This window comes from Rhizobium sp. 05L429 (genome assembly GCF_056397645.1).
The window spans coordinates 114,792-172,462 of the sequence record NZ_JBFTNV010000003.1; the positions used below are offsets into that span (position 1 = coordinate 114,792).

53 protein-coding genes and 1 riboswitch (2 of these 54 cut by a window edge) are annotated in these 57,671 nt (G+C 60.8%); of the genes, 21 read left to right on the forward strand and 32 right to left on the reverse strand.

Annotated features, from left to right (window positions below):
- From AC1DNW_RS03830 to AC1DNW_RS03855, 6 genes are all read left to right on the forward strand, one after another.
- Positions 1-981: the 3' portion of an ABC transporter substrate-binding protein gene (locus AC1DNW_RS03830; protein WP_113310564.1), read on the forward strand. 285 nt of this gene lie to the left of the window's left edge; the window shows 981 of its 1,266 coding nt (coding positions 286-1,266); its start codon lies off the left edge, out of view; it ends in the stop codon at positions 979-981.
- An 84-nt stretch (positions 982-1,065) separates the two neighbouring features.
- On the forward strand, positions 1,066-2,052 hold the full coding sequence (locus AC1DNW_RS03835; protein WP_113507200.1) for a carbohydrate ABC transporter permease: 987 nt from the start codon (positions 1,066-1,068) through the stop codon (positions 2,050-2,052).
- Positions 2,052-2,882: a carbohydrate ABC transporter permease gene (locus tag AC1DNW_RS03840; protein ID WP_477851961.1), complete on the forward strand. Its 831-nt coding sequence runs from the start codon at positions 2,052-2,054 to the stop codon at positions 2,880-2,882. Before AC1DNW_RS03835 ends, AC1DNW_RS03840 begins: the two co-directional genes overlap by 1 nt.
- Before the next feature lie 12 nt (positions 2,883-2,894).
- Entirely contained in the window at positions 2,895-3,923 is a 1,029-nt protein-coding gene (locus AC1DNW_RS03845; RefSeq protein WP_115037597.1) for an ABC transporter ATP-binding protein, read from the forward strand.
- A gap of 75 nt (positions 3,924-3,998) precedes the next feature.
- Positions 3,999-4,784: a ThuA domain-containing protein gene (locus AC1DNW_RS03850; protein ID WP_477851963.1), complete on the forward strand. Its 786-nt coding sequence runs from the start codon at positions 3,999-4,001 to the stop codon at positions 4,782-4,784.
- Between the two features lie 11 nt (positions 4,785-4,795).
- Positions 4,796-5,926: a Gfo/Idh/MocA family protein gene (locus AC1DNW_RS03855; protein ID WP_477851964.1), complete on the forward strand. Its 1,131-nt coding sequence runs from the start codon at positions 4,796-4,798 to the stop codon at positions 5,924-5,926.
- A 167-nt stretch (positions 5,927-6,093) separates the two neighbouring features.
- Here AC1DNW_RS03855 and ribB read toward each other — a convergent pair whose 3' ends face one another.
- The 7 genes from ribB to AC1DNW_RS03890 form a co-directional block, all read right to left on the reverse strand.
- A complete protein-coding gene (gene ribB / locus AC1DNW_RS03860; RefSeq protein ID WP_477851965.1) occupies positions 6,094-6,720 on the reverse strand; it encodes a 3,4-dihydroxy-2-butanone-4-phosphate synthase in 627 nt (208 codons plus the stop codon).
- A gap of 116 nt (positions 6,721-6,836) precedes the next feature.
- A riboswitch (FMN riboswitch) is annotated at positions 6,837-6,981 on the reverse strand.
- Between the two features lie 106 nt (positions 6,982-7,087).
- A complete protein-coding gene (locus AC1DNW_RS03865) occupies positions 7,088-7,870 on the reverse strand; it encodes a glucose 1-dehydrogenase (protein WP_113308952.1) in 783 nt (260 codons plus the stop codon).
- 77 nt (positions 7,871-7,947) lie between these two features.
- The gene (tpiA, locus tag AC1DNW_RS03870) at positions 7,948-8,685 is read right to left on the reverse strand and encodes a triose-phosphate isomerase (RefSeq protein ID WP_113308951.1); all 738 of its coding nucleotides are present in this window, start codon (positions 8,683-8,685) and stop codon (positions 7,948-7,950) included.
- Between the two features lie 4 nt (positions 8,686-8,689).
- Positions 8,690-9,478 (reverse strand): SDR family oxidoreductase, encoded by a 789-nt coding sequence (locus tag AC1DNW_RS03875; protein ID WP_477851966.1) that lies wholly within the window; start codon positions 9,476-9,478, stop codon positions 8,690-8,692.
- Between the two features lie 22 nt (positions 9,479-9,500).
- Positions 9,501-10,979 carry a sugar ABC transporter ATP-binding protein gene (locus AC1DNW_RS03880; RefSeq protein ID WP_477851968.1) on the reverse strand — a complete coding sequence of 493 codons (1,479 nt, stop codon included), beginning with the start codon at positions 10,977-10,979 and terminating at the stop codon, positions 9,501-9,503.
- Positions 10,980-11,006: 27 nt separating this feature from the next.
- The gene (locus AC1DNW_RS03885) at positions 11,007-11,936 is read right to left on the reverse strand and encodes a sugar ABC transporter substrate-binding protein (protein ID WP_113298805.1); all 930 of its coding nucleotides are present in this window, start codon (positions 11,934-11,936) and stop codon (positions 11,007-11,009) included.
- Between the two features lie 115 nt (positions 11,937-12,051).
- Complete coding sequence (locus AC1DNW_RS03890) at positions 12,052-13,035, reverse strand: ABC transporter permease (protein ID WP_477851969.1); 984 nt, start codon at positions 13,033-13,035, stop codon at positions 12,052-12,054.
- 213 nt (positions 13,036-13,248) lie between these two features.
- On the opposite strand from AC1DNW_RS03890, the gene AC1DNW_RS03895 reads away from it, so the two are divergent.
- From AC1DNW_RS03895 to AC1DNW_RS03910, 4 genes are all read left to right on the forward strand, one after another.
- Positions 13,249-14,058 carry a transketolase gene (locus tag AC1DNW_RS03895; protein ID WP_113308962.1) on the forward strand — a complete coding sequence of 270 codons (810 nt, stop codon included), beginning with the start codon at positions 13,249-13,251 and terminating at the stop codon, positions 14,056-14,058.
- Entirely contained in the window at positions 14,058-15,014 is a 957-nt protein-coding gene (locus tag AC1DNW_RS03900) for a transketolase family protein (protein ID WP_115037610.1), read from the forward strand. Before AC1DNW_RS03895 ends, AC1DNW_RS03900 begins: the two co-directional genes overlap by 1 nt.
- Before the next feature lie 65 nt (positions 15,015-15,079).
- Positions 15,080-16,546: an FGGY family carbohydrate kinase gene (locus AC1DNW_RS03905; protein WP_477852116.1), complete on the forward strand. Its 1,467-nt coding sequence runs from the start codon at positions 15,080-15,082 to the stop codon at positions 16,544-16,546.
- Between the two features lie 21 nt (positions 16,547-16,567).
- Positions 16,568-17,521, forward strand: coding sequence for a sugar-binding transcriptional regulator (locus tag AC1DNW_RS03910; protein WP_113308946.1), 954 nt, complete (start codon positions 16,568-16,570; stop codon positions 17,519-17,521).
- 2 nt (positions 17,522-17,523) lie between these two features.
- On the opposite strand, the gene AC1DNW_RS03915 is transcribed toward AC1DNW_RS03910, so the two are convergent.
- From AC1DNW_RS03915 to AC1DNW_RS03935, 5 genes are read right to left on the reverse strand one after another with little or no spacing between them, the layout of a single operon-like run.
- Complete coding sequence (locus AC1DNW_RS03915) at positions 17,524-18,261, reverse strand: ABC transporter ATP-binding protein (RefSeq protein WP_113298828.1); 738 nt, start codon at positions 18,259-18,261, stop codon at positions 17,524-17,526.
- A complete protein-coding gene (locus tag AC1DNW_RS03920) occupies positions 18,261-19,103 on the reverse strand; it encodes an ABC transporter ATP-binding protein (protein ID WP_113308945.1) in 843 nt (280 codons plus the stop codon). The genes AC1DNW_RS03915 and AC1DNW_RS03920 overlap by 1 nt, the downstream gene beginning before the upstream one ends.
- Positions 19,090-19,992 (reverse strand): ABC transporter permease, encoded by a 903-nt coding sequence (locus AC1DNW_RS03925; protein WP_113308944.1) that lies wholly within the window; start codon positions 19,990-19,992, stop codon positions 19,090-19,092. The genes AC1DNW_RS03920 and AC1DNW_RS03925 overlap by 14 nt, the downstream gene beginning before the upstream one ends.
- A complete protein-coding gene (locus tag AC1DNW_RS03930) occupies positions 19,989-21,017 on the reverse strand; it encodes an ABC transporter permease (protein ID WP_113508059.1) in 1,029 nt (342 codons plus the stop codon). The genes AC1DNW_RS03925 and AC1DNW_RS03930 overlap by 4 nt, the downstream gene beginning before the upstream one ends.
- A 15-nt stretch (positions 21,018-21,032) precedes the next feature.
- Positions 21,033-22,628 (reverse strand): ABC transporter substrate-binding protein, encoded by a 1,596-nt coding sequence (locus tag AC1DNW_RS03935; protein ID WP_477851972.1) that lies wholly within the window; start codon positions 22,626-22,628, stop codon positions 21,033-21,035.
- Between the two features lie 123 nt (positions 22,629-22,751).
- Here AC1DNW_RS03935 and AC1DNW_RS03940 point away from each other — a divergent pair, with 123 nt between their 5' ends.
- The 3 genes from AC1DNW_RS03940 (at position 22,752) to kdgD (ending at position 25,477) form a co-directional block, all read left to right on the forward strand.
- Positions 22,752-23,462: a FadR/GntR family transcriptional regulator gene (locus AC1DNW_RS03940; RefSeq protein WP_113298787.1), complete on the forward strand. Its 711-nt coding sequence runs from the start codon at positions 22,752-22,754 to the stop codon at positions 23,460-23,462.
- Positions 23,463-23,528: 66 nt separating this feature from the next.
- A complete protein-coding gene (locus tag AC1DNW_RS03945; protein ID WP_113308941.1) occupies positions 23,529-24,509 on the forward strand; it encodes a mannonate dehydratase in 981 nt (326 codons plus the stop codon).
- A 44-nt stretch (positions 24,510-24,553) separates the two neighbouring features.
- The gene (kdgD, locus tag AC1DNW_RS03950; protein WP_477852117.1) at positions 24,554-25,477 is read left to right on the forward strand and encodes a 5-dehydro-4-deoxyglucarate dehydratase; all 924 of its coding nucleotides are present in this window, start codon (positions 24,554-24,556) and stop codon (positions 25,475-25,477) included.
- Between the two features lie 37 nt (positions 25,478-25,514).
- Here the strand turns inward: kdgD and AC1DNW_RS03955 are convergent, their stop codons facing one another.
- From AC1DNW_RS03955 to AC1DNW_RS03985, 7 genes are read right to left on the reverse strand one after another with little or no spacing between them, the layout of a single operon-like run.
- The gene (locus AC1DNW_RS03955; protein WP_477851974.1) at positions 25,515-26,213 is read right to left on the reverse strand and encodes a hypothetical protein; all 699 of its coding nucleotides are present in this window, start codon (positions 26,211-26,213) and stop codon (positions 25,515-25,517) included.
- Between the two features lie 8 nt (positions 26,214-26,221).
- Complete coding sequence (locus tag AC1DNW_RS03960; protein WP_115037621.1) at positions 26,222-27,274, reverse strand: sn-glycerol-3-phosphate ABC transporter ATP-binding protein UgpC; 1,053 nt, start codon at positions 27,272-27,274, stop codon at positions 26,222-26,224.
- 18 nt (positions 27,275-27,292) lie between these two features.
- Positions 27,293-28,135 carry a carbohydrate ABC transporter permease gene (locus tag AC1DNW_RS03965; protein ID WP_113298783.1) on the reverse strand — a complete coding sequence of 281 codons (843 nt, stop codon included), beginning with the start codon at positions 28,133-28,135 and terminating at the stop codon, positions 27,293-27,295.
- Entirely contained in the window at positions 28,125-29,057 is a 933-nt protein-coding gene (locus AC1DNW_RS03970) for a carbohydrate ABC transporter permease (protein ID WP_113298782.1), read from the reverse strand. The genes AC1DNW_RS03965 and AC1DNW_RS03970 overlap by 11 nt, the downstream gene beginning before the upstream one ends.
- A gap of 11 nt (positions 29,058-29,068) precedes the next feature.
- Entirely contained in the window at positions 29,069-30,340 is a 1,272-nt protein-coding gene (locus tag AC1DNW_RS03975) for an ABC transporter substrate-binding protein (RefSeq protein WP_113298781.1), read from the reverse strand.
- Positions 30,341-30,380: 40 nt separating this feature from the next.
- Positions 30,381-31,982 carry an FAD-dependent oxidoreductase gene (locus AC1DNW_RS03980; RefSeq protein WP_113508145.1) on the reverse strand — a complete coding sequence of 534 codons (1,602 nt, stop codon included), beginning with the start codon at positions 31,980-31,982 and terminating at the stop codon, positions 30,381-30,383.
- Positions 31,983-32,008: 26 nt separating this feature from the next.
- Positions 32,009-33,040: a LacI family DNA-binding transcriptional regulator gene (locus AC1DNW_RS03985; RefSeq protein WP_477851977.1), complete on the reverse strand. Its 1,032-nt coding sequence runs from the start codon at positions 33,038-33,040 to the stop codon at positions 32,009-32,011.
- 106 nt (positions 33,041-33,146) lie between these two features.
- Between AC1DNW_RS03985 and AC1DNW_RS03990 the strand changes: the two genes are divergently transcribed.
- On the forward strand, positions 33,147-33,821 hold the full coding sequence (locus AC1DNW_RS03990) for an SGNH/GDSL hydrolase family protein (protein WP_477851978.1): 675 nt from the start codon (positions 33,147-33,149) through the stop codon (positions 33,819-33,821).
- A gap of 236 nt (positions 33,822-34,057) precedes the next feature.
- Here AC1DNW_RS03990 and derI read toward each other — a convergent pair whose 3' ends face one another.
- The 7 genes from derI to AC1DNW_RS04025 all read right to left on the reverse strand — a co-directional run bounded on the left by derI (position 34,058) and on the right by AC1DNW_RS04025 (position 41,228).
- On the reverse strand, positions 34,058-34,513 hold the full coding sequence (derI, locus tag AC1DNW_RS03995) for a D-erythrulose-4-phosphate isomerase (protein WP_113298778.1): 456 nt from the start codon (positions 34,511-34,513) through the stop codon (positions 34,058-34,060).
- A complete protein-coding gene (locus AC1DNW_RS04000) occupies positions 34,510-35,295 on the reverse strand; it encodes a triose-phosphate isomerase (RefSeq protein WP_477851979.1) in 786 nt (261 codons plus the stop codon). The genes derI and AC1DNW_RS04000 overlap by 4 nt, the downstream gene beginning before the upstream one ends.
- Complete coding sequence (locus AC1DNW_RS04005; protein WP_113308933.1) at positions 35,292-36,068, reverse strand: DeoR/GlpR family DNA-binding transcription regulator; 777 nt, start codon at positions 36,066-36,068, stop codon at positions 35,292-35,294. The genes AC1DNW_RS04000 and AC1DNW_RS04005 overlap by 4 nt, the downstream gene beginning before the upstream one ends.
- A gap of 93 nt (positions 36,069-36,161) precedes the next feature.
- Positions 36,162-37,097 carry a sugar-binding transcriptional regulator gene (locus AC1DNW_RS04010; protein WP_113298775.1) on the reverse strand — a complete coding sequence of 312 codons (936 nt, stop codon included), beginning with the start codon at positions 37,095-37,097 and terminating at the stop codon, positions 36,162-36,164.
- A 69-nt stretch (positions 37,098-37,166) separates the two neighbouring features.
- Complete coding sequence (locus tag AC1DNW_RS04015; protein ID WP_477851980.1) at positions 37,167-38,099, reverse strand: sugar phosphate isomerase/epimerase family protein; 933 nt, start codon at positions 38,097-38,099, stop codon at positions 37,167-37,169.
- A gap of 10 nt (positions 38,100-38,109) precedes the next feature.
- Positions 38,110-39,621: a glycerol-3-phosphate dehydrogenase gene (locus AC1DNW_RS04020; RefSeq protein WP_477851982.1), complete on the reverse strand. Its 1,512-nt coding sequence runs from the start codon at positions 39,619-39,621 to the stop codon at positions 38,110-38,112.
- 35 nt (positions 39,622-39,656) lie between these two features.
- Positions 39,657-41,228, reverse strand: a complete 1,572-nt coding sequence (locus tag AC1DNW_RS04025) for an FGGY family carbohydrate kinase (RefSeq protein WP_477851984.1) — start codon at positions 41,226-41,228, stop codon at positions 39,657-39,659.
- Positions 41,229-42,040: 812 nt separating this feature from the next.
- On the opposite strand from AC1DNW_RS04025, the gene AC1DNW_RS04030 reads away from it, so the two are divergent.
- From AC1DNW_RS04030 to AC1DNW_RS04060, 7 genes are all read left to right on the forward strand, one after another.
- Positions 42,041-42,697 (forward strand): DUF2291 domain-containing protein, encoded by a 657-nt coding sequence (locus tag AC1DNW_RS04030; protein WP_113298771.1) that lies wholly within the window; start codon positions 42,041-42,043, stop codon positions 42,695-42,697.
- The gene (locus tag AC1DNW_RS04035; protein WP_113298770.1) at positions 42,694-44,238 is read left to right on the forward strand and encodes a sugar ABC transporter ATP-binding protein; all 1,545 of its coding nucleotides are present in this window, start codon (positions 42,694-42,696) and stop codon (positions 44,236-44,238) included. The genes AC1DNW_RS04030 and AC1DNW_RS04035 overlap by 4 nt, the downstream gene beginning before the upstream one ends.
- A 23-nt stretch (positions 44,239-44,261) precedes the next feature.
- Positions 44,262-45,314, forward strand: coding sequence for an ABC transporter permease (locus AC1DNW_RS04040; protein WP_113298769.1), 1,053 nt, complete (start codon positions 44,262-44,264; stop codon positions 45,312-45,314).
- Between the two features lie 108 nt (positions 45,315-45,422).
- Entirely contained in the window at positions 45,423-46,370 is a 948-nt protein-coding gene (locus tag AC1DNW_RS04045; RefSeq protein WP_113308928.1) for a D-ribose ABC transporter substrate-binding protein, read from the forward strand.
- A gap of 134 nt (positions 46,371-46,504) precedes the next feature.
- Entirely contained in the window at positions 46,505-47,347 is an 843-nt protein-coding gene (locus AC1DNW_RS04050; RefSeq protein WP_113298767.1) for a DeoR/GlpR family DNA-binding transcription regulator, read from the forward strand.
- Positions 47,348-47,383: 36 nt separating this feature from the next.
- Complete coding sequence (locus tag AC1DNW_RS04055) at positions 47,384-48,919, forward strand: FGGY-family carbohydrate kinase (RefSeq protein ID WP_477851986.1); 1,536 nt, start codon at positions 47,384-47,386, stop codon at positions 48,917-48,919.
- A 12-nt stretch (positions 48,920-48,931) separates the two neighbouring features.
- A complete protein-coding gene (locus AC1DNW_RS04060) occupies positions 48,932-50,677 on the forward strand; it encodes a glycerol-3-phosphate dehydrogenase/oxidase (protein ID WP_477851987.1) in 1,746 nt (581 codons plus the stop codon).
- 100 nt (positions 50,678-50,777) lie between these two features.
- On the opposite strand, the gene fba is transcribed toward AC1DNW_RS04060, so the two are convergent.
- The 6 genes from fba to AC1DNW_RS04090 all read right to left on the reverse strand — a co-directional run.
- Complete coding sequence (gene fba / locus AC1DNW_RS04065) at positions 50,778-51,842, reverse strand: class II fructose-bisphosphate aldolase (RefSeq protein ID WP_113298765.1); 1,065 nt, start codon at positions 51,840-51,842, stop codon at positions 50,778-50,780.
- Between the two features lie 193 nt (positions 51,843-52,035).
- Positions 52,036-52,848: a phosphate/phosphite/phosphonate ABC transporter substrate-binding protein gene (locus AC1DNW_RS04070; protein ID WP_477851989.1), complete on the reverse strand. Its 813-nt coding sequence runs from the start codon at positions 52,846-52,848 to the stop codon at positions 52,036-52,038.
- A 5-nt stretch (positions 52,849-52,853) separates the two neighbouring features.
- Complete coding sequence (locus tag AC1DNW_RS04075) at positions 52,854-54,338, reverse strand: HAL/PAL/TAL family ammonia-lyase (RefSeq protein ID WP_477851991.1); 1,485 nt, start codon at positions 54,336-54,338, stop codon at positions 52,854-52,856.
- Positions 54,335-55,336 carry an ornithine cyclodeaminase family protein gene (locus AC1DNW_RS04080; protein WP_477851993.1) on the reverse strand — a complete coding sequence of 334 codons (1,002 nt, stop codon included), beginning with the start codon at positions 55,334-55,336 and terminating at the stop codon, positions 54,335-54,337. The genes AC1DNW_RS04075 and AC1DNW_RS04080 overlap by 4 nt, the downstream gene beginning before the upstream one ends.
- A 12-nt stretch (positions 55,337-55,348) precedes the next feature.
- Entirely contained in the window at positions 55,349-56,668 is a 1,320-nt protein-coding gene (locus AC1DNW_RS04085; RefSeq protein WP_477851995.1) for an LLM class flavin-dependent oxidoreductase, read from the reverse strand.
- Positions 56,665-57,671, reverse strand: the 3' portion of a protein-coding gene (locus tag AC1DNW_RS04090; protein WP_477851996.1) for an LLM class flavin-dependent oxidoreductase. The gene runs 73 nt beyond the window's last position; 1,007 of the gene's 1,080 nt are visible here — the last part of the coding sequence; its start codon lies off the right edge, out of view; the stop codon is at positions 56,665-56,667. Before AC1DNW_RS04090 ends, AC1DNW_RS04085 begins: the two co-directional genes overlap by 4 nt.

Here is a 57,671-nt window from a genome sequence, read left to right on the forward strand (position 1 = left end):
GCCGACCAGTTCGTCGATCTGAAGGATGCCACCAAGGATGTCGTCGGCGACTTCTTCCCGGCAATCGTCGCATCGCAAACCGTGAACGGCCGCCTGGTTGCAATGCCGCTTTATACGGACGCTCCGGCGCTCTTCTATCGCAAGGATCTGCTTGAGAAATACGGCAAGCAGCCGCCGAAAACCTGGGACGAGATGGAGGCAACCGCCAAGGAAATCCAGGAGAAGGAGCGCGCCGCCGGCCAGAAGGATCTCTGGGGTTACGTCTTCCAGGGCAATGCCTATGAAGGCCTGACCTGCAATGCGCTGGAATGGGTCAAGTCCTCGGGTGGCGGCCAGATCATCGAGACCGATGGCACGATTTCCATCAACAATGAAAAGGCTGCGGCAGCTCTCGATCGCGCCAAGGGCTGGATCGGCACGATTTCACCGAGCGGTGTGCTTGCCTATCAGGAAGAAGAATCCCGTGGTGTCTGGCAGACAGGCAACGCGGTCTTCATGCGCAACTGGCCCTATGCCTATGCGCTTGGAAACGGCCCTGACAGTCCGGTCAAGGGCAAGTTCGACGTGACGACCCTTCCGGTTGCCGCCGAAGGCGACAAGCCTTCTTCGGCGCTCGGGGGCTGGAATCTCGCCGTGTCGAAATATTCGAAGAGCCCCGATGCAGCGATCGAACTCGTCAAGTTCCTGACCTCGAAGGATAGCCAGAAGCAGCGCGCCATCGAGCTTTCCAACCTGCCGACGCTGTCGGCGCTCTATGACGACAAGGACATTGCTGCTGCGCAGCCTTTCATGCCGAACTGGAAGCCGATCTTCGAAAATGCAGTGCCGCGCCCGTCGGCTGTTGCGAAGGTCAAATACAACGAGGTTTCCGCGAAGTTCTGGACCGCCGTGCACAACACGCTCTCCGGTAGCGGCTCTGCGGAAGAAAACCTCGAGCTTCTTGAAGCCGATCTGACGACGCTTGAGGGCGGCGCCTGGTGAAAGACCGATACGGCAGCGGCGGACCTTCCGTCGCTGCCGTTCCCGACAACGCCTTTGTCGATCGTCTCATGAAGCGGATACCCCATGAGTGAAGTTGCAGTCTCCCAAAACCTGAGGACGGGCGCTTTCGCCAAGCCCACTTCGTCCGACCTGCGCTCCGAGCGGGTTCGTTCCGCTTGGATGTTTTTGGCGCCGACCCTGTTGATCCTCGCGATCGTTGCCGGCTGGCCGCTGTTTCGCACCATCTACTTCAGCTTCACCAACGCATCGCTGACGAACCTCGGCGATGCGAAGTTTGTGGGCTTCGACAATTACCTCTCCTGGGTCACCCTGAAGAGCGGCCGCACCGTTTACAGGGGACTTCTTGCCGATCCCGCGTGGTGGGGTGCGGTCTGGAATACGGCAAAGTTCACGCTATTGTCCGTGACGATCGAAACCGCGCTCGGCCTCATCGTCGCCCTCGTATTGAATGCCCAGTTCGTTGGGCGTGGCATCGTGCGCGCCGCGATCCTCATTCCCTGGGCGATCCCGACCATTGTCTCGGCCAAGATGTGGGCCTGGATGCTCAACGACCAGTTCGGTATCCTGAACGACATCCTTCTCAGCCTCGGGCTTATCAGCCAGAAGATCGCATGGACCGCAGATCCCGATACCGCGATGATTGCCGTTCTGATCGTCGACGTCTGGAAGACGACACCCTTCATGGCCCTGCTGATCCTGGCCGCTCTGCAGATGGTTCCGGCAGATATTTACGAAGCCGCCAAAATCGACGGGATCAACCCGATTAAGGTATTCTGGCGCCTGACGCTCCCGCTGGTGCGCCCGGCGATCATGGTCGCGGTAATCTTCCGCATGCTCGATGCGATGCGCATCTTCGACCTGATCTACGTGCTGACGCCCAACAACGCCCAGACAAAGACGATGTCGGTCATGGCGCGTGAAAACCTTTTCGACTTCGACAAGTTCGCCTATGGCGCAACAGCCTCGACCGTTCTCTTTCTCATCATCGCGTCGGTCACCGTGCTCTACATTTGGATCGGCCGCGTCAATCTCGGGGGTGGTGAACGCTGATGTTGCTTACAGCCACAAAGAACACCCTCTTCTATCTTCTGGTTGCCGTTATCGTCATCATCGCGGTCTTCCCGTTCTACTACGCGATCCTCACAAGCTTTAAAGCCGGCACAGCCCTCTTCGAGGTCAATTACTGGCCGACTTCGATCTCGCTCGAAAACTATAGAGGTGTGTTGACGACGGGCAGCTTCATACGCAGCCTCGGCAATTCACTGCTCATTGCCTGCCTCGTGGTCGCCGCCTCGCTGCTGCTCGCAGTGACCGCATCCTACGCGCTTGCCCGGGTGCATTTCAGGGGTCGGGCACTCTTGATGCTGACCATCCTGTCCGTGTCGATGTTTCCGCAGATCGCCGTGCTGGCGGGGCTTTTCGAACTCATCCGCTGGATCGGCATCTTCAACACGCCGTTTGCGCTGATCTTCTCCTATATGATCTTCACCCTGCCCTTCACTGTTTGGGTGCTGACCACTTTCATGCGGGATCTGCCGATCGAAATCGAGGAAGCGGCGATCGTCGATGGCGCATCCCCTTGGGTCATCATCACGAAAGTGTTCATGCCGTTGATGTGGCCGGCCTTGGTCACCACCGGCCTGCTCGCTTTCATCACGGCCTGGAATGAATTCCTGTTCGCCCTGACCTTCACATCATCGGATGCCCAACGAACGGTACCGGTGGCAATCGCTCTGCTTTCGGGCGGAAGTCAGTTCGAAATCCCCTGGGGCAACATCATGGCGGCATCGGTCATCGTCACCGTGCCCGTCGTCATCCTTGTTCTGATTTTTCAACGCCGGATTATTTCCGGGCTGACGGCCGGCGGCGTCAAAGGCTGAGGAAAGCGAGATATGGCACAGATTAGGCTCGATAATATCCGCAAGAGCTTCGGCGCATTCGAAGTCATCAAGGGTGTGACCATGGACATCCGTAGGGGCGAGTTCATGGTCTTCGTCGGCCCGTCCGGTTGCGGCAAATCCACCTTGCTGCGACTGATCTCGGGACTGGAGGATATATCTTCCGGCACGCTCTCCTTCGACGGCGAACCCGTCAACCGTCTTTCCCCGTCCAAACGCGGCATCGCGATGGTCTTTCAGTCCTACGCGCTCTATCCGCACATGACGGTCTACGAAAACATGGCCTTCGGCATGAAGCTGTCCGGCCGGACCAGGGAAGAATGCAAGGCACGCGTCGAACAGGCAGCCGGCATGCTTCAGCTTTCGCCCTATCTGGAACGCCTGCCGCGCCAGCTTTCGGGCGGCCAACGCCAGCGCGTGGCTATCGGCCGCGCCATCGTTCGTGACCCGAAGGTCTTCCTGTTCGACGAACCCTTGTCGAACCTGGATGCGGCTCTTCGCGTCGCCACACGGCTGGAGATCGCCAAGCTTCACCGCGGCATGCATGACACGACGATGATCTATGTCACCCACGATCAGGTCGAGGCCATGACACTGGCCGACCGCATCTGCGTGCTGCGCGACGGCGTCGTCGAACAGGTCGGAACACCGATCGAGCTCTACGAGACCCCGAACTCCATTTTCGTCGCCGGTTTCATCGGTTCGCCGAAGATGAATTTCCTCTCCGGACCTTTCGCGGCTCCCTATGACACCCACACAATCGGGGTGCGGGCCGAACATATCGAGTTTAGAGATCAGGATCCTGCCTGGACCGGCACCGTCATCCATTCAGAGATCCTCGGCTCGGACAGCTTCGTCTATCTCGACATCGGCTCGGCCGAACCGCTTACCGTTCGCGAGACCGGCGTATCGAGCCACCAGCCCGGCCAGCAACTGGGCGTGTCGCCGCTCAAGGAGCGCATTCATCGCTTCGACCAATCCGGACGCGCGCTCGAAAGGGTTCCTTTCAAGGGCGCAGCCTGACCACCAACCACATAAACAGGATCTGACCGTTTCCCATCGGCTCCGGTCCGCTATTCGCTGTGAAGGAGCAGAAACGTGTCTATTCGCACCATCGTCTGGGGTGAAAACATCCATGAGACAACCAACGAGATCGTCCGGGGCATCTACCCTGAGGGCATGCACACGACCATTGCCAAGGCGCTGAACACCGACCCGGCGATTTCCGCGACGACCGCCACGCTGCAGGAGCCCGAGCATGGGTTGACGGAGGCCCGGCTTGACGAGACCGACGTCCTGACCTGGTGGGGCCATAAGGATCATGGCGCCGTCTCCGACGAAGTCGTCGAGCGTGTCGCCAAGCGGGTGTGGGAAGGCATGGGCCTGCTCGTGCTGCATTCCGGCCATTTCTCGAAGATCTTCAAGCGTCTGATGGGCACGCCCTGTGCGCTGAAATGGCGCGAGGCGGGTGAACGCGAGCGGCTGTGGACGATCAATCAGCGCCATCCGATCGCTGCCGGTATCGGCGAGCATTTCGAGCTGGAGAACGAAGAGATGTACGGCGAGCAGTTCTCCGTGCCGGAGCCACTGGAAACGGTGTTCATCTCCTGGTTCCAGGGTGGCGAAGTCTTCCGCTCCGGCCTGACCTGGCGCCGCGGTGCCGGCAATATCTTCTATTTCCGCCCCGGCCATGAAACCTACCCGACCTATCACGATGCCAACGTGCAGAAGGTGCTGATCAACGGCGTCAAGTGGGCCTATAACCCCGAGGGTGCATTGAAGAGCATCACCGATGCTCCAAATGTGCCGGTAGAAAAAGCACTGGAGCCGATCGTCGAGCGCGGCCCGAGACTGCACCAGGCCGGCGAAGCCGGTTACCGCTGAGGAGAACAGCAATGCGTCTACTCGTTCTCGGCACAGGCGTCATGGCCAAAAACCAGGTTGCCAACTTCCTTGCCATCGATGGCGTGGAAGTGGTCGGCGCCGTCGATACGGACCGGGCCCGGCTCGATGAGTTCGCCGATCATTTCAGCATTGAAAAACGCTTCAGCACGCTCGACGAAGCAATCGCCTGGGACAAATTCGATGCGGCGACGAATGTGACGCCCGACCGTATCCACCACGCGACCAGCCTCGCGCTGATTGCCGCCGGCAAGCACGTCTTCTGCGAAAAGCCGCTGGCGGAGAATTATGCGCACGCGCTCGAGATGACCGAAGCTGCAGAGGCAGCCGGGGTCATCAACATGGTGAACCTCACCTATCGCAACGTTGCTCCCCTGCAGCGCGCCCGCGAGATGGTGCTATCAGGCGAACTCGGCACCATCCGTCATGTTGAAGCCTCTTACCTGCAGAGCTGGCTGGTTTCGCGTGCCTGGGGCGACTGGCGCACGGAATCGCGCTGGCTGTGGCGCCTGTCCACCGGTCACGGTTCGAACGGCGTGCTCGGCGATGTCGGTATCCATATCCTCGACTTCGCAGCCTATGGCGCTGCGACCGACATCGATCACGTCTTTGCGCGGCTCAAGACCTTCAACAAGGCGCCGGGTGGCCAGATCGGCGAGTATATGCTGGATGCCAATGACAGCTTCACTATGTCGGTCGATTTCGCCAATGGCGCGCTCGGTGTCATCCATGCGACCCGCTGGGCGACCGGCCATTTGAACGAGCTGAAGCTGCGCATCTACGGCGAGAGGGGCAGCCTCGAAGTCACTCATCGTCCGGACGGCTCGGATCTTCGCGGCTGTTTCGGCGACGACATTGAAAGCGCCACCTGGCGTGATATCGAGGTGCCGACGGTGCTGACCAACTATCAGCGCTTTGCCGAAGCGGTCAGGACCGGGAAACAGGACGATCCCACCTTCCGCCATGCCGCCAACCTGCAGAAGGTCATCGACCTCGCGATTGTGTCGGAGAAAGAACGTCGGGAGTTCAATCTGCTGGCTTCCGATAACTTGGAAGGCACGGCCGGCCAGGAGCTTGAAAGCGAGGCGGACGATCAGGGTCCGGCGCTGGCACTCGTTGTCTGACGGCATGGTGAAACATAGAAGGCCCGCGTGATCGGGCCTTCTTCGAGCCAACAGCTCCCTCTGCTTATCCATGGCAGAGGGCGGGCGCTCGCTCCGGATGGCGCAAACGGCACCCACGCGATCTTTGCTTGCCGCGGTATATAACCACGGCAGACAAGGCGGGCTTCCTAAGCGGCCTTAACAGGCGCGCTCACGCCACGATAGGCAATGAGATCCTCGATCGTGATCAGGTGGAGGCCGTGCCGTTCGGCAAACCGCTCGAGATCGGGCAGGCGCGCCATCGTGCCATCGTCATTGGCCACTTCGCAGATGACGCCCGACGGCGACAGGCCGGCAAGCCTAGCGAGATCGACAGCCGCCTCGGTATGGCCGGGGCGAGAAAGCACGCCGTTCGGATGCGCTCGCAGCGGGAAGATATGTCCGGGCCGCGCAAAATCCTCGGGGCGAGAATTCTTACCGATGAGCGCGCGAACCGTCGCGGCGCGGTCAGCCGCGGAAATACCGGTCGTCGTTTCAGGGATATAGTCAACCGACACGGTGAAAGCTGTCTTCAAGAGTTCGGTATTGTTGGGAACCATCTGCGGGATCTGCAGTTCGTCCAGCCGTTCGCCTTCCATTGCGACGCAGATGAGGCCGCGGGCGTAATTCATCATGAAGGCGATTGCCTGCGGAGTGATTGCTTCCGATGCGATGACGAGGTCACCCTCGTTTTCCCTGTCGCGATCGTCGACGACGACCACGATCTCGCCGCGTGCAATTGCGGCGATCCCATCTTCGATTTTAGAAATTGCCATTTCTCTGCCTTTCAAGGGTTAGCCGCAACGCGCGACATCCATGGCCTGTCAAAGGCCACCATTTTCCCTTGGGCGAACAAGCATATGAAACGCCGCGTGCCGAGCGGCGTCCTCTACGTTGCTCTCTTCCATCCGGACTATGACCGTCGGCTCCGGCATCTCACCGGATCTGCTGACCCTTCGCTTTCACGAAGGCGCTCGCGGGCTCCGAGTTGCCTCGATACCGCCGGTGGGGAATTACACCCCGCCCTGAGAACATTTCTTAGATAAATGATGAATGCCTCGTTCGGCAAGAGGTTGGGCGAAAATCACCGCTCGAGAATTGTCTCGTATAGGTGAAAGCACCGTTCCCTATTGTCGAACAAAGCTATGACATGATCAGGCCGCCATCGACATTGATGGTCTGGCCGGTGATATAGGCCGCGTCGTCGCTCGCAAGGAAGGTGACGAGGCCGGCGACATCTTCGCCCGATCCGGCACGCTTCATCGGTATTCCCTCGACCCATTCCTTCATGAGTTCGCCGGGGCCGTAGTTGCCGAGCAGCTTGCCCCATGCCTGGTCGTTATAGGCCCACATGTCGGTTTCGATGATGCCGGGGCAGAACGCGTTGACGGTAATGCCGTTGGTCGCGACTTCCTTGGCAAGGCTCTGGGTAATGCCGACAACGCCCATCTTCGACGCGGCATAATGCGGCGTATAGATGAAGCCGTCGCGTGCCTGGCCGGAGGCGGTGTTGATGATGCGACCGCCGCGGCCATGCTTGCGCATGCGGGCAATCGCTTCCTGGGCGCAGAGGAACACGCCCTTGGTGTTGACCGCCATGACCTTGTCCCACTCGCCCTCAGTCATATCCTCGATGCGGGCAATGGTGATGACACCGGCATTTTGAATGGAGACATCAACGGCGCCGAAGGCCTGTTCGGCAGCGTCATAAAGAGCCTTGACGCTTGCCTTGTCGGTGACGTCGCCAACGAAGGAGATAGCTTTGCCGCCATCGACCTTGATCTGCTCGGCGACGGCATGCACGCTCTCCTCATTGGCGGAGACGACGAGATTGGCGCCCTCGCGCGCAAAGCGTTTGGCAATCGCCGCACCGATGCCGCGGCTTGCGCCGGTAATGACGACAGTCCTGTTTTCGAAGCGTTGCATTCTCTTTTCCTTTCACGGTGCCGGCGAGTGCGGCGCCGATCCAAGAAACCGGCCGCGCTTACCCGCTCACTTAGACTTCAAACGGCTGCAGAAATAATCGCGGCGAATTCCGATGCCTTCAGCGAAGCGCCGCCAACCAGCGCGCCGTCCACATTGCGAATCTTGAAGATCGAAGCCGCATTCGACGCCTTGACCGAGCCGCCATAGAGGATCTTGACTGAATGGCCGTCGTTCCCCAGCCGATCTGCGAGCATCTGCCGGATCGCGGCATGGACCTCCTCGATCTGTTCGTTGGTCGGCACCAATCCGGTTCCTATCGCCCATACGGGCTCATAGGCGACGACGAGATTTGCGCTCGTCGCTGCCTCGGGAATGGATTCTCTCAACTGCTCGCCAACCACTTCGATCGCCCGTCCCTCGTCACGCTCATGTCGCGTTTCACCGACACAGACGATCGCGATCAAGCCCGCTTGGTGAGCGGCAACTGCCTTTGCAAGGACGATTTCATCATCTTCGCCGTGAGACACACGGCGCTCGGAATGTCCGAGGATGACATAACGCGCGCCAATATTGGCGAGCATTTCGGCAGAGACGTCGCCCGTATGGGCACCTGACTGCTGCGCATGACAATCCTGCGCGCCGATGACCAGTTTCGAATCCTTAACCCGCGCCACTGCGCGATCAATCAGCGTGAAGGGCGGGCAGACGACGATATCGCACGTCGCACTGCCCGTTAGTCCCTTCAGCGCCTCGATCTCAGCTTGGGAGGAGATGAGACCGTTCATTTTCCAATTGCCTGCGATCAGCTTGCGCATGGCATCACCAGCAGCAGAAGCCGCCGTCGACGAGCAGATCGACGCCCGTCACGAAGCTCGCGGCATTCGACAGCAGAAAGACAGCCGGACCGACCATCTCGTCGACACTGGCCATTCGCTGCATCGGCGTCTGTTCCTCGAAGAGCTTGGTCTGATGCACCATTTCGGGCCGGGTGTTCATCGGCGTTGCGGTATAGCCCGGCGAGATCGTGTTGACGCGGATGCCGCGCCCGACCCACTCCATGGCGAACGACTTCGACATATGGATCACGCCCGCCTTCGAGGCATTGTAATGGGCCTGGCTCAAACCGCGATTGACGATAACGCCCGACATGGAGGCGATGTTGACGATCGACCCGCGGCCGTTCTTCAACATGGCCCGCGCTTCGGCCTGGCAGGAGAGGAAAACGCCCTTCAGGTTGATGTCCATCAGCGTCTGATACTGATCCTCTTCCATCTCCTCGGCGGGATTGGCATTGGCGATACCGGCGGCATTGACAGCAAGCGAGAGCGCACCGAGATCGGCTTCGGTGCGGGCGACGGCATCCGCCAGAGACGACTTGCTGGTCACATCGGCTGCAATCTCGATCGATCGACGGCCGGCAGCCCTGATATGGCCGGCAGTATTGGCAAGGCCGTCATCGCTACGGCGGTCGAGAAGCGCGACGTCAGCACCGCACTGGGCGAGACCGATGGCGATCCTCTGCCCGATGCCGCTGCCGGCACCCGTCACGATGGCGACCTGGCCGCTGAGATCAAATAGTTTCGGTGCGTTCAGAGAGATGTCGGACACCGCTCTTCCTTTCTGTCTTTGCTTAGATTGTCGCCAGTTCCATGACCGAGACGTCGTTCGCCTCGTCACGCTTCAGAATGCCTGCCTGCTTGCCCTGAGCCAGCACGAGAATGCGGTTTGATACGCCGAGAACCTCCTCGAGGTCGGAGCTTACGACAATGACCGCGACACCCTGCTTGGCGAGGTTGACGATGATGTCGTAGATGCCGGCGCGGGCTCCGACATCGATGCCGCGCGTCGGTTCGTCCAGCACCACGACCTTGGGATCACGCATCAGCCATTTGGCGATGACGACCTTCTGCTGGTTGCCGCCCGAGAGATCGGAAGCAAACTGCTCCGCACGCCCCTTGACGCCGAACTTCGCCACTGCCTTTTCGGCGAAAACGCGCTTCACGTTCGAGGTGAGCCAGCGCCCGCCAAGCTTGTCGAGATTGGCGTAGATGATGTTCTCGCTGATCTTGTGCGCGACGACGAGGCCCTGCTCCTTGCGATCTTCCGGAACCATCACGATGCCCCTGGCGATCGCATCCGCTGGGCTGCGCAGCTTCAGAGCCTCACCGTCCAGCTTGATCGAGCCGCCGCTGATTGGATCGGCACCGGAAATCGCCCTTACAAGCTCGGTGCGGCCGGCGCCGACGAGGCCAGCAATGCCAAGGATTTCGCCGGCATGGACGTCAAAGCTCACATCGCGGAAGGAATCGTCCGGCGACGTCAGGCCAGACACCTCAAGCACGGACCGGCTGGTCGGCTCGGGAAGTGTCGGAAACAGGCGATCGAGCGACCGACCGACCATGCTTTCGACGATTGTGCGCACCGGCGTCGAGCTGTCGGCAAATTCATGGACGCGCTCTCCGTCGCGAAGCACGACGATGCGATCGGTGATCTTTTTGATCTCCTCCATACGGTGGGAGATGTAGATGATGCCCACGCCCTCGGCGCGGAGCTTGCGCACCTGCTCGAACAGGGCTTCCGTCTCCGCCCCACCAAGGGCTGCAGTCGGCTCGTCGAGGATCAGGAGTTTTGCATTAAGCGCCAGCGCCTTGGCGATCTCGATGAGCTGCTGGTTGGCGGTCGAGAGACCGGCGACCTTTCGGGTCGCGGGAATATGCAGGTTCAGCCGTGCGAGCTGTTCCTGGGCGCGGCGAACCATCTGGGCGCGGTCGACCACGCCGTTCTTCATCGGCCATCGACCGATGAAGACATTTTCGGCGATGGAAAGATGCGGCAGGAGCTGCAATTCCTGGTGGATCAGCACGACGCCCTTGTCGATCGCCTCGCGTGGAGCGGCCGGGGCATAAGGCTGCCCCAGCCATGTCATCGTGCCCTCGGACGGTGTGCGTGATCCGGCAATAATGCCTGACAGTGTCGACTTGCCAGCGCCGTTTTCGCCGAGAAGTGCCACCACCTCGCCGGGATAGACGTCCAGGTCCACATTTTTCAGAACCTGCAGCAGTCCGTAGCGCTTGGATATGCCCCTCAGGGAAAGAACCGGCTCGGTCACAGCACACCTCCTCGAGATTTCGACTGATTACGGATGGTTGGCGATGAAGCCTGCCACGTTTTCCTTGGTCGTCAGCGTGGCGTCCATCAGTTGGACCGGCGGCACCTTTTCCTTGGCAGCGAGCTTGACCGCGTTCTCCACCGCATCGCGGCCCATCTTCTGCGTCTGCTGTGTCGCGGTTACGTCGAACACACCCTTGCTGAGGGCCTCAAGTGCAGCGGTGTCGCCATCAAAACCACCGACCACGATCTTTTGCGATGGATTGGCGACCTTGATCGCCTGAGCCGCACCGAGCGCCAGTCCATCTGCCTGGGCGAAGACGATCGAGACATCCGAATTGGACTGGAGCATGTTCTGCATGATCTGGAAGCCCTCGTCCTGGCTCCACATGTTGGAATATTGCTCGGCGACGACGCTCACGTCCGGATAGGCCTTCAGGGATTCCTGGCACCCCTTGGTGCGGTCCAGTTCAGGCGTGGTGCCCTTCTGGCCATGGATGATGACCATCTTGCCCTTGCCGCCAGCTTCCTTGAGGATGTAGTCGCAAACCGCCTTGGCGGAGGCGACGGAATCGGTCGCCAGGAAGGTATCGCCCGGAGCGCCTTCAGCATTGCGGTCGACGTTGACGACCGGAATGCCGGCCTGCTTTGCAAGCTTGACCGGCACACTGGCTGCAGCAGCGCCTGCCGGGATGTAGATCAGTGCGTCGATATTCTGGGTCAGCAGGTCCTGGATCTGGTTGACCTGGGTCGGGCCATCGCCCTTGGCGTCGACGGTGAGGACCTCGATGCCACGCTTCTTGGCTTCGGCTTCGACGGACTGCTTGATCTGGTTGAAGAAGTTCGCCTGCAGATTGGCGACGGCAAGGCCGAGTTTCTTGACTTCGGCCGCCTGAACGGATCCGAGGCTGAGGCCAAGCAGGGCGGCAGACGCGAGCAGAGTGCGCGCAAATTTCATGTCAGTTCCTCCATTGTTAGTGAACCCTTGGGTATCCTCCCCCTCGGGCAATAGATCCGCTCCAAACCCTTCGGAGAGGAATTTCTTCAGGCCCGCATCCTCTGCAGCCTAGCGATCAGGCGGCCCGCCGCTTGCGGATCGTTTCGGCACCGACCGCGAGAACGATGACGACGCCGATGATGACCTGTTGCAGGAAAGGCGACACGTTGAGAAGGTTGAGGCCGTTGCGCAGCACGCCGATAATCAGGACGCCGATCAGTGTGCCGCCGATGCCGCCAGCGCCTCCCGACAGAGACGTTCCGCCGATGACGACGGCCGCGATCGTGTCCAGCTCGTAGCCGAAACCACTGGACGGCTGAACCGAGTCCAGACGGGCAGCAAGAACGATGCCGGCAAGACCTGCAAGGACGGCACTCGCCATGTAGACGAGAATAGTCACAAGCTGGACATTGATGCCGGCAAGACGGGCAACTTCGGGATTGCCGCCGACTGCATAGAGCATGCGGCCTTCTGCGCGGAAGTGCAGGAAAACCCAGGCAGCGGCGACGACAGCCAGCATCAGGAAGACGGTTGCGGTCAGAATGCCGAAATGGCGGTCAATGGCCAGCATCATGAACCAGTCGGGGAAGCCGACGATCTGCTGGCCGTCGGTGATCATGTTCGCCACGCCGCGCGCGGCCGACATCATCGCAAGCGTCGCGATAAAGGCAGGCACCCTGAACCAGGTGACCATGATGCCGACGATCAGGCCGCTGATCATCGAGGCAATGAGCGCCACGACGATGCCTACGCCGAGCGGCAGGCCGGCGACATTCGCTGTCCAGCCCATCACCATCATCGCAAGCGCCAGAACCGAACCGACCGAGAGATCGATGCCGCCAATCAGGATCACGAAGGTCATGCCAACAGCCATAATGCCGAGCACGGTGATCTGGTCGAGAATGTTCAAACCATTGCGGACGGAGAGAAATGCATCAGTGCTGAAGGTCAGGAAGAAGCAGAGCAAAAGCAATCCGATCAGCGGACCGGTCGCTCCCGTGAGCTTGCTGACCCACGTGCCCGATGGACGGCTCTGTTCATTAACGTCGATCGCCACCATCGTTCCTCCCTGAAGACTAAGGCCGGCAGCCAATATTTCACCAAGCAAGAATAAATATTCATGCCTGCTGGAAAATTCATTAACAACTTGCCTTAGCACTGTCAACCGGCTTTTCGGATGAAAGCTAGAGCATTATGACTAATAAGGGGCTTGACTAAGACGTCGCCTGTGCAAAAATATAAACACATGAATATTTATGCACAAGAGGAAATGATGGAGCCTTCCGAACTTGAACGTGTTGCTCGCCAGATCCGTCTGCGCGACCTTCAGGCCGTATACGAGGCAGGCGCCGGCCATATCGGTGGCGAGATGTCGGTGATCGATCTGCTCACGGCGCTGTACTTCCGCGTGCTGCGTGTCTGGCCAGACCAGCCGAAACACCCCGATCGCGACAGGTTCGTGCTGTCGAAGGGCCATACGGCCTGTGCGCTCTATGTTGTGCTTGCCAAGCGCGGCTTCATTCCGGAAGAGGAAATCTCAACCTTCCTGAAGCCATATTCCCGGCTGAACGGCCATCCGAACTGCAACAAGGTGCCGGGCGTCGAAACCAACACCGGGCCGCTTGGACACGGGCTGCCGGTCGCTATCGGCATGGCGAAGGCCGCGAAACTCTCGGGCGCGAAGTACCACACCTACGTCATCACCGGTGATGGCGAGATGCAGGAAGGCTCGAACTGGGAAGCCATCATGGCGGCATACCAGTTCCGTCTGGACAATCTGACGCTGATCATCGACCACAACAGGTTCCAGCAGGGTGCCTCGCTCTCGGACACCAACGATCTCGCCCCCCTTCGCCCCAAGCTCGAAGCCTTCGGCTGGGAGGTCAGTGAAATCAACGGCAACGACATGCACGCGATCGTGCCCGCTCTCGAGCATCGTTCCGACCGTCCTCATTGCATCGTGGCGCACACCAATAAGGGCCACGGCATCTCGTTCATGCAGGATCGGGTCGACTGGCATCACAAGGTTCCGAGCAAGGAACAATATGAAACCGCATTGGCAGAACTGTCGGAGGCACTCTAATGAACGCGCCCGTAAACCCACCGAAGCTCTATGACTGCCGCGATGCCTTTGCCGCGACGCTCGAACGCCTGGCAACCGAGAATGAAACCATCGTCGCCGTCTGCAACGACTCGGTCGGCTCCTCCAAGCTTGGCGGTTTCAAGTCGAAATTTCCCGACCGCCTCGTCAATGTCGGCATCGCCGAGCAGAACATGGTCGGCGTCGGCGCGGGTCTCGCCAATGGCGGACGACTGCCCTATGTCTGCGCCGCCTCACCGTTTCTGACCGGCCGGTCGCTGGAGCAGATCAAGGCCGACATTTCCTACTCCAATGCCAACGTCAAGCTCGTCGGCATTTCCTCAGGCATGGCTTACGGCGAACTCGGCCCGACCCATCATTCGATCGAGGATTTTGCCTGGATCCGCGTCCTGCCGAATCTGCCCGTGATCGCGCCGTGCGACCGGATCGAGACTGCCGCCGCCGTTGAATGGGCAGCAAGCTACAATGGTCCCTGCTTCCTGCGCCTGTCGCGCGTCGGCGTTCCGGATCTGCTGCCCGAAGGCCACAAGTTCGAAGTCGGCAAGGCGAACCTGCTGCGCGAAGGCTCCGATGTCACTCTTATTGCCAACGGCACGCTGACCCACCGCATGGTGAAGGCGGCCGAAATCCTTGCCGCGCGCGGCATCAAGGCGCGCGTGCTGAACATGGCGACCGTTCGTCCGATCGACGAAACCGCCATCATCGCCGCAGCCCACGAGACTGGCGCGATCGTAACGGCGGAAGAGCACTCGATCTTCGGCGGCCTCGGTTCCGCCGTCGCCGAAGTGGTGGTCGACAACGCCCCTGTACCGATGAAGCGTCTCGGCGTTCCCGGCGTCTACGCGCCGACGGGATCCGCCGAATTCCTCCTCGACGAATTCGGCATGGCGCCGGCGGCGATCGCCGATGCGGCCCAGGCGCTGATCAAGCGCAAATAATCTGATAGCAGGTCTATTGAGCCGGGGCGCGCATCCGCCCCGGCCATTCGTCTGAGGAGAAGATGATGCGGGCAATTCTGGCGATCGACCAAGGCACTACCAATTCGAAGGCAGTTCTGGTTTCCGAAAGAGGAGACGTCCTTGCCAGAGGCTCGGCCGCTGTCGGCATCTCCTATCCGCAGCCGGGTTGGGTCGAACAGGATCCACGCCGGATATTTGCCTCCGTTTGCGAAGCGATCGAGGCCTGCCTGAAAAACGCCTCCGGCGTCGCCGTCGAGGCGGTGGCGGTGTCCAACCAGCGCGAATCCGTCACTGTCTGGGATGCCGAGACCGGCGAAGCGCTAGGCCCAGTGCTGAGCTGGCAATGCCGCCGCACCGCGCCGGACTGCGAGCGCCTCATCGCCGAAGGGCATCTGGATCGTGTGGAGACACTGACCGGCCTCCCTCTCGACCCGATGTTTCCCGGATCGAAATTCCGTTGGCTGCTCGATCGCGTGCCAGCCGGCCGCCGCGTGCGCCTCGGCACGATCGACAGCTGGCTCATTCATTGCCTGACCGGCGGCAGCCGCCACGTCTGCGATGCCTCCAATGCCGCCCGAAGCCAGTTGTTCGACCTCAATGGCCAGATCTGGAGCGAGGAACTCGGCCAAATCTTCGGCGTCGATATCGGCCTGCTGCCCGAAGTGCTCGACAGCTCCGCCGATTTCGGCACGACGCGTGGCCTTCCCGGTATTCCCGATGGCACGCCGATCCGGTCGGCCATCGGCGACAGCCATGCAGCACTCTTCGGTCATGGCGCCTTCAAGCCGGGCGACGGCAAGGTGACTTTCGGAACCGGCTCCTCCGTCATGACGACATTACCGCGCTTCATCGCGCCGCAAAACGGCATCACCACGACGGTCGCCTGGCGGATCGCTGGCATGCCGACCTTCGCCTTCGAGGGCAACATTCTCGTTTCAGCCGCAAGCCTCCCCTGGATGGCGGACATTCTGGGCCTTGCCGATGTCGCAGCCGTCGTCGACCTTGCGGCGACCGCCGAGCCGGGCGGACCGGGATTCGTGCCTGCCTTCGTCGGCCTCGGCGCGCCCTACTGGAACTCCGACGCCCGCGCACTTTTCTCGCAAATCAACTTTTCTACGACGCGCGCCCAGATGGCCCGCTCGGTGACTGATTCGATCGCCTGCCAGGTGCATGACGTGATCGCCGCCATGCGCGCCCAGAGCGGCGGTCAACTCGGCGCCCTTTACGTCGATGGCGGCCCGAGCCAGAACCGCTTCCTGATGCAATGCGTATCCAATCTCATCGAACACGCCGTCATACAATGTCAAGCGCCGGAGGCTTCCGCCCTCGGTGCAGCTTATTTGGCCGGGCTTTCGCTCGGACTGTGGAGCGATCTCGACGTGATCGGGGCCTTGCCCCGAAGCACTAAGGTGATCCTCCCCGAAGAGATCGATCGCATCGGCCTTCTCAATACATGGAATGATGCGCTGGCCCGCTCGACGTCGCGACCGACACCGGCTAAGTGTGAATAATAATTCAAGCCGGTATAGCCCATGTCCCGCCTCAACGAACTCCGCCTGATTTCCAGGGTCGCCCAGATGTACCACATCGAAGGGCGGCGGCAGGCGGAGATCGCACAGCATTTGCGACTATCCCAGGCGACGGTCTCGCGAATGCTGAAGAGGGCGGAGGCCGAGGACATCGTTCGCACCAGCGTCATCCCGCCGGTCGGCACCTATAGCGAGCTCGAGGGCGCGCTGCGACAAAAGTTCGGCCTTCCTGAAGCAATTGTCGTCGAGTGCAGCGAGGACCGGGACGGCGCCGTCATGGCCCGGATCGGTGAAGCGGCAGCCCATCTTCTGGAGATCACACTTTCGCCTGGCGAGATCGTCGGGGTGTCGAGTTGGAGCCAGACGATCTTCAAGATGGTCGAAAACATCCATCCGCAAAAGAGCGCCCAGGTAAAATACGTTGTCCAGACCCTCGGGGGCATGGGCGACCCTTCCGTGCAGACGCACGCCACGCAGCTCACCACCCGTCTCGCTCGGCTGACCGGGGCCGAACCCAAGCTGCTTCCCGTCCAGGGCGTGACGACATCGAGGGAAGCCAAGCTCCTGATGCAGTCAGATCCCTTCGTTCGTGAGACCATGGATCTGTTCGGCAGCATCACGCTCGCCATCGTTGGCATCGGCGCGGTGGAACCGTCCGAATTGCTTGCCCGCTCCGGCAACATCTTTTCGTCGCGGGAACTCGCCGATCTTGCCGAGGCCGGCGCCGTCGGCGACATTTCGCTGCGTTTCTTCGACAAGGACGGCAAACCGGTGAAGACACCGCTGGATGAGAGGGTCATCGGCCTTCCGCTTGAGGACCTTGCACGGGTGGATCGGGTCATCGCGCTGGCCGGCGGCTCGAAGAAGACGGCAGCGATCTCAGGTGCCCTGCGTGTTGGCGTCATAGACATGCTGGTAACGGACAAGTTTACCGCTCAACGATTGATCGACGTATAGTGTCAAATGAAGGTCGCTTCAAATAGCTCACGCGCATAGTCGTCATGCGTTTTTCCGTCCTGCACATCCCGTTTCGAGAGCTCGTCGACGAACCGGCCATCCTTCATGATCAGTACGCGATCGCACATGTGGGCAATCACCGCCAGATCGTGACTGACAAGCACGTAGGTCAACCCCATCTCGTCGCGCTGGTCCGCCAGCAGGTTGAGGATTTCCGCCTGTATCGACACATCGAGCGCCGAAGTCGGCTCGTCGAGAAGCAGGATCGGCGGGGACAGGATCAGCGCTCTGGCGATTGCGACACGCTGGCGCTGACCGCCGGAAAGTTCGTGGGGGAAACGGCTTGCAAATGCGGCCGGCAGGCCGACCTGCCGCAGAGAACGCTCCACCGTTTGCCAGATCTCTTGTCTGCCCATCGCCCGCAAAGGTTCGGCAAGTGCCGTGCCGATCCGGTGGCGCGGATGCAGGGAGCCGTAAGGGTCCTGAAACACCATCTGAGCGCATTTCAGATCATCCAGACTTCTCGACTTGCCGACAGCCCGGCCTTCCAGCGTAATTTCCCCTGACCAGCCTTTTTCCATGCCTGACAGGCATCGCAACACAGTCGACTTGCCACAGCCGGATTCGCCGACGATGCCCAGCGTTTCCCCACGAGCGACGCTGAAGCTGATGTCCTTGACGACATGGTTTTGCTGTTTACCGGACAGGAATGTGACGTTGAGGTCGCGGACTTCGATCATCATGCGTTCTCCACGTCGATCTTCGAGCGGTCGAGCACCGCAAGCCGCCGAACGGGATGCCGCGGATCGGGCATCGCGGCGATCAGCCCCTTCGTATAGGGATGGTTTGCATCTTCCAGCCGCGTCAGCGTCTCGACGATGCGCCCGGAATACATGACGATGATCCGCTCACAGAAGGCGGAGACCATCCGGATATCGTGACTGATCAACAGCAAGCCGGAATCATTCTCCCGCACAAGTTCATCCAGGAGCGTCAGCACATCCTTGCGCACGCTGACATCCAGCGCTGAAGTCGGCTCGTCGGCGATGACGAGCTTCGGCCTCGCCAGAAGCATCATCGCAATCATGACACGCTGACCCATGCCGCCGGATATCTGATGCGGATATTGTGCCATCACGCGCTCGGCGTCCCTGATGCGAACGCGCTCAAGCATTGCCTTGGCTGCAGCGGTCGCCGCTCCGCCACGCAGGTTGAGATGCAGACGGGCCGCTTCGGCGATCTGCTTGCCAACAGTGAGCACTGGATTGAGGGAATAGCGCGGGTCTTGCATAATCAGCGCAATATCCTTGCCGCGTATCTTTCCCATCTGTTTCTCAGACAGAGACAGAAGCGGACTGCCGTCGAGGTCGAGACGCTTTGCCGAGACGGTAGCGCCTGCCGACAGAAGCCGCATGATCGCTCGGCCGGTCGTCGATTTTCCCGAGCCGGACTCGCCGACGATGCCGACGCGCTCGCGCCCGACGTCGAAGCTGACACGGGAGACCGCAGGCACGGCGTTCTTGCCGAAGCTGACATTGAGGTCTTCGATGGAGAGTACCGGCTTCATATCAGGACCTGGCATGGCGGGGATCCAGAATGTCGCGAAGCGTGTCGCCTACGACGTTGAAGGCAAGACTGGTGATGAGAATGGCGACGCCTGGCATGACGGCAACCCACCAATAGTCGAGCATGAACTTGCGACCGCTCGAGATCATCGCGCCCCACTCGGGCGCCGGCGGCTGCGCGCCCAATCCGAGGAAACCAAGCGAGGCGGCCGTCAGAATGATGCCTGCCATGTTCAAGGTCAGGCGTACGATCACCGACGGAATGCACATGGGCGCGATATAGACGAACAGGATGCGCAACGGCGAGGCGCCATAAAGGCGAGCTGCGGCAACATAGTCGGCATTCCTGACGACCAGCGCCTCGGCGCGCGCCAGGCGGGCGATAGGCGGCCATGCCGTGAGCGAAATGGCGATGATCGCCGTCGTCAATCCAGCCCCGAGTGCTGCGGCAAATGCCAGCGCCAGGATCAGCGAGGGAAAGGACAAGACGATATCCGTTGCCCGCATCAAAAGCGCATCCGTCCGACCGCCGAAGAAACCGGCGACGACACCGATCAAAAGACCGATCGGGCCAACGATCAGGGAGATAGAAAACACGGTCTGGACTGTAATCCGCGTTCCGTAGATCAGGCGGCTTAGAATATCCCGGCCGAACTCGTCGGTGCCCGCCCAATGAGCAGCACTCGGCGGCTGCAGCGCGTCGGACAGGACCTGGATGTTGGGATCATAGGGCGCAAGCAAAGGCGCAAGGATCGCGACCACGCAGAGGATCGCCAGAATGACGAAGCCGGCAAGGCCGAGTGGTTCCTGCCCCAGCCTTGAAACGATCCGTATCGTCGAGCCTGAGATCCGTGCAGGCAGGCTCGGTGGGCGCGCAGCGAGGTTGGTTTGGATTGCATCGCTCATTGTGCAGCCTCCCGCGTTCGCGGATCGAATATCGCATAGGCGATGTCCGCCAGGAAATTGAGGAACATGAAGATGAAGCCGATGATGATCGTGGCGGCAACGACGGCGTTCATGTCGCCGATCATCAGTGCGTTCGTCATGTATTGGCCGATACCCGGCCAGGAAAAGACGATCTCCGTCACGACGGCGCCTTCCAGAAGTCCGCCATAGGAAATCGCCAGGATGGTGATCAACTGGACGGCGATGTTCGGCAGGACATGACCGATGACGGTACGGGCTGGACCGACACCCTTTGCACGCGCGGCAATCACGTAATCCTGGCTCAATTGTTCCAGGGTGAAGCTGCGGGTCATGCGGGTGATATAAGCCATCGCGGCATAGGCGAGGATCACCGCCGGCAGGATGATATGCCCAAGCGCATTCCAGAAGATCTCCGTCTCTCCCTGCAATAGGCTATCAACGAGCAGCAGCCCTGTCTGCGGCGTCACCATGCCCTCGTAGAAGACATCGACACGACCGGGACCTCCAACCCAGTTCAGCCCGGCATAGAAGATCACCAGGCCGACAATGCCGAACCAGAAAACCGGGATCGAATGGCCGACAAGCGCCACGATCCGGGCGATCTTGTCAATGAAGCTGTCGCGAAAGAGCGCAGCCGTCAGGCCAAGCGGAACGCCGACGAAGGTCGAGATCAGGATCGCCAGGGTGGCGAGCTCGAAGGTCGCGGGAAATGCCTGGGCAAGATCCGAAGAGACCGGATTGCCCGTCAGCACGGCCGTCCCGAAATCGCCATGCGCAAGACCATTCAGATAGATAAAAAACTGCTGATAGATCGGCAGATCCAGACCAAGCTTCTGGCGCATGGCGGCATAGGCTGTGGGGTCTGCCAGTTCGCCGACGATCGCTCCAACCGGATCGGCGGGAAGAATGCGGCCGATCACGAAGGTAACGCATAGCAGGATGAACAGGCTGACGGCCAGGTGTCCCACCCGGCGCGCCAGTTCCTTGATAGAGAGTTCCTTCATGATCGGCGACCCTACTTAATCGGTCTCGGCTTTCGTGACGCCCTCAAGGCGCGTCGTCTGGTTCGGATGGCCAACATAGCCCTGAACCTTGCCACTCAGCACGATGGGCTCGAAGCGCTCGAACATCGGCAGGACGGCCGGCTTCTGATCCACGAACATCTTCTGCATCTCGACGTAGAGTTCGCCACGTTTCTTCGGATCTGTCTCAAGCGAGGCTTTCGCCGTCAGCGCCGTCAATTCGGGAATGTCCCATGCCGAACGCCAGACGAAATTGCCGGCATTGTTTGCCTCGAGAGAATTGTCGGGATTGGAGGCGAACTGCTCCATCGCCCCGAGCACGTTCGGCATGTAGGCACCAGTCTGGGGAATGAGCAGATCGAAATTCCGCGCGCGGTGGGCCGCGATGATGTCGGATCCATTGCCCTGCTGGATGTCGACCTTGATGCCGATCTGACCGAGTGAAGCCTGGATTGCAGTGGCAAGATCGATGCGGGGCGTCTGCGCGATAGTCTTCAGACTGACCGTAAAGCCGTCCTTGAAACCGGCTTCGGCAAGAAGCGCCTTCGCCTTGGCGACGTCAAGGTGCCAGTCCGGGCTTGGAATTGCATATTCAAAGTTTTCCGGGACGGGCACAGTGCGCGCACGCCCGTAAGGACCCATGATGGTCTTCTCGATCCCCTTGTAGTCGATACCGTAGGCGATCGCTTCGCGCACCTTCGGGTTGGACAGGTATTTGTTACCAGCATTCATCGACAGCACGTAGAAGCCGCCTGTGGGCACACGCTGGATCTCGAAGCCCTTCTTGTTGTCGAAGGTGGCAAGATCGGAGGCGGTCAGCGCGCTTGCTATGTCAATGTCGCCGCGCTCCAGCATCAGGCGCTCCACCTGGCTTTCGGGCACATGGCGAACGATGACGCGGCGCATCTTCGGCGCACCCGCAACATAGTCCTTGTTGGCGTCGAGAATGACAAGTTCATTGGGCGCCCAGCGGTTCAGCGTAAACGGTCCGGAGCCTGCCGAATGGGTTCTCAGCCAAGCATTGCCATAGTCGTCGCTGACGACATGCTTCTGGACCTCAACGCTGTCGACGACGCTCGCAATGACCATGGCGAGACGGTAAAGCAGAAGCTCCGACGTCACCTGACCCGAAAGATCGACGCGCACCGTCTTGTCGTCGACGGCTTTGACCAGTTGATCGATATTGTCCTTCGTATAGCCGACGCGCTTCAGGTTGGCGGCTGCGGCCTGATCGAGCTTCAGCAAACGCCCGAGCGAATAAACGACGTCCTTGGACGTCACCGGATTTCCGGAGGCGAAGGTCGCTTCGCGCAGCTTGAACGTGATCCCCTTGTCATCGACCTGCCAGCTTTCGGCAAGCTGCGGCACGATCTTGCCGTCAGGAGTCGAGGCAACCAAGCGATCGTAGAGGTTCGACATGATTTCATTGGCTTTGGCTTCAGTCGCCTGCTGTGGATCAAGCGAAAGAACCTGAGCGAGCGAGGTGCCGACCACCAGCTGATCGGCGGGCGTCGCCGCCCGAAGTGCCGGTGCCGCCAAAGTCAGCGCGCAGAATGCGACGCCGACAAACAGGCTTCTGGAAAAATGCTTCATTGCAACTCCTCCCTGAGTTACTATACAAGACATAATATGTCGTCCGTATGTCGTATTATGACTTTTCAAAGAAGTTTGCAAGTGCCGTACGGGCGGGGGATGGAGAAAATGGGGAACCACGAAATGGTGGTGGGTACGCGTGGCAGACAGCGGTTGGCGCAGCAGGTCATCGACCAGCTGCGCATGCAGATCGAAACGGGAAAGCTTCGCGAGGGAGATCAGCTTCCAACCGAACCTCAGCTTGAGGCAGCCTTCGGCGTGAGCCGCACTGTCGTGCGGGAGGCGATCGCCGACCTGCGCGCTGCCGGATTCGTCCGGCCCGTTCAAGGCAAGGGCGTCTTCGTATCCGATCCCAAGGCGCATGGCGGGCTGACCCTGACGCCGGTTGAGGTCAAGAGCATTCCGGAAACATTGGAATTGCTCGAGTTTCGCATGGCAGTCGAAGGAGAAGCTGCCGCTATTGCAGCCTATCGCAGAACAGCGGAACAGGAGGCGGCAATTCGGGTCGCCAACCGGAAAATGGCCCAGCTCATCGAAAGCGGGGAGCCCACGGTCGAGGCCGATTATGAATTCCATAGCGCAATCGCCAACGCCTCGAACAACCGGTTTTATATCGACGCCCTGCGTCATTTCGGGCCGCGCGCGATCCCGCGCGGCCAATTCCCGACCTTGCCTGAAGCCAATGACCGCGCCTATCTTGAAAGAGTTCATGCAGAGCATGGTGAGATCCTGGCGGCTATCGCTGAGCAGGATCCGGATCGCGCGAGGCAGGCCATGCGCGCGCATATGATGGCGAGCCAGCGACGATACCGGATGCTCGCAGAGCAGCAATGAGGCTCGACAAACTTCGAAATTCATATTATGTCATATGACGTCATTTGAATGAGCGAGAGGTTAATCGTGTATTTGGGAACCCAGGTCGCCGCGCGGGACGACGATGATTTTCGCGTTTTTGCCCAGCTGGGCGTGAAGCATATTTCGGCGGATCCACCGGGTGCGCCGTCGAGCTGGACGCTGGAAGATCTCGAACGTCATCGCGATCATGTCGAAAGCTTCGGTCTCGTTCTGGACATGATCCAGCTCCCCCTGCCCTCCAAGCCGATCGAAAACGCGTCCTATCCCGACATTCTGCTCGCCGGCCCGGAACGCGACCGCCAGATCGATGCCGTCTGCCGGATGATCGAGAACTGCGCAAAGGCCGGGATTCCGGCTACGAAATACAATCTCAACCTCATCGGCATTCCGCGTACGGACCTTGAAAAAGGCCGTGGTGGTTCTCTGAACGAGGCCTTTCGTTGGGACAAGACCGATCAGCAGGCAGCGCCCGGTCTTGCAGGCGTCCTGTCAGAGGACGAGAACTGGGAGCGCATCGACTATTTCCTGGAGCGCGTAGTTCCCGTCGCTGAAAGCAACAAAGTGCGCCTCGCCTGCCATCCGCACGATCCCTATACGCCGCCGGGCTATCGCGGCGTCACCCGCGTGCTCGGCACCGTCGACGGACTGAAGAAATTCGTGCAGATGCGCGAAAGCGCCTATCATGGCCTGAATTTCTGCCAGGGCTCGATCGGCGAGATGCTCGACAATCCGCGTGAGGAAATCGACGACATCATCCGCTGGTTCGGTACGCGCGAAAAGATCTTCAACGTGCACTTCCGCAACATCAGCGGCGGCAAACTCTCCTTCATGGAAACCTTCCCCGACGAGGGCGACATGGACATGGTGCGTTCGCTGAAGGTCTACCGGGAGGTCGGCTACAAATACATGGTCATGCCGGACCACGTACCGCGAATCAGCGGCCGCGACGCGACGGGCGTCGCCTTCAGCTTCTGCTACGGTTACATCGCGGCGGTGCTCGAGGCGATGGAAGCCGGTCATATGTGAGCGACACGCTCACCTTCAATCAGCAATTATTCAAGGAATTCAACATGGATCCCAACGCCATCAAGAAAGCCGTGGGCAACGGCCTCCTCTCCTTTCCGGTGACGCATTTCGACAGCGAGAACAAGTTCAACGAAGCCGCATACCGCGACCATGTGAACTGGCTTGCCAGTTATGATGCCAGCGCGCTTTTTGCCGCCGGCGGGACGGGCGAATTTTTCTCCCTCAATCCGGCAGAAATCCCCACCGTCATACGCGCCGCCAAGGCCGCCGCCGGCAAAACGCCGATCATCTCCGGAACGGGCTATGGCACGTCGCTTGCCATCGACATCGCACGCGCTGCTGAAAAGGCCGGCGCCGATGGCCTGCTCCTGCTTCCGCCCTATCTGATGTTTGCCGAGCAAGCCGGACTCGTCGCCCATGTGAAGGCCATTTGCCAATCCGTCGGGATCGGTGTGATCGTTTATAACAGGGACAACGCGATCCTGTCGGCCGACAGCATCGCGCAACTCTGCGACGACTGCCCCAATCTCATCGGCTTCAAGGATGGCGTCGGCGACGTCGACCGTGTCATCGAGATCACCACCAAGATCGGCGACCGGCTCGTCTATGTCGGCGGCATGCCGACCCATGAAGTCTACGCGCAGGCCTATTTCGCCGCCGGCGTCACTACCTATTCCTCGGCGGTCTTCAACTTCGTGCCGGCTCTTTCGCAACGTTTCTACAAGGCGCTCAGGGCAGGAGACCAGAAGACCGTCGATCAGATTCTCAAGGACTTCTTCTTCCCCTTCGTTGCGCTGCGCAATCGGAAGAAGGGCTATGCGGTTTCGATCATCAAGGCTGGACTGAAAGTCATCGGCCGCGATCCGGGCACCGTGCGGGCACCGCTCACGGACCTTTCGGCCGAGGAGCTTTCCGTTCTGCGGTCGATTGTCGAGGCCAACGATCCGACGAGACTGGCCGCGGAGTAAGCCCGCGGCGGCGTTGGGCTGGCTGGCCGGTGTCCAGTCAGCGCCACCGTCGCGCCGCCGCGACAATCGGCGTCACCGCCGCTCTCATGCTCTCGGGCGTCGTGCCGGTGACGATAACCCCGAGCAGCGGCGCCGCGATACCCGCGGCCCTCAGTCTCTGCATATCATCGGGCACAAACTTCTTCTGGCTTGGCGCGATGACCGGAATGCCCGCCTTGTCAGTGATGGTCCGGTAGCGGGCGAGATCGGTTTCGTCGAGCGGCTTTCCGTAGTCGGCAAAGGAAGCGACGGAGGCTTCCATCATCGCGCCGGGAATGTCGAGAATTCTCTGCAAATCCTCGTCCGTACTCGCCTCTCCAAGAGCCGGAATGGGCCGTAGCCTTGATTGCAGCAGATGCGGCTGCATGTCGGTGAAATAGATGTTGAAGCCTTCAAATCCGAGATCGGCGAGCACATCCAGCTCTTGCGGGCTCGGAACCGTTTCCTGCCCGACCATCACCAGAAGCGGAACGCCAAGCGTCGCGAGCCTTTCCAGGAAGGGTCGCTCTTCGCCAAAGCTGCCGAAGGTCGTGCCGGTGGCGCGATGATAGGCGTTGAGATGGATCTTGATCGCAAACGCACCCGCTCCGATGGCCGCCGTCGCAAGGTCGAGATCGTGACGGGCAAGCGAGACGATGACCGGGAATTCGCCCTCGCGCAGCGCCCTGGTAAGTCTGGTTTCCGGATAGGTCGGCATGAGAAACCTCAGTTTAGACGCAAGCCGCCGTCGGCGGCGAAGAGGTGGATATTGGAAAGCTCCGGACGAACGTGGATCGTCGCGCCGGAGGAGAGCGACACGCGCTCGCGGAAGACGCCGGTGACCTGGGCCTCGCCGAGTTTCATCGTCACCTGGGTTTCCGATCCCATGGGCTCGACCAGAACGATCTGCGCCGGCACGCCGCCGTCGTCGAGTGCGAAATGCTCCGGCCGGATGCCGTAGACCGCCTTGCGGTCGTTCAAGTCATGCGCCACCTGCGGCAGCGGCAATACGATGCCGGGTGCCGCAAACCCTTTTTCGGTGATTGTGCCGCTGAGGAAATTCATCGCCGGCGAGCCGATGAAACCGGCCACGAACTGATTGGCCGGCCGGTCGTAGAGGTCGAGTGGCGCGCCGATCTGCTCCACCCTGCCGGCGTTCAGCACGACGATCCTGTCAGCCATGGTCATGGCTTCGACCTGGTCATGGGTGACATAGATGGTCGTCGTCTTGAGCCTCTGATGCAGGCTCTTGATTTCGCCGCGCATGACGACGCGCAACTTGGCGTCGAGGTTCGACAACGGCTCGTCGAAGAGGAAGACCTGCGGATTGCGAACGATCGCCCGCCCCATGGCGACGCGCTGGCGCTGGCCGCCGGAGAGCTGGCGCGGATAACGATCGAGCAGGTGAGACAGGCCGAGGATGTCGGCTGCCCATGTCACCCGCTCAGCGATCTGCACCTTGCTGGTACCGCGATGCTCCAGCGAGAAGCCCATATTGGTGGCGACCGTCATATGCGGATAGAGCGCGTAGTTCTGGAAGACCATGGCGATGTCGCGATCCTTCGGATCGAGATCATTGACCACCCGTCCGCCAATCCTGATATCCCCGCCGGTAATCGTCTCGAGCCCGGCAATCATCCTGAGTAGAGTGGACTTGCCGCAACCCGATGGCCCGACCAGCACGACGAATTCGCCGTCGCGGATGCCGAGGTCGGCGCCATGAATGATGTCGAGCGCACCATAACTCTTGCGGACACGGGAAAGGGTAACGTCAGCCATGGGGGAAAATCCGGTTCTTCAGCCCTTGAGGCCGGTATGCGCGAGCCCTTCGACGAATTGCTTTTGCGCGATGATGAAAACGATGAGGACGGGCAGCGCCGTGAGTGTCGCCGCGGCAAGCTGGATGTTCCACATCGGCCCGCCATAGGCATCGGTATATTGGGTCAGCGCCTGCGGCAGCGTGAACTTCTCCGCGCTCGACAGGAACACGATCGGTTCGAGGTAGAGGTTCCAAGAGTGCAGGAAGGTAAAGATCGCCACAGAGGCCAGTGCCGGTCTGGCAAGCGGCAGCGCGATCTTGCGGAAGATCTTGAAACGCCCGAGACCATCGACGCGCGCTGCCTCTTCCAGTTCGACCGGCAGCGTCACGAAAAACTGTCGCATGACAAAAGTGGCAAAAACACTCGGCGCACCGAAGATCGGCACGAGGATCAGCGGCCAATGCGTATTGACCATACCGGCCTTCAAAAACATCTGGAAGAGCGGCACGATCGTCACCTCCGACGGGATCAAGAGGCCGAGCAGCACTACCATGAAGATCGTGTTGGCGAAGGGGAACTTGATGCGCGCGAAGGCGTAACCGGCCATCGATGAGACGATCATCGTGCCAACAGTGACCGCGGCGGCGATATAGGCCGAATTCCAGTATTGTTTGACGAAAGGCTGCAGCTCGAAGACCTTGCCATAGGTCGTCCAGTCATAGCTCTGCGGGAAAAGTTGCGGCGGAAAGGCGAAGATATCGCTGATCGGCTTCACCGAAGAGGTGACCATCCACCAGGTCGGGAAGACGAAAGGAATGAGCAGCACGCACATCAGCCCGTACAGAAAGACCTTCATGCGCGGGGGGAGCTCAGCTTTCATAGAACACGATCCTCTTGCGCAATTGCCATTGGGCGAAGGTCAGCACGGCGACGATCAGGAAGAGCAGGATCGACAGCGTGGAGCCGTAACCGAAGAAATGAAACTGGAAAGCCTGCTGGTACAGATAATAGACGAGCACCGTCGTCGAGATGCCCGGCCCGCCCTGCGTCAGCACCGCGATCTGCGCGAAGACCTGTAGCGATCCGACGATGGTGATGATCGAGGTGAGCAGGATGGTCGGGCTGATCAGCGGCAGGGTAATGCGGCGGAACTGCTTGAAGCGCGGCGCACCATCAATGCGGGCCGCCTCATAGAGCTCGTTCGGCACGCCCTGGAGGGCTGCAAGGAAGAGGATCATGTTGAGGCCGACATTCTTGAACACCTGGACGACGATGACCGAGATCATCGCGGTGGTCTCGCCGCGCAGCCAGTTCGGACCCTCGATGCCAAACAGCAACAGCATGCCGTTAATGCCGCCGTTCTTTTGCAGCAGAAACCCCCAGACGATCGTCCAGGCCACCAGCGACACGACAACAGGCGAAAAGAACAGCGTCCGGAAGATCGTGATACCTGCAAGCTTCTGGTTCAACAGCACCGCCAGCAGCAAGGCCAGCGACAGATTGAGAACCACAAGCCCGGCGGAGAAGATGGCGGTTGAGCCGAGCACCTGCAACAGGTTCGGGTCCTCACTCAGCATCTGGTAGTTCTGCGTGCCCGTATAGGTGAAGGTATTGGCGAGCACGTTCCACTCGTGCAGCGAATACCAGAAGACCAGACCGAGCGGGATCAGCACGAAGATGATGATGCCGATCAGTTGCGGAGCGATGAACAGGAAGCCGGCGAGGCTGTCGCGCCGCGCAATCGTCCAGAACGGCGACGAGGAGCGGCCTTCCGAAGTTGCGTTGTCCTGTGCGACAGCCATCTCTTATCTCCTCAGCGCTTGAGCAGCGGGCCGATCTGGCCGCAGATCGTCTGGAGCGTGCCGGCGACATCGGCATCCGGACGCCAGACGGCGTCGAGGCCGGAGCGCACGGTCTGCTGGATCTGCGCAAAGCCCGTGTGGCCAGGAATGACCTTGCCCGTCGCAATGCCGGCGATAACGACCTTGTCGATCTGTTCCCTCGTCAGCAGCGGATTGGTCTTCTTCAGCACGTCCGCGTTGAGCAGCGACTTGCGGGCCGAGGGGAAGAACTGGCTGAGCTTGGCCGAATTTTCCGGGTTCGTCATATAGGCGACGAATTCGGCGGCTGTCTTCGCGTTCTTGCCGGATTGCATGACGCCGATACCGGCCTGGCCGATCAGCGCATAGTCACCGGCTGGTCCCTTCGGCAGCGGCACGAGATCCCAGGAAAAGGGCTTGTCCTTCGGCAGCAGCGAGGCGCGGCTGATCTGGGTGATGGTCATCGCCGCATTGCCGGCGAAGAAGTCGACATTCTCGCCTGGACCGGGGATCGCCTTCTTCTCGAAGATCGCCTCATGGACGAAGGTCAGTGCATCGACCATAGGCTTTTCGGTCATCATGCAGGTCTTGCCGTCGGCGCTCCAGGGTGCGGCACCAAAGCCGTTCCAGACCGAGGCAAGATTCTGCCAGATCTGGTAGTTGAAGTCCCGCACGATCAGGCCGCCTTTACCCGTCTGGCCAACAGCCGAAGCAGTAGCGATCGCATTATCCCAGGTCCATTGGCCGGCGGCGATCATCTCGGCGGGCGTCTTGGCGCCGGCCGCCTTGATGAGGTCGTTGTTGACGAAGACTGCGAAGGGCGAGGTGGAGAAGGGATAGGCATAGAGCGTGCCGTCCTTTTGCCAGCGCTCGGTGGCCGTCCCGCTTACCTCGTCGAGATTGTAGCCCTGCGTTGCCTTCAGCGTATCGGTGAGCGGATAAAGCGCGCCGGAATTGACGAAGTCGTAAGCCGTCGTCTCGAAGATCCAGGCCAGATCAGGCGCATTGCCGCCGGCGATCTGGGTGGTGAGCGCCGTCGTATAGGTGTCGAACGGCAGCGACTCGAAGGTCACCGTGACGTTGGGGTGATCCTTCTTGAAGCCGGCCGCGATCTCGTTGAAGAGCTTCAGATGCGCTTCTGCCGCGCTCCAGATGGTCATGCGCAGGTTGACGGCATCCTGTGCGTTGGCGATGCCGCTGCAGGCGAGCGGCAAGGCGAGCGCAAGCGCCGCCATTGCCGATTTCAGTGTCCTGTTCTTGTTCATTCCCGTTCCTCCTCCAAAGATGGGTTGCGCAGATGGGTGCTCAGTAGGCTGAGATGACCGGCCAGCGGATTTCGATGCCTTCTCGAACAAGTTCCTGCTGGAAGTCGCGAAGATGCACATCGTTTTCCTGGACCTGGTGGGGCTTCAGTCCCTTATCGAGGCAGTGGGCCGCGAGCATGCCCGCCGCTTCGCCGATGTTCCATTCGACCGGATGCAAGCGGTAGCAACCGTTGGTGATATGGGTGGTGCCGATATTCTTGCCGGCCGCAATGAGGTTCGTCATGCGCTGCGGCAGCAGCGCGCCAAGCGGGATTTCGAACGGGCAGGACGGCACGTCGACATAGTTGTCGCCGCCGGTCGAGGGGTGCAGGTCGATGCGGTACATGCCGATGCCGACGCTGTCGCGATAATTCACCGCCCCTTTTTCGCCGCGCACCGCATGGGAGAGATCCTGCTCGGTGATACGGGTGACGGGCTTGATGCGGCGGCTTTCCCGGATATAGGGCGCCATCGCGAGGCCATGTTCGGTGCCGGTGATGTCGCCGCGAAGCCTCAAGCCCCGGTAACCCTGGCCGCCATCGATGCGTGGCGCCTCGGTTTGCAGCCAGTAGAAGACCGAATAGGAAAGATCGGCGGCCGCCTTCAGATGCCTCGCCTTGTCTTGCTCGGAGACGTCGATGATCGTTCCGTCCATGTAGTCGATCATCGGCCAGTTCACGAAGCAGATGTCGGACTGGTAAAAGCCAGGCTCAAAATTGCGCCGTGCCGCGATGCGGCGGAAGAGCCAGAGGTTCTCATCGCCGCCACCCTTGCGCTGATCGGCATCGACGAGCAGTGGATTGTCGTCGACATTTGGCGTGAAGCTGCGCGTGGTGGATTCCAGCGTGCGCGGGTGCGGCGCGGTGAAGCCGAGCAGTGGTCCGCCCCAGAAATGCGGCTGGTATTTGCGCCAATAGTCGTAATTGTCAGGCTTGTCGATCGTCTGATCGCCGTCAACGCAATCGACTGCAAAGCAGATCGAAACTGCCTGAACATTGTCGGGCTGCGCTTCGGAGGGAGCGTTCGGCTCGCCGGTATCGGACTGCGCCTCGAAGCCTTTCACATAATCCGTGCCGGTCATCGGCAGCAGATCGCCGAGTTCGGTGGCGTCAAGGATGTAATCGGCCGAGATGACGAGCTCGCGGTCGGTATCGCGATGGCGGACGGTGACGGAGCGCACGCTGTCGCCGTCGACATCGGCAGCGACGGGACGATAGGGCTGCAGGACCCTGAGCCGGCCGGCGCCGCGATAGGGCATCAGCATCGCTTCCATGACCGCCAGGCTGACGCGCGGCTCGGCGCAGATGCGGCTTACCCAGCCGCCGCCGGGATTGAGATCGCCCCAGGCGCGGGCACCTTCGGTCAGCGGATAGTTGTCGCGATAATATTGCCGCACGCCGTTGCGCAGTCTGCGATAGGAGCGCGTGATGCCGAATTGCTCGACCCAGCTATGTTCGTCGGAAGGCACGCCCTGGCTGGTCGACTGGCCGCCGATCCATTCGAATTCCTCGGTCATGATGACGCTCTTGCCCGCCCGGCATGCGCCAAGCGCCGCCGCGACGCCGCCGAGGCCGCCACCCACCACCAGAATATCCGCTCGCATCTCTTTTGCCGCCATGTCCATCACTATCAGGTCCGTTTCTTTGCTGGTCCGAGGGTTTCGCCCTCGACAGGTTCGCAGGTCAGAAGAATTTGTTCGATGGGCGCGGCGGCCTCGATGCGGCGCACCAGCATGGCGGTCGCCTGCCGCCCCATTTCCTCGCGAGGAATATCGAAGGAGGTGAACCGCACATGGCTGCGCTCGGCCCGTACATGGCTGCCGAGCACCACGGCCGACAAGTCGCCAGGAATGGACAGGCCGCGCTCGCGCGCTGCCGCTTCGACACGCACCGCATCGGCCAATTCGACGAAGAAGACGGCGGTCGCGCCGCTTGCGACGATCGCGTCGAGCGTGTCGGCCGCGCCTCGGCCGACCTCATCAACATGGAGAACCAGTTCGGCGCCCCCGGTGATTGCGCCTGAAAATCCGCGCCAACGGTCAACGATAGATTCAGCCGAGCCGCTTGGGCCGACGAAAGCCAGCCGGTCATGGCCGAGTGCGCGCGCCTTTTCGACCAGCGCCCGCGTACCGCTGGCGTAATCGCCGCCGACGTAGGGAACGGGTCCGCCTGCGTCCTCACGTCGGCCGATCGCCACGAAGGGATAATCGCCAGTCACCAGCCGCTTGAGCTCGGCCCGATCGAATTCGCGGCCGAGGACGAGGCAGCCGTCGGCGATCCGCAGCCGGTTACCGTCGGCAAAAATCTTGCGCTCCCGGCCGACGCCGGCACCGGTCAGGAGGAGCAGGTCATAATTCTGCGCCTGCGCCTCTTCCTCGATGCCGAGCAGGAAGGGTGCAAAAAAGTCCGCCTGCTCGCTTGGAAAGGCCGGCTCGTAGGTGAAGACGCCGAGGATGCGATTGAGACCCTTGGCCATCCGCCGGGCGATCGGATCGGCCACATATCCCGTGGTGCGGATGACCTGCTGGACGCGCTCGCGGGTCTCCTTCGGAATACGCGCCAAAGCCGTCGGCGCACCGTTCAGCACAAGCGAAACGGTTGCCTGACTGACGCCGGCCAGTTTCGCAATATCGTGCTGCGTCAAGCGCTTAGTGCCTGCCACACCGGTTCCTCCCGATCACCTCTTGACTGCTAATGCGTATTAGCAGCTAATACGTATAAACAAGATTTACCGAGCAACTGTCAAGCGCGAAAATGTGAGATGATCGATGCCATTCGCAGAGCATTTGAAATTGCTGGGGATTTCCGGAACCCGCCTCTTCGGCGACAGCATCACCGCAGGACTCAACGCCAGCCAGCCGCATCTTGCCTGGCCGGCATTGTTTGCGGCTGAGGTCGATGGATTACCCCTCCGCAATCACGCAATCCCGGGGACAGTGCTGCAGGCATCGCTGCTTGCCGACGGCAAAGCTCGACCGGGAAACGGCGCTGAACGCTTCGCCGGGGCGCTGCTCGACGGCCCGCATAGCGACGCGATCCTCATCCTCTACGGCTATAACGACGCGCGCTATGCGGCCGCGCCGGAGAGCATGAACGCGAAGAACTTCAGTCGTGACTATGCTAATATGCTGGAGAAACTGATCGAGGCAGGCCACGCGAAACGGCTTGCGATCGGCAGTCCGCCTTATATTCCAGATGGCGGCTTTTCAGTTGGAAGCACCGGCTTCACCGGCCAGACACGCCAGGGCTTTGAAGTCTACGTCCGAACCGTGCGAGAACTGGCGCAACGTTTTCGCGTCTTCTACGCTCCTGTCTATGAACGGATGAAAGCATATGGCGATGGGCCACTGGCCTCGCCTGATTTCACACATCCCAACGATGCCGGTCATCGTGTCATCTATGAAGCGTTCAGAGATGCCGTCGTTCATGAGAAATTGGACTAGGCTTTTTTACACATCGAGGCGACTTTGGATCGCGCGTGACACCGCAGAGCAAAGCTTCCCCCGATCCGCCATTTCGGGGCGATCCGCATCAACTCACATAGCACGGCCGAGCAACCCTAACGGGTCATAGTGTGATAGGCCCGCGCAACGACCGCACCCCATCGCCGGAACTCAGGTGATAGTGATGGCTGATGCGCACAGCGACCGGCGGATGACCGGCCGCTTGCGTCCTGCTCTCAACGCGCGCTGTATTTCGCGTCGAGCTCATCGATTGCGGAGACATTACCGGCCGAACGGCCGTTTTCGTCGAATGTCTGAGCGAGGAATGCGTCGGCGATCGACTTAGCGAGCTCAGTTCCGATGACGCGAGCACCCATCGTGATGATCTGCGCGTTGTTGGAAAGAGCGGCACGTTCGGCCGAATAGGTGTCGTGCGTCAGAGCGGCACGGATGCCGGGCACTTTATTGGCCGAGATGCAGACGCCGATGCCGGTGCCGCAGACCAGGATGGCCTTGTCATAGGTGCCATCGATCACGCCCGAGGCAACACGATCCGAAAGGTTGGCATAGAACGGGTCGAGCCCGTCATTGATGCGTGACACTTCATGGACGTCGAAACGGCCCTTGAGGTGTTCGGCGAGCACCTTGGCGAGACCTTCGCCGGCGCTGTCTCCAGCAATTGCAAGCTTCATCGTTTTTCTCCTTGGAGTTTGGCGGCGCATTTCGAAAGGATGTCGAGATAGCCCTCGACATTCCAGGCGGAACGGCCGATGAAGAGCCCGTCGATATGCGGGCTCGAAATCAGTTCCTCGCAGTTCTGCGGATTGACCGACCCGCCGTAAAGGCAGGGGATTTTCCGCCCGAGCGCCGCTTCGGCGACTGCGATAATTTCGGCCTGGCGCGCATCGGCATAATCCGCCGTTGCCGGAATGCCTTTTTCGCCGATCGCCCATACGGGCTCGTAGGCTAGGAGGATTTCCGCCGATTTCTGTACGTCGGAAAGCTTCGAAAGCGCCCCACGCACCTGGATTGCAAGGATTTCGGCAGCTTTTCCGCTCTCCCGGTCGGCAAGGGTTTCGCCGATGCAGATCAGCGGGATCAGACCGTGGCGAACCGCTGCCTCCGTCTTCAGCCCGACCGTCTCATCCGTCTCTCCGAAAAACTCGCGGCGCTCGGAATGCCCAAGCTCGACGATATCGAGATCGCAATCCTTCAGCATCAAGGGGGAAACCTCGCCCGTCCAGGCGCCCTCGTCCGCCCAATGCATGTTCTGCGCTCCGACCTTGACGGAGGTCTTTGCAAGCATGCGCTTGACCTCTCGCACGGCGGTAAACGACGGGATCACGAAGCGCTGGATGATGGAATCGCGCGCGGCATCGGCCGCCTCGAGCCCGCGGGCGAAATGCTCGGCCTGCTCGAGCGTCTTGTTCATCTTCCAGCTGGTGCCAATCCAGAAGCGCGGTTTCTCAGTCATGCCTGATCCTGTGCCGGAGCGATGGTGAGCTTGATGCCCGCCCGATCGAATTCGTCGAGGATAGCGGCCGCCGGCGCGCTATCAGTGATAATAGTGTCGAAATCGGCGAGATCCGCCATGACATGCAACGCCGTGTGGCCGATGCGCTGGTGGTTGACCAGCAGGCAGCTTCTGGCCGAAGACGAGATCATCGCCCGCTTGGCGCGAACGACATTGTCGTCCATGTGGTAGGCGAGCCCGCCGCTGACCGCCGGCGTCGAGATGAAAGCGATATCGGCTCTCAGGCGCGACAGCGCTTCTTCGGTAACGACGCCGAAATAGGCGTTGAATTTTGCGGAATAGATGCCCCCGAGCGCAATCAGCGTTATGCCGTTTTCGCCCTTCAACCGCTCCATGATCGCTGCATTGTTGGTGATCACCGTCAGCGGGCGTTTCTGCAGCAACATCTCACCGAAAACTGCTGCCATCGAGCCGTCGTTGACCATGATCGTCATGCCGGGCTCGACCATGAACAGCGCTTCCTGCGCCATGGCAACCTTGGCCTCACCACCCTGACGTTCGCGAATGCGAAAATCGCTCTCGAACTGTGTTCCCGCGTCAATCGTGGCGCCACCGCGCACCTTGCGCAGCACACCTGCCTGTTCGAGGTCGTCGAGGTCGCGATGAATGGTCATCTTCGAGACGGAAAAGCGCTCGGCAAGATCGTCCACATCGACGGTCTTATCCTCGACGAGCAGATTGACGATCAGTTGCTGGCGCTCTTCTCGTTTCATACGTCTCAATCCCAGTTAAATAACAATATAACATCTGCAATGTGAATTTCAACATAATTAGGTGTGATTATGAGCCAAAATATGTGGCTACCATCAATCCAGGAGCGCTTGCGCGGTCCGTTCATCAGTAATGAGCCCGTGAAGGCGGCGGCTTCGCAGGATGGCTCGTATGGCGGCCACCTTGGCCTGTCCGCCTGCCAGGGCCACGAGGCGCTCCTTCTTCGTCGTCGGGAAAGATGCCGAAAGGGTTCGTCCGGTCAGTGCCGTATCGAGGATCTGCCCATCTGCATTGAAAAAGTGACCCAGGATTTCGCCGACGCCGCCGGCGGCGGCGATGTCCTCGATCTCACCCGGCTCGACCAGGCCGGAGAGCACAAGCTGGGCCTCGGCATCTACCGTCCCCAAGCCGACGAGCTTCAGGTCGGCGTCATTGGCGAGATCGAACACTTCCTTGACGCCGCGTTGCGCTCTCAGCACCTCCCGGTCCTCGGCGGTGTTGGCGAAGAAGGGAACCGGCATGACATAGGCATGTGTGCCGGTCTTTTCCGCGATACGGTGCATGACGTCATAGGGATTGGCGCCGTAGTTTCGCGTGAGGCCGCCAAGCAGCGAAACGAAGCGCATATCCTTGGCAGTCGTCCGCGGCATATATTGAACGGCAGCCGAAAGCGTGCGGCCGTGGCCAAGACCAATGACTGCGTGGTCACCGTGTTCGATTTCGCGCTTCAGATAGCCAGCGCCTGCATGACCGAGCGCGCGTAGCGGCAGGCCCTCTTCGCCAAGATCGGGCGCGACCTCGCAATATTGCAGTCCGAAGCGCTCGACGAGACGCGCCTCCAGTTCGACGCATTCGACGATATCGCCGTCGATCGTGACCTTGACGACGCCATCGGCGACGGCCCGCGCGATCAGCCGATGCGCCTTGACCGAGGGAATGCCGAGGCGCCGGGCAACGTCAGACTGCGTCAGTCCGCCGGCGTAATGAAGCCAGGCGGCCCGCACTGCAAGCGTATCATCAGCATCCGTCATCGCCGCACCTTTCCCATTTCTTCGCCGGCGATTCCGCCCGATAACAACCAGCCTTTGTAAATCGCCGGATCATATCTTCAAGTCTGCGGCGCCCGTGTCGATATGCGGCGCCCAGAAGGCGACGCTTTCAGCAATCTGCGCGATAACTTCGCGATCGTTCGGCTCACGTTCCTTGAAGGAAAGCTCGAGGCAGATCTCATTGTCATCGGCCCCGCCTGTCGCGAAAGCGTCCAACAGCGGAGCGGGTTGAATTCGGCCCTTGGCATTGAATTCGGCGGTGAACGGCCGGTGACCGCCTTTGTCCATCAAGCTCTGCTTGATATGGATGATCGGTGATAGCTTCGGCACGGCCCGCGCCCAGGCATAGGGATCGAAGTCGTTGGGATTGGCGGAAGTGACGTCGCCATGGTCGATATCCGCCATCATCCACATCGGCACCGCCATATCGGCGGCAGTCAGTCGAGCCTGCAGCGAAAGGCAGGATTCGATCGTGTCGCCGAATTCGCGGCCGATGCTCATCGGCTCCCAGAAGACGTAGGAAAGACCCGCAGCCTTGGCATGCTCTGCGACTTCGCACCAGCAGTCGATAGCGATCTTGATCAGTTCCTCGCGCCGGTTCGCGTCGTCGAAGTCTCTGTAGGTGAAGATTGCAAACTGCGTTCCGACGGAATGCCCGCCGAGATCGGCGGTAATGTCCGCGAAGGTCTTGAACCAATCCACGTAATAGCGGCGCACCTCGGCATCCGGATGCCCGAAATGGTTTAACCGTCCATAAGGTCCGGTCATGCCCGAGGTGACGCGAACGCCGGTGCGCGCCAACGCCGCCTTCATCTGGCGGGTCAGGCGGCGGATGACCGGTGCCTGCCAACTCGGGTTGATGAATTCATGGGTCAGCTGGAGATCACGGATGCGCAGGTCTCGCGCCACCGTCTCGATCAGGTCGTCCGGATCGGCAAAACGGTTCACCAGCGGATTGGTATTCAGCGAAAGCGTCAGCGGCATCAAGGCCTCCTCAGGCGGCGGCAAGATGGGATGAAGCAAACCAGTCGGCAAAGGCTGCCCGCTCCGCCTCGCTCAGGTGAAGGTAATGCTTGGTGCGGCGATAGAGGATGTCCTCGGCCGTCTCGGCCCATTCGGTGGCGACGAGGTAACGGACTTCCGCCTCGTAAAGCTGCCCGCCGAAATGGTGTCCGAGGCCTTGCAGGTCCGTTGCCTTGGCAACCAGGTTCTTCGTGCGCGTGCCATAGAGACGGCCATAGTGATGGACGAGTTTTCGCGGCATCCAGGGATAGGTGTCACGCAGGCTGTTGGCGAAGGTCTCGTAGTCGGCATTGGGCATCTCTCCACCCGGCAGCGGTGCCTTTTCCGTCCAGTCGCCACCCATGTTCGGGAAAACGTGCCTGAGGCGTTGCATGCCACGTTCGGCAAGCTCCCGGAAGGTGGTGATCTTGCCGCCGAAGACATTGAGAAGCGGCGCTCCACCGGTTTCGTCAAGGTCGAACACGTAGTCGCGGGTCACCGCCGACGGATTGCCCTTGCCGTCGTCAAACAGCGGGCGCACGCCAGAAAAACTGTGCAGCACGTCCTGGCGGCGCAGCTTCTCCTTGAAATAGCGGTTTACCGCCTTCAGCAGATATTCGATTTCCGCCTCGTCGGCCGCCACATCCTCGGCCCGGCCTTCATAGGCGATATCCGTCGTACCGATCAGCGCCTTATCGCCTTCATAAGGGTTGATGAAGATGACACGCTTGTCGTGGTTCTGAACCAGATAGGCATTGGAGCCAGCCCAGAACTTCGGCACGATGATATGGCTGCCCTTGACGAGGCGCACATTGCGGCTGGAATTGGAGCCGGCGACACGGTTGATGATATCGGTTACCCAGGGGCCGGCGCAATTGACGAGACATTTGGCACGAAACGTCCGCGTCTCGCCGCTCGTGCTGCTTTTCGTCGTGATCGTCCATTGGCCGTTTTCCCGGCGCGCGGAGATCGCCGGCGAGCGGGTGAGCACCAGGGCCCCCTTCTCCGCCGCGCTCACCGCATTCAAGGTGACTAGGCGGGCATCATCCACCCAGCAATCCGAATATTCGAAACCGCGGGTATATTGATCGAGTATGGGCGTGCCTTCTGGATCGCGCAGCAGATTGAGCGTGCGGGTGCCCGGCAGCTTCTTGCGACCGCCGAGATGATCGTAAAGGAAGAGGCCAAGCCGCACGAGCCAGGCGGGGCGATCCTCGGGACTGTGCGGCAGCACGAAACGCATCGGCCAGATGATGTGCGGTGCGGCGGTGAGCAGCACCTCGCGTTCGATCAGCGCCTCCCGCACGAGACGGAACTCGTAATATTCCAGATAGCGAAGGCCGCCATGCACGAGCTTGCCCGAGCGCGAGGAGGTGCCCTGTGCCAAATCGTCCTTCTCGCACAATGCGACTTTCAGGCCGCGCCCGGCGGCGTCGCGGGCAATTCCCGCTCCGTTGATGCCGCCGCCGATGACGAAAAGATCCAGGATTTCGGGTTCGGTCATGTCATGCTCCCTCGGATGCCTATTGCATCAGCGATTCATTTTGTGGGCGGCATCGCCGCGGCTCTGGCCAGTGTTTCCCAGGCGGCGGGCATGGCCTTTCGGATATCGGCATAGGCGGAATAAAGCAGGTCGAAGCGGGAAGCTTCCTCCCGGATCGGCTCTTCGGCGTCGCCGAGCAGCGGCGTTACCCAGTCGGCGATGCAGTCATCCATTGTTTTGTAGGCGCCGATCGCCACAGCAGCCATCATGGCTGCACCTGCCGCTCCGGTCTCTTCACGGCGGGACAGGCGGATCGGCACCTTCAGTGAGGCGGCCAGGGAGCGGCGAAGCGCACTCGAGCGCACCGCGCCGCCGGTGACGCGCAACTCTTCCGGCATATCGCCCATGGCGGCGTAACAATCGCGCGTCGCGAGCGCCAGCCCTTCGACTACCGCGCGAACGAGGTCTGGAAACCCGTGGCGAACCGAAAGACCAGAAAAGCCCGCCCGGGCCTGCGCATTGACGAAGGGGCCGCGCTCTCCGGCCTCGGAAATATAGGGATGATAGACGACCGAACCCGGCTGGCTTTCGGAAAACCAGCGGTCGATCCGTCCGACGAGCTCGGCATGAGTGACAGGCTTTCCGGCCTCCGCCATCAGATAGGCAGCCATCTCCAGCAGCCAGTCGATGTTGATCGTCGCACCCATATTGGTCTGCACCTGGGTAACGGTACCCGGGATCGGCAGGGCAATGACGTAGCCCGTGCCCTCGCGGTTGAGATGGACGTCAGCCACCGGCTTTGCACGCAGATGCACGCCGGTCGAACCGATCGTCGAACAGGCAGCGTTGCGTCCACCGCTGCGAACACCGGCGCCGAGCGCCGTCATCACCATGTCGACATAACCGAGACTGACCGGCGTACCGGCCAGCAGGCCGCAGGCCTGCGCCGCTTCCGCCGTCAGCGGATGGCTGATTTCTGTTCCATCGACAATATCGGGCAGAAGCGCGCGGCGATGCGTCAACCCGAGCGCGTCAATGGTGACAGCCGAATATCGCCGTGTCCTGAAATCACCGAAGGTGAAGCTTGCCTCCGAAGGGTCTGTCGCCCGCACACCGGTAAGATTGAGGTAGAGCCAGTCCTTGCAGTGCAGCGCCGTTTCCGCCCGGTCCAGAAGCTCCGGCACTACCCGATCCATGTGAGCGAGCTGCGCGCCCTGCTGGCAGGTATTTAGTCCCGTGCCGGTCTGTTCGAAACGCGCCCTGTCCGTTTCCTGGCCGGCAAGTGAAACCACGGTCGGCGCGGCGCGGGCATCAAGCCAAAGCCAGGCATCAGCGACAGGCTGATTTCCGGAGCCGACCAACCATGTTCCATCGCCCTGCCCCGTCACCGCAATTGCGGCGGTGCGCGATGCAAGATCTTCAAGCTTCTCGCCCAGCCCGCGAAGCGCACCGACGCAATCCTGCCAGGTCTGGGCGAGCGATTGCGTAGCCGAGCCATCGGCGCCGCTTGAATATTTGTTGCGAACGGATGCGGCGGCGATCTGACGGCCGGAAAGGTCGAAGGCGACCGCCTTGATGACCGATGTTCCCGCATCGATGCCGATGATGACCTGGTGGCTAACGTCCATCGCAGATTATCCGGCAACGTCGAGCGTCGCGAGGGGCAAAACGCGCGTCGATTTCATGTCTCATATCCTCCCGGTCGGTACAGCCAGCAAAGGGCACAGGCGACCACATTTCGAATCCACGGGCAAGTTCGCCGGCGCATAGTCGCGCCCCGCGGGATCTTGAGATCCGATGCTTTTCGAAAGCTCCATGGGCTCATCAAAAAGATAACACAAAGATATCATTGCGCCAGTAAGATTTTTCTCGCAATGAAATTTTTTTCAGATAAAATTGAACCCACGGATGCGATGCGCGGCGATCGCGGACTGGCCCCTTTCCAGCGGCGGCCACGCGCTACCGGCACCCGCTTCGAATTATTTTATCATTTTAAATCAATTATCTAGTTCAATATATTGGAATGGGCGCATGCCTCCTCACTTGGAGCGCGCGCTCAAGATCGCGTTCTTTTCCATTCCAATAAGCAGGCTGTTAGCCACACATTGTCGGCATGAGAGCAGAAAACACCTGTTGACAGACGAACGATTTGATAACATGATTTTTGGCATAAACACCATTTACCTATCACGCAGGCATCCCTGCTGAAAGGAATTGCGGTCCAGGCGATTGGAGGAGACAAGCGCCGGTCCGGCATGAAGGAGGTTCGGATGCGCATTTTTTTCGCTCATCATCACGCCGCTGGCGTGAATCGGCCTGACAGGCTTTCGCATTGCAATGCGGTTTTCGAAGCGTGCCGTCTTCGATGAAGCAGCCGTGAGGCTTTCGCCATTTTCCCCCTTTTTGACATAAATCCGACCAGCCGCAGAGGTCGCCAGCAATGAACACCCAGCCCGCTCACGCAGCATCCGCGCCAGGCAAAGGCAATTTGAAGATCATCGTCAGCGCCGTTGCGGCAATCGTGGTCATCGGCGCAATCGCGCTCGACACCAAGGTCGTCAAGATCGGCTCAGCGAGTGATGTAAGGCAGCAGGTCTTTTCTCCGGAAACCTTCGGCGCCGAGCAGTTTCCGCAGATCCAGGCGGATGTCGAGAAGAGAGCCGTGGCTGCATCTGAGCTGGCAACGGCGATCGTGGCGGACAAGAAGGCTGCCGGCGAGAAATATGGCGTTGCCACGAGCACCGGTCCGGTCTTGCCCGTGACGCTGACCGGCACCTTCGGCGCGCGCAAATCCAATACCAATGAAATGAAGATCGACGGCTTGCCTCCCGAGACGGTGGTCCGTGTCCAGACCGGTCCTGCGGTCAATGGCACGGACCTCCGCGATGCCACGGGCACGATCCAATTCGGCCAGTTCACCAATCAGATTCAGTATCAGGACGCCGGGTCGGCCATCAACAACGAGATGAAGAAAGCCGTATTCGCCGGTCTCGATCCGGACCAGCTCGATGGCAAGACGGCAACCGTCGTCGGCGTGTTCAAGCTGATCAACCCGAAAAACTGGCTCGTAACTCCGGTCAAGGTCGACGTCAAATGAGCGAGGCAATCTCCACATCCGAAGCCCCTGGCGAGGTGGTTCTGGCTGCCCGCAACATCGCCAAATCCTATGGCAATGTGCATGCTCTCAAGGGCGTCAATTTCGATATCCATCGCGGACAGGTGACGACGCTCTTCGGCGAGAACGGGGCGGGCAAGTCGACGCTGATGAAGATCCTTTCGGGCGTCGTCCAACCGACGTCGGGCGCGATCGTTCTCGACGGCGCGCCGATCAGTTTCAGCTCCTCGACCCATGCGCGCGAATGCGGCATCTCGATCATTCACCAGGAGCTCAGCCTCGCACCCAATCTCAGCGTGCGCGACAACATCTTCATGGGCCGCGAGATCATCAAAGGCGGCGTGGTCGATTTTGCGGAAGAAGAGCGCCAGACGCGCATCTTGATGGAAGAACTCGAAGAAGAGATCGATCCGCTGACAAAGGTGGAGGATCTGCGTCTCGGCCAGCAGCAGATCGTCGAAATTGCCCGGGCGCTATCTGTCAATTCGCGTATCCTGATCATGGATGAGCCGACCTCGGCGCTCAGCGCCACCGAAGTCGAAGTGCTTTTCAAAGTCATCCACGATCTGACCGATCGCGGCGTGTCGATCGTCTACATCTCGCATCACCTTGAAGAAGCGCTGCAGATCACCAACCACGCCGTCGTCCTGCGCGATGGCACCATGACAGCCTATGCGCAACGCAAGGACATCGATCTCGAATGGATCGTCCGCAACATGGTGGGCGACAATTTCGATCTCGGCAACCCGCCCGAAGGCTATGAATTCGGCAAGGCTGCGCTATCGATCGACAATCTGACGGTTCCCGGCCCCTCCGGGTCGAACTTCAATTCCGTCGATCGCCTGTCGCTTGACGTGCGCGCCGGAGAGGTTGTCTGCATCTACGGCCTGATGGGCGCCGGACGCACCGAGCTTCTGGAATGCGTAGCCGGACGGTTGCGCGCAAGCGGCGGAAGCATTCGGCTCGAAGGACGGGATGTCGGGCACTTGAGCATCGCCGGGCGCATCGCAAGCGGCCTGGTGCTGGTGCCCGAGGATCGTCAACGCGACGGCCTCGTCCAGACGATGACGGTCGGCTCCAACCTGTCGCTCGCCAGCATCGGCGCATTCACGAAGGGGCTCTTCACATCCGGGCGTCGCGAGCGCGAACTTGTCGATGCCTCCATCCGCAAGGTGCACGTCAAGACCGATGGGGGAGAAGCTCCAATCGGTTCGCTGTCTGGCGGCAATCAGCAAAAGGTGGTCATCGGAAAGATGCTGGCGACCGAACCCAAGGTCATTCTTCTCGACGAACCGAGCCGCGGTATCGACATCGGCGCCAAGGCGGAGGTCTTCAAGCTGCTCGCCGAACGCGCCAGGCAGGGCCTTGCCGTCGTCTATTCGACCTCCGAAGTCAACGAATGCCTGAGCATTGCGCACCGCATCATCGTCATGCATCGCGGCCGAATCTCCGCCGAATTCGGTGCTGACGTCACCAAGGAAAAGATCATGGCCGCCTCCGGCGAAGCCACGGTCGCGCACTAGCCCGGAACTATGGAGCACTGATTATGTCAGTCACTGATATCGCAGAAAAGAAAACAGTTTCCAACGGGCAGAAGCGCAACACCAATTTCGTGCGGCTGATCCTGGAAGGCCGCGCCTTCTTCGCGCTGATCGTCATCATCGCGGTCTTCTCCTTCCTGTCACCCTATTACTTCAGCCTGAGCAACTTCCTGACGATGGCCTCGCATGTTGCCATCTTCGGCATCCTGGCGATCGGCATGCTGCTGGTGATCCTGAATGGTGGCATCGATCTTTCGGTCGGCTCGACGCTCGGGCTTGCCGGCTGCATTGCCGGCTTCCTCATGCAGGGCGTGACGCTGAGTTCGTTCGGCGTCATTCTTTATCCGCCGGTCTGGGCCGTGGTGGTGATCACCTGCGCTGTCGGCGCCGTCGTCGGCGCGGTCAATGGCGTGCTGGTCGCCTACTTGAAGGTTCCGGCCTTCGTCGCCTCGCTTGGCGTGCTCTATGTCGCCCGCGGCATTGCCCTGCTGATGACCAATGGCCTGACCTACAACAATCTCGGCGGCCGCCCGGAGCTTGGCAATACCGGCTTCGACTGGCTCGGCTTCAATCGTCTCGCGGGCATTCCGATCGGCGTCATCGTGCTCGCCGTGCTCGCGATCATCTGCGGCATCGTCTTGAGCCGCACGGCTTTCGGCCGCTGGCTTTACGCCTCTGGCGGCAACGAGCGCGCAGCCGATCTCTCGGGCGTGCCGGTCAAGCGCGTCAAGGTCATCGTCTACGTCCTTTCGGGCGTCTGCGCGGCAATTGCCGGTCTGGTCCTGTCGTCGCAGCTGACCTCTGCCGGTCCGACGGCGGGCACGACCTACGAATTGACGGCGATCGCAGCCGTCGTCATCGGCGGCGCGGCGCTGACGGGCGGTCGCGGCACGGTGCGCGGAACGATGCTCGGCGCCTTCGTCATTGGCTTCCTGTCCGACGGCCTCGTCATCATCGGCGTCTCGGCTTACTGGCAAACCGTATTCACGGGCGCAGTCATCGTCCTCGCAGTCCTCATGAACAGCATCCAATACGGGCGCCGGACAAAATCGTCCTGACGTCCGCAGCAGAACTTGTCCACGACGGCGGCTGGGTCTCCAAAAGTCGATCGCGGAAAGCACCGCCGGTTTCCGGCAGCATCTGAACTCACAAATGGGAGAGAGACTATGTTTAAAAAAGGCATGCGCATTCTTCTGGCAGCCGCGGCTGTCGCCCCGATCCTCGTCAGCTCCGCCTGGGCAGCAGGCCAGATGACGATCATCGTCAACGATCCGTCCAACCCCTACTGGCTGACGGAGGGCAACGTCGCCAAGGCGACGGCCGAAAAGCTCGGCTACACCGCCTCGGTCAGTGCGCATAAGGGCGACACCAACACCGAAAGCAACCTGATCGACACGGCCATCACCAACAAGTCGGTTGCCATCATCCTCGATCCGGCCAATGCCGATGGCTCGGTCGGCGCGATCAAGAAGGCGGTTGCCGCCGGTATCCCGGTCATTCTCGTCAATGCCGAAATCAACCAGGAAGGCCTCGCCAAGGCGCAGCTCGTTTCGAACAACGCCCAGGGCGCCGCGATCGGCGCGCAGCAGTGGGTCGAAGCGGTAGGCGACAAGGGCAAGTATGCCGAACTCTTGGGCGCACCGTCTGACAACAACGCCGCCACGCGCTCCAACGGCTACGAAACCGTCCTGACACAGTATCCCGATCTTCAGAAGGTCGCCAAGGAAGTCGCCAACTGGGATCGCACCCAGGGTCACAACAAGATGCAGTCCATGCTGCAGGCCAACCCTGACATTATCGGCGTAATCTCCGGCAATGACGAAATGGCGCTCGGCGCCATCGCAGCGCTGAAAGAAGCCGGCAAGCTCGCCAATATCAAGGTCGGCGGTTTCGACGGCTCGCCGGATGCGGTCGCAGCGATCAAGGCAGGCGAGTTACAGTACACCGTCCTGCAGCCCGTTGCCGTCTTCTCCGAAGAGGCCGTAAAGCAGGCTGACAGCGTCATCAAGACGGGCAGCACCGGCGCCAAGAGTGAAAAGCAGCTGTTCGATTGCCTGCTGATCACCAAGGACAATATCGACAAGTATACCGGCCCGTTCGTTCTGGCCCAGTAGTGAAAACGAGGGCGCCCAACCCGGGCGCCCTCCTCGACCCTTTCAATCGCATCAAGCCGCTTTCGCCTTCTTTGCCTTGGCATGGCAATCACGATACGAAGCCGAGGTATCGAATTCAGCGACAAGGGTGACCCGTGACACAGAAGACCAATCAGGGCGATGAACTGTTGGACGAACTGACCAGCGACAGCCGCCAGACACGCCAGGTCGCGCGCCGACGCATGATCGCGGAGGCCGTGATGAGCGAGGGTTCGATGCGGATCGAGGATTTGACAGATCGTTTCGGCATCAGCCTGATGACGGCGCACCGCGATGTGGATGAACTCGTCAGCCGCGGCATCTTCAGGAAGACCCGCGGCATCGTCACTGCGGCGGCCACCAATCTCATCGAATCCAGCGATGTTTACCGCTCCAGCCGGCAGGCGCTGGAAAAGAAAGTGATCGCCGAGGCGGCGATGCAGTTCGTCGAACCGGGACAGGCGATCTTTTTCGACGATTCGACGACCGTATTGCAGATGGCTTCGCATCTTTCTTCCAAGGTGCCGATCACCGCCATCACCAATTCACTGACGCTGATGAATGCGCTGACCGGCATGCACGATGTCACCCTGCTGGCACTTGGTGGCCAGTACTACAATTGGTGCAATGCCTTCATGGGGCGCATGACTATCAAGGAGATCAACGGTTTGCGGGCTGACGTCGCCTTTATCTCCATGTCCGCCATCAACGACGGCATCGTGCTGCATCAGTCGCCCGAGACCGTCGATACGAAGCGCGCCATGTTCGACTGTTCCGTCAAACGCATCCTGCTTGCCGACCACACCAAGTTCGAACGGCGCGCGCTTCACAGCTTCGCGGCGCTCGACGAATTCGACGTCGTCATCGTCGACGACAAGACCCTGCCCATGCACATCGACCGGATGCGCTCCAAGGATATCAACGTCGTCGTTGCCAGGACCGGCAACGGGCGCGCGTGACCGGATCGCCCGGTCGCGATAGAAAGGTGAATGCGCATGCCGAGTCTGCTCGGGATCGATAGTGGCCTAACTGTCACGAAGGCCGTCATTTTCGATATCGACGGCACGCCCATCGCCGTCGCCCGGCGACGCGTTAGCCAGCTCATCCCCAGGCCGCGCTTCGTGGAACGGGACATGCGCGAATTGTGGACCGCGACGGCCGAGGCGATCCGCGAGGCGATCGTCCTCAGTGGCCGTCCGGCAAGCGATATCCAGGCCGTGGCCGCAACGGCGCATGGCGATGGCATTTACGTGCTGGATCAATCGCAGGAGCCGCTTGGCAACGGCATCGTATCGCTGGACAGCCGCGCGGGTGATATCGTCGATCAATGGACGAAGGATGGGGTCGCCGACGAGGCGATTGCGCTTACAGGTCAGGTGCCGCATGTCTCCGCCCCGTCGGCACTGCTGGCCTGGATCCGGGACCACGAGCCGGAACGGTTCGAACGGATCGGCCACCTCATGAGCTGCAAAGACTGGCTGCGATTTTGCCTGACCGGCACCATCGGTACCGATCGCACCGAAGCGAGCACTTCGTTCACCGACGTGAAGACACAAGACTATAGCGAGAACGCCCTGCGCCTGTTCGGTTTGCAGGCGCTTGTAAGAGCTCTGCCGCCCGCCGCCCGCTCGGATGAGATCGTCGGACGAATTACAGCCGATGCGGCGCGCTTGACGGGCCTCGTGGAAGGCACGCCCGTGGCTGCCGGATTGCACGATGTGACCGCCTCGGCGCTCGGTGCGGGTGGTTATGCCGATGGTGTCGTTGCCGTCATTGCCGGAACCTATTCGATCAATGAGACGCTGTCTTTCGAACCGCGCGTCGATCGGCGCTGGTTTTGCCGCAATGGGATTGCGCCGGGCGTCTGGAACAGCATGTCGATTTCGCCCGCATCGAGCGCCAATTACGAGTGGTTCATCGAAAAGCTGTGCGGCCGCGAATGGGCGGACTGCGAAGCCAAGGGTACGTCCATTCACACTCTGCTGGCATCCGAGATCGACGCGGCTTTTGACCGCCCGTCGCCGGTGCTTTTCCACCCCTATCTCTTCGGCTCTCCTTATGGCGCATCGGCAAGCGCAAGCTTCTTCGGGCTTGGCGGCTGGCATGACCGCGGCGACATGCTGCGGGCGGTCATGGAGGGCATTGCGTTCAACCATCGTATCCATATCGATGCCCTGCGCGACGGCTTTGTCTTCCAGGAGGCGCGACTTGCCGGCGGCGTGTCGCGCAACCCCGCGGTCGCGCAGATGTTTGCCGACGTGCTCGCAATGCCGGTGACGGTGACCGGCACCGATGAAGCGGCCGCCTGGGGGGCGGCGCTTTGCGCCGGCGCGAGCACCGGTATCTACCCGGACCCACAAAGCGCTCCAACGAAAGACAAGCAAGGCAAGACCTGCAGCCCGGATCCCTCCCGCAGCCGCGACTATGAAAGACGCTACCGGCTTTTCCTGGAAGTTGCGGAAGTTATGAAGCCGCTTTGGCCAAAGATCGCCGGCCTTGCGCAGGACAGCGCGGCAGAGGCCGCAGTTTAGGACGACAGCACCATGACCCTCGACACGCTTGAGCATAGCCCGGACACCCGCGAGAACGACGTTGATGTCGTGATCCTTGGAGCAGGCATCAATGGCGCCGGCCTGTTTCGTGACCTTGCGCTGCAGGGCGTCAATTGCATGATCGTCGATAAATCGGACTTCGGTTCCGGCACGAGCGCGGCGCCGTCTCGCCTCATCCACGGCGGACTGAAATATTTGGAAACCGGAGAATTCGGCCTGGTTGCCCAATCGACTCTGGAGCGCAATCTGCTTTTGAAAAACGCACCGCATTGCGTCGAACCGCTTCCCACATTCATTCCGGTCTTCTCCTGGACACGCGGCATTTGGGCCGCGCTGCGAACGTTGCTCGGCTCCAAGACCGCGCCCCGCAGCCGCGGAGCCGTTCTCATCAAGATCGGTCTTTCCCTTTACGACTTCTTCGGCTCGCGTGATCGCATGATGCCGCGGCATCGGCTGATCTTGAAAAAGAAGGCCCGGCAGGAAATGCCACATGTGACGTCGGCAATCGTTGCCGGCGGGATCTACTATGATGCGAAAATCAGCCGACCGGAGCGCCTCGTCTACGAACTCGTCAAGGATGGGCTGGAGGCGAACCCGCGTTGTGTCGCCGCAAATTTCGCCACGCTGACCGCTTGCACAGAAGGACGCCTGAGCTTTCGAAAGGAAGACGGAGAGGAACTCTCAGTACGCCCCAGGCTCGTCGTGAACGCAGCAGGCCCGTGGATTGATCATGTCAATGAAGCGCTCGGCGCCCCCTCGCATCTGATCGGCGGCACGAAGGGCTCGCATATCCTGATCGATCATCCCGAACTGGTGCGCAGCCTGAACGGCCATATGATCTATTTTGAAGCCGATGACGGCCGCATCTGCCTGGTCTACGGCTATCTGGGGCTGGCGCTCGTCGGCTCGACGGATATCCCGAGCCGGGATCCCGACACTGTGCGCTGCGAGGAACCCGAAATCGATTATTTCCTCCAGAGCCTGCGATCGCTGCTTCCGACATTGCGCTTCGATCGCGACCAGATCGTCTATACCTACAGCGGCATCCGGCCGCTTCCCGCCTCCGACGGAACAGCGCCGGGCCTGATCAGCCGCGACCATTCGGCCCCCATCATCGAAGCGGATGGCAAGCGGCCTTTTGCCATTATGTCCCTCGTCGGCGGCAAATGGACGACGTTTCGCGGTTTTGCCGAAGAGGCTGCCGACACCGTTCTTTCCCGATTGGAGCGCTCGCGCAAGCAATCGACCCGTTACATCCCGATCGGCGGTGGAAAGGCATTTCCGGCCGACGCGCAAGCGAGGCGGGTCTTCGTGGACAGGATCGCGGCGGCTGCAGGCATGACGGCCGCGCGCGCAGAACAGCTTTTGAACCGCTACGGGACGACCGCCGAGGCGGTGGCAATGTTCCCCTCCGATCATTCCGACGAGCGACGCCTATCGGGGGCCGAACACTTCAGTTTTCAGGAGATCGGCTGGATCGCGCGCAACGAGTTGGTGATCCACCTCGCCGATATCGTTCTGCGCCGCACGACGATCGCGATCGAGGGCCGGCTAACCTACGAAGGCTTGACGGATATTGCCGGCATCACCGCGAAAGCGCTCGGCTGGGATGCTCCGCGTGTCGAGTATGAGATCAATGACGTAGTTTCTCTGCTCAAGGCGTTTCACGGCCAGACACTGGCCGCCGGCAGGCCGGATATCGAGCCGGGAAAAAGCGCCCGCCCCCTCAGCCGATGAGATCTGAAGCATGTCGCACAAAAGTGTGCAGCAGTGTTGCGCAACATGAAGAAAACAGGACTTAAAGCGTGGCAGGCGGATCTGAAGATCGCGATACGCTTTAAGAGAAGACCGGATCGAGCGCGCCGGATGCGTAACGCTTCGCCATCGCCGAAACCGGAAGCGGCCTGATCCGGTCCGCCATGCCGGCCGTGCCGAACTGCTCGAAGCGCTCTCTGCAAAGCTTAGTCAGCGCCGCCATCGCCGGCTTCAGATATTTGCGTGGGTCGAATTCGCTCGGATCTTCCTGCAAGACCCGGCGGATTTGCCCGGTCATGGCCATCCGGCCGTCAGTGTCGATGTTCACCTTGCGAACGCCGTTCTTGATGCCGCGCTGGATTTCTTCGACTGGCACGCCCCATGTCGGTTCCATCCGACCGCCATATTTGTTGATGATCTCCTGAAGCTCGATAGGCACCGACGATGAGCCGTGCATGACCAGATGCGTGTTCGGCAGCTTGCGGTGGATCTCCTCGATGACATTCATCGCCAACACCGAACCATCTGGCTTGCGCGTAAATTTGTAGGCGCCGTGCGAGGTGCCCATGGCAATCGCCAGTGCATCGACCCGTGTCTCGCGCACGAATTTCACCGCCTCGTCCGGGTTGGTCAGCAGTTGGTCGTGAGACAGCTTGCCTTCGGCGCCGTGCCCGTCTTCTGCCTCTCCCATGCCCGTCTCCAGAGAGCCAAGCACACCGAGTTCGCCTTCAACGGAAATACCGCCGAAATGCGCCATTTCGGTCACTCTCTTCGTCACGTCGACATTGTAATCCCAGTCGGCGGGTGTCTTCGCATCGGCTTTCAGCGAGCCATCCATCATGACAGAGGTAAAGCCCGCCTGGATAGCCGTCATGCAGCTCGCCTGATCGTTGCCATGGTCGAGATGCACGCAAACCGGGATATGCGGGTAGATTTCGACGACCGCATCCATCATGTGTTTAAGCATGATGTCATGGGCATAGGCGCGCGCGCCGCGCGATGCCTGCATGATGACGGGCGCGCGGACCGCATCTGCGGCTTCCATGATGGCGAGCGCCTGTTCCATATTATTGATATTGAATGCAGGAACGCCGTAGCCCTCCTCCGCCGCGTGATCCAGCAACTGCCTGAGCGTGATGCGCGCCATTGAACACTCTCCCCTCACACGTGAGACACGTCGAAATCGTTGGCTTCCGTCTTTGGAAGGATCGCACAATCACAAAATCGGAACAAGTATAAATCACAATATCACAAATCTGGTGATTCATTGTTCTTCATTTGCACGTTCGGTTCTGTGCCGGGCGAAAAACCGGGCTTATGAGTCGGCGTCTTTGAAGGCTTCAATCGATCCAGTCACTGTAACCGGTCTCAAGCGCCCTTTGGGCAAGCGACAGGACCGGCTCGTAGTCGGCATCCGTAAGGATCGCGACATCGACGAGGCCGAGAATGTCGCGCGCACGGGAAAGCGATGGTGCGGCGATCGCGGCGACAAGCGCCTCGCGCATCAAAGCAACATCCGCGTCCGAAACCTTTCCTCCGGTAATGAAAGGCAGACCTGGTGTTGCGGGTGTCTCGGCGAGGATGCGGATGCCTTCGATGCGAGTGGGTGTGAAACGCAGGAGATTGGCAAACGTGACGCAGTCGATTGCGGCGCAATCGGCCCTGCCGTCCGAGACAGCATCGATGCTCCCGCCATGGCTGCCGGTTTCGACAGTGCCACCGAAGAAGCGGCCACTACGGGCAAGCGGACCAGCTGCGGCTCGGAGCAGATTCGCCCCGGAATTGCTGTCGGGACTATTGATGGCGGCTATCGCACCGCTTAGGTCTTGCAGGGAAGCAAAACCAGAATCGCGGCGCACGACGACGAAGCTGCGCATCAGCGGTCCGTCGCAGCCGGGATGGGCGTAGACCGGTGTTGCAACGAGGCGCACCTTGCGACGCAATCGCTTCACATAGGGATAGCCGCAGGTCTGGGAAAAGAGCAGGTCCTCACGAAGCCAGGCCTCGTCGTAGGGGACAGTGACATCGAGGCTTTCGGGCAGATCCGAAAGCCTGGCCTGCGCAAGATGGTGCCGAAGGAACGACCAGAGTTCGGCGGTGGCGTCCGCAAGCGGTTGCGGCGTGACGTACATTGCAAGGCTGGCAAGATGCATGCTCTTTACTCGCCGTACTGTTCGCCGAGCAGGCGAGAGGCAAGGACGGCCACATCTTCACCGAGCGAACGATCCTCGGTCATGACCGGCGTGAGGCCTCGAACGAAGGCTTGAGTCTTTCTCGTCCCCTGTCCGCAGCGGTGGCCGGAGCGATGATCAACGGCCTGGGCTGCCGCCAGCATCTCGCAGGCAATGAGCAAGCGCCAAAGCTCCAACATCTCGCCGAGCTTGCGCACGGCAAGGGCCGATTGCGTTGCATGATCCTCGACCCCTTCCGACACGGCAAGGAAGTCGAGCATGACAGGATTGGCCTTGTGCCGGATATCGGCCATCAGCGCAGCAACCGTCTTCTGCATCGGCACGAACCCGGCCGATGGACCGCCGACCGGGGAGAGGTAGCGCGGCAAGCCGTTGCGGGGCGAGCCCGTCAGCTGAATGAATCGTGCGGCCGATGCCGCGGCGGCCTGAGCGACCGCGAGCCCGAGCGTTTCGAAGGCAAGCGAAAGCGCCGGCGTCTGGAAATTGCCTGAAGACAGCACCTGCTGTTCCTCCACCAGCACGACAGGATTGTCGGCGGCGGCATTCAGCTCGATCTCGACGGCCTCGACGGCCCTCGACAGCGCATCGGCAAGTGTTCCATGGATGGGTGCAAGGCAGCGCAGGCTAAGCGGATCCTGGATGGCGGCGCTCGCCTCGAAAAGGGTCGAGCCCTCGAGCATCTGCAGCAGTCGATGGGCCTCGTCTGCCTGGCCCACCGCTGGACGGGCGCGTTGTATGGCAGGCGACAGGATGAGCGGATTGCCGGCAAGGCCCTCAAAGCTCAAGGCAGCCGCCCGGCGCTGGGCATCGAGCAGTTGTTTGGCGTCGTATAGGACGAGGGCGCCCTGGCCGGCAGAGACCGCTGAAGCATTGAGAATCGATATGCCGTCCTTCGGCTGCAAGCTTGCAGGCACCAGGCCCGCAAGCTCAAGGGCTTCGTTCGCCGAATAGATGATGCCGCGATATTCGGCTTTTCCTTCGCCAACCAGGGCGCGAGCCATGGCAGACAGCAGGACAAGGTCACCCGCGCCAATTGAGCCGAGCGACGGCATGACCGGATGAACGCCGGCATTCAGCAAGGCAAGCAGCGCCTCGAAGACGGGCAGCGAAATACCGGAACCGCCGACAGCCAGCATCGAGAGCCTGACGGCGATGACCGCACGTGTCACATCGCGCGGCAGCGCTTCACCGACCGCCATGCCACGGCCGCGGATCAGTTGCAGTTGAAAGGCTTCGAAATCGCCAGTCACCGCTGTCTTCAGATTGGCGCCGAGCCCGGTGTTCATGCCGTAGATCTGCTGGCCGGCCGCTGCGGCACCTTCCAGGATGCGCCGCGCGGCAATCAATCGTTCACGGACTGCATCGGAAACCTCGACCAGCGCATCGCCGCGGGCGATCGCTGCGATGTCGGCAATGGTAACCCCGGAGCCGGTCAGCAGGATTTCCGTCATGCGAAGCGCAGCCTCTGGCCGATACCGGTCGAGCGGGCCTTCGAAAGCAGCGCGTGGCCAAGTGCGATGTCGCTGAGCGACAGGCCGCGATGCCAGAGCAGGATCGTCTCGTCATCGCTCTCACGGCCCGGCTTCAAGCCTGCAACGACCTGGCCGAGTTCAGCATGCAGCGTCTCCTCGGAAAGCCTGCCCGTCTCGACATGGGCGCGCAGCGAGCCGAATTTACCGGTCTTGCACTGACCCCAGTCATCGACGACGAGCTTGGCCATGATGTCGGTCAGCGACAGTTCAATGGCGCTCATCGTGCCGTAGGGCACGACGAAGGCACCCTTCTTGATCCACTCGGTCTTCAGAAGCGGTTCGGGCTGCGATAGCCGCGAGGCCTCGACGACGATATCGGCGCCCTCCACGCAATCGCGCCAGTTGTCGACCACTCTGATCTTCTTGCCGAGGTCGGCCTCCAGCTTGGCGCCGAAGGCATCGCGGCTTTCCGGCCGGCGCGAATGAACGCGAATCTCGTCGAAATCGAAGAGATGATCGAGCAGGCGGACATTCCAGTAGGCCGTGCCGCGCGCGCCGATATGGCCGAGCACCTTCGAGCCCTTCCGGGCGAGATGCCGGGCGCCGAGCGCGGTGACGGCGCCGGTGCGCATGTCGGTGATGACGGTTGCATCAAGGATCGCCTTCGGCACGCCGGTGCGCGGATCGAAGAGGTTGAGCACGCCGAATTCGGAGGGATAACCGAGCTTGTAGTTGTCGACATAGTCGCCGACGACCTTCACGCCGGCAAGGCCGAGCGGTGCCACATAGCCGCGCAACACGTTGAAATGGCCGTGAAAGCTTGCATCCGGCTCAAGATGAACGCGCGGTTCGATCACCGTCTGACCCCTGCCCTGGGCGGCCAGCGAGGTTTCGATCGCCGCCAGGATTTCATCGTTGGTCAGGTCAAGCGCCTCGATGTCGAAGGCGTTCAGATAGTCGATATAGATAGGGTCCATTGTCATCTCGTTTTATCGTTTAATCGGCGCGCTGAGGCCGAGGTTCTGGCGAAGCGTGCGGCCGTCATAATCTTCGCGGAAAAGGCCGCGGCGGCACAGTTCCGGCACCACGTGGGTGACAAAATCCTCGAGCCCCGAGGGAAAGAGCGGCGCCATGACGTTGAAGCCGTCGGCAGCACCTGCGGCAAAGCGTTCCTCCATCGCATCGGCGATCTGCGCCGGCGTGCCGGCAACCTGCCAGTGGCCGCGTGCGCCGGCGAAATGACGTGCGAGTTCGCGGATTGAAAGGTTCTCGCGCCTGCCGAGATCGATGATCAGCTGCTGGCGGCTCTGGATGAGGTTGGTCTGCGGCATGTCAGGCAGCGGCCCGTCGAGCGGATAGGCCGAGAGGTCCTGAATGCTGAGATAGCTTGCAAGCAGGGCGACGCCAACGGCGTCCGGGATGAGTTCCTGCAACGCGCGGTATTTTGCCTTCGCCTCGGGTTCCGTCGCGCCGACGATTGGCGATATGCCGGGCATGATCTTGATGTCGTCGGGTCTGCGCCCGTATTTGGCAAGGCGCGACTTCACATCCGCATAGTAAGCCTGTGCCTCGGCAAGCGTCTGAGAGGCGGCGAAGACCACGTCTGCCGTGCGGGCGGCAAGTTCCTTGCCAACGTCGGAGGCACCGGCCTGCACCATGATTGGCCGACCCTGCGCCGAACGCGGGCTTTCGAGCACGCCCTCTACAGTGAAATGCTTGCCACGATGATACACCGGATGAAGTCTGGCGCGATCGGCAAAGGCCGCTCCGCCCTGCGGCAGATAGGCCGCCTCCTCCACACCGTCCCAGAGCGCGAGTGCTGCATCGGCGAATTCCTCGGCGCGCTCGTAACGCTCGGAGTGCGGCCGAAGCCCGCTGCTTGCGAAATTCTCCGCTTCGAGCTCGCTTGCCGACGTGACGAGGTTCCACCCTGCCCTGCCGCCGCTTAACTGATCGAGCGAGGCGAAGGTGCGGGCAAGGCCGTAGGGTTCGTTATAGGTCGTCGATGCGGTCGCCACGAGGCCGATATGCGTGGTGTTGACGGCAAGGGCGGCAAGCAGGCTCAACGGCTCGAAAGCCGTCGAGCGCGCCGCCTGGCTTGCCATCTCGGGATTGCGCTCGCGGATGGCGGCGGCGTCCTCCACGAAGAGCATGTCGAATTTGCCGCGCTCGGCGATGCGGGCAAGCTCGATGAAATGGTCGATATCGACACCGGCCGGGGCATGGGCGTCCGGATGCCGCCATGCCGCGATATGATGGCCGCCTGCCATCAGGAAGGCGCCCAGTCTCATCTTGCGATCGCCGCTCATGATGCATGCTCCAACATTGCCGCCGGATGAGCCGGACGGGCAAGACCAAGACGATCGCGCAAAGTCCCGCCTGCATTCGCCTTGAGCAGCCCGAGGCGTCGCAATTCCGGAATCACCTCCGTGAAGAACAGGTCCCCGATCGCGAGCGTCGGTGGCAAGATCGTGAAACCGTCGACCTGGCCGAGGCCAAACCACCGCTGCAGGGCATCGGCGATCTCAGCCGGCGTGCCGACGAGACGCGACGCGGACAGCGGTTGGCTCGCCCGGTCGGCCTCACCAAATCGGAGCGCATCGCTTGCCGCCTGCGCCGCTTCGGACGTCTCTGCAATGATCGGCACTATATTTGCCAGTATGCGAACGTCCTGCCGCCGGCGTCCGGCCGCTTCGAGCAGGCGCACGAAATCGGCCGCCGTCTCGTTCGCATTTTCCGGTGTCCGATCTTGAAGCAGGACGACTTCAACACCGTGCGCTGCCAACGCTTTGTTCTCTCCGCTCACAAGCTGGGCGATAACCGGTTTGCCCTGTGGCGAGCGGTTGACGTTGAGCGGCCCGCGCACCGTAAAATGCTCGCCCCTGTGGTTGAGCACATGCATCCTGCCTGGCTCGAAGAAACGGCCCTCAGCCTTGTCGTAGAGGAAGGCATCGTCTTCCCAGCTATCCCAGAGCGCGCTCACAAGGCCGAGATATTCCTGGTCGCGTTCGAATTGGCCGGATGCGGGGATGGCTACCCAGCCTGTGCGGCCGCCGCTGATCTGATCCAACGAGGCAAAGCGCCGGGCGAGATTATAGGGCTCGTGCTGACTGGTCGCAGCAGCTGCCAGGAAGCCGATCCGGCGCGCCTTCGTCGCAAGAGCCGCGACCAGCGTCGTCGGCTCGAAGGGCGTCGCAATGGGCGAGAGATCATCGACCGGCCGGGCACCGAGCCGGTCCGAGAGCAGGACGAAATCGAACCCCGCCTCCTCCGCTATCGCAACCTGGGAAAGCAGCGCATCAAAACCGAGAG

Coding starts and splice junctions, on each gene's coding strand:
- AC1DNW_RS03915 (WP_113298828.1), bottom strand. CDS start 18,261: ATGATCGAAGTCCGCGACCTCAACGTCACATTCCTGTCCGGTAAACAG.
- AC1DNW_RS03895 (WP_113308962.1), top strand. CDS start 13,249: ATGGAGCCTTCCGAACTTGAACGTGTTGCTCGCCAGATCCGTCTGCGC.
- AC1DNW_RS04085 (WP_477851995.1), bottom strand. CDS start 56,668: ATGAGCGGCGATCGCAAGATGAGACTGGGCGCCTTCCTGATGGCAGGC.
- AC1DNW_RS03835 (WP_113507200.1), top strand. CDS start 1,066: ATGAGTGAAGTTGCAGTCTCCCAAAACCTGAGGACGGGCGCTTTCGCC.
- AC1DNW_RS03905 (WP_477852116.1), top strand. CDS start 15,080: ATGCGGGCAATTCTGGCGATCGACCAAGGCACTACCAATTCGAAGGCA.
- AC1DNW_RS03965 (WP_113298783.1), bottom strand. CDS start 28,135: ATGAAAGCTGAGCTCCCCCCGCGCATGAAGGTCTTTCTGTACGGGCTG.
- AC1DNW_RS04070 (WP_477851989.1), bottom strand. CDS start 52,848: ATGCATCTTGCCAGCCTTGCAATGTACGTCACGCCGCAACCGCTTGCG.
- AC1DNW_RS03990 (WP_477851978.1), top strand. CDS start 33,147: ATGCCATTCGCAGAGCATTTGAAATTGCTGGGGATTTCCGGAACCCGC.
- AC1DNW_RS03970 (WP_113298782.1), bottom strand. CDS start 29,057: ATGGCTGTCGCACAGGACAACGCAACTTCGGAAGGCCGCTCCTCGTCG.
- AC1DNW_RS04035 (WP_113298770.1), top strand. CDS start 42,694: ATGAGCGAGGCAATCTCCACATCCGAAGCCCCTGGCGAGGTGGTTCTG.
- AC1DNW_RS04020 (WP_477851982.1), bottom strand. CDS start 39,621: ATGACCGAACCCGAAATCCTGGATCTTTTCGTCATCGGCGGCGGCATC.
- kdgD (WP_477852117.1), top strand. CDS start 24,554: ATGGATCCCAACGCCATCAAGAAAGCCGTGGGCAACGGCCTCCTCTCC.
- AC1DNW_RS04080 (WP_477851993.1), bottom strand. CDS start 55,336: ATGGACCCTATCTATATCGACTATCTGAACGCCTTCGACATCGAGGCG.
- AC1DNW_RS03910 (WP_113308946.1), top strand. CDS start 16,568: ATGTCCCGCCTCAACGAACTCCGCCTGATTTCCAGGGTCGCCCAGATG.
- AC1DNW_RS03920 (WP_113308945.1), bottom strand. CDS start 19,103: ATGCCAGGTCCTGATATGAAGCCGGTACTCTCCATCGAAGACCTCAAT.
- AC1DNW_RS03955 (WP_477851974.1), bottom strand. CDS start 26,213: ATGCCGACCTATCCGGAAACCAGACTTACCAGGGCGCTGCGCGAGGGC.
- AC1DNW_RS04000 (WP_477851979.1), bottom strand. CDS start 35,295: ATGACTGAGAAACCGCGCTTCTGGATTGGCACCAGCTGGAAGATGAAC.
- AC1DNW_RS03935 (WP_477851972.1), bottom strand. CDS start 22,628: ATGAAGCATTTTTCCAGAAGCCTGTTTGTCGGCGTCGCATTCTGCGCG.
- AC1DNW_RS04045 (WP_113308928.1), top strand. CDS start 45,423: ATGTTTAAAAAAGGCATGCGCATTCTTCTGGCAGCCGCGGCTGTCGCC.
- derI (WP_113298778.1), bottom strand. CDS start 34,513: ATGAAGCTTGCAATTGCTGGAGACAGCGCCGGCGAAGGTCTCGCCAAG.
- fba (WP_113298765.1), bottom strand. CDS start 51,842: ATGGCGCGCATCACGCTCAGGCAGTTGCTGGATCACGCGGCGGAGGAG.
- AC1DNW_RS04015 (WP_477851980.1), bottom strand. CDS start 38,099: ATGCCGCTGACGCTTTCGCTGAATACCAATCCGCTGGTGAACCGTTTT.
- tpiA (WP_113308951.1), bottom strand. CDS start 8,685: ATGCGCAAGCTGATCGCAGGCAATTGGAAAATGAACGGTCTCATCTCC.
- AC1DNW_RS03900 (WP_115037610.1), top strand. CDS start 14,058: ATGAACGCGCCCGTAAACCCACCGAAGCTCTATGACTGCCGCGATGCC.
- AC1DNW_RS03855 (WP_477851964.1), top strand. CDS start 4,796: ATGCGTCTACTCGTTCTCGGCACAGGCGTCATGGCCAAAAACCAGGTT.
- AC1DNW_RS04075 (WP_477851991.1), bottom strand. CDS start 54,338: ATGACGGAAATCCTGCTGACCGGCTCCGGGGTTACCATTGCCGACATC.
- AC1DNW_RS04030 (WP_113298771.1), top strand. CDS start 42,041: ATGAACACCCAGCCCGCTCACGCAGCATCCGCGCCAGGCAAAGGCAAT.
- AC1DNW_RS03980 (WP_113508145.1), bottom strand. CDS start 31,982: ATGCGAGCGGATATTCTGGTGGTGGGTGGCGGCCTCGGCGGCGTCGCG.
- AC1DNW_RS03845 (WP_115037597.1), top strand. CDS start 2,895: ATGGCACAGATTAGGCTCGATAATATCCGCAAGAGCTTCGGCGCATTC.
- AC1DNW_RS04060 (WP_477851987.1), top strand. CDS start 48,932: ATGACCCTCGACACGCTTGAGCATAGCCCGGACACCCGCGAGAACGAC.
- AC1DNW_RS03960 (WP_115037621.1), bottom strand. CDS start 27,274: ATGGCTGACGTTACCCTTTCCCGTGTCCGCAAGAGTTATGGTGCGCTC.
- AC1DNW_RS03865 (WP_113308952.1), bottom strand. CDS start 7,870: ATGCAACGCTTCGAAAACAGGACTGTCGTCATTACCGGCGCAAGCCGC.
- AC1DNW_RS03840 (WP_477851961.1), top strand. CDS start 2,052: ATGTTGCTTACAGCCACAAAGAACACCCTCTTCTATCTTCTGGTTGCC.
- AC1DNW_RS04025 (WP_477851984.1), bottom strand. CDS start 41,228: ATGGACGTTAGCCACCAGGTCATCATCGGCATCGATGCGGGAACATCG.
- AC1DNW_RS04010 (WP_113298775.1), bottom strand. CDS start 37,097: ATGACGGATGCTGATGATACGCTTGCAGTGCGGGCCGCCTGGCTTCAT.
- ribB (WP_477851965.1), bottom strand. CDS start 6,720: ATGGCAATTTCTAAAATCGAAGATGGGATCGCCGCAATTGCACGCGGC.
- AC1DNW_RS03930 (WP_113508059.1), bottom strand. CDS start 21,017: ATGAAGGAACTCTCTATCAAGGAACTGGCGCGCCGGGTGGGACACCTG.
- AC1DNW_RS03885 (WP_113298805.1), bottom strand. CDS start 11,936: ATGAAATTTGCGCGCACTCTGCTCGCGTCTGCCGCCCTGCTTGGCCTC.
- AC1DNW_RS03890 (WP_477851969.1), bottom strand. CDS start 13,035: ATGGTGGCGATCGACGTTAATGAACAGAGCCGTCCATCGGGCACGTGG.
- AC1DNW_RS03940 (WP_113298787.1), top strand. CDS start 22,752: ATGGTGGTGGGTACGCGTGGCAGACAGCGGTTGGCGCAGCAGGTCATC.
- AC1DNW_RS04040 (WP_113298769.1), top strand. CDS start 44,262: ATGTCAGTCACTGATATCGCAGAAAAGAAAACAGTTTCCAACGGGCAG.
- AC1DNW_RS04005 (WP_113308933.1), bottom strand. CDS start 36,068: ATGAAACGAGAAGAGCGCCAGCAACTGATCGTCAATCTGCTCGTCGAG.
- AC1DNW_RS03975 (WP_113298781.1), bottom strand. CDS start 30,340: ATGAACAAGAACAGGACACTGAAATCGGCAATGGCGGCGCTTGCGCTC.
- AC1DNW_RS04055 (WP_477851986.1), top strand. CDS start 47,384: ATGCCGAGTCTGCTCGGGATCGATAGTGGCCTAACTGTCACGAAGGCC.
- AC1DNW_RS03925 (WP_113308944.1), bottom strand. CDS start 19,992: ATGAGCGATGCAATCCAAACCAACCTCGCTGCGCGCCCACCGAGCCTG.